The 57671-nt window shown below is 46.4% G+C and carries 40 protein-coding genes, 1 pseudogene and 1 riboswitch (2 of these 42 cut by a window edge); of the genes and pseudogenes, 20 read left to right on the forward strand and 21 right to left on the reverse strand.

From position 1 onward, the window contains the following. The 5 genes in view from KHO06_RS04475 to KHO06_RS04495 are tightly spaced (at most 19 nt apart) and all read left to right on the forward strand, a layout consistent with a single transcriptional unit that may run on beyond the window. Positions 1 to 433 carry the end of an AAA family ATPase gene (locus tag KHO06_RS04475; protein ID WP_212582147.1) on the forward strand. The gene continues 776 nt to the left of window position 1, outside the view, so only the last 433 of its 1209 coding nucleotides appear in the window; the start codon falls outside the window, past its left edge; the stop codon is at positions 431 to 433. Positions 434 to 445: 12 nt separating this feature from the next. After that, complete coding sequence (locus KHO06_RS04480) at positions 446 to 1900, forward strand: CpaF family protein (protein WP_045369702.1); 1455 nt, start codon at positions 446 to 448, stop codon at positions 1898 to 1900. Positions 1901 to 1911: 11 nt separating this feature from the next. Then, complete coding sequence (locus KHO06_RS04485) at positions 1912 to 2880, forward strand: type II secretion system F family protein (protein ID WP_212582148.1); 969 nt, start codon at positions 1912 to 1914, stop codon at positions 2878 to 2880. Between the two features lie 2 nt (positions 2881 to 2882). Then, on the forward strand, positions 2883 to 3830 hold the full coding sequence (locus tag KHO06_RS04490) for a type II secretion system F family protein (protein ID WP_038892229.1): 948 nt from the start codon (positions 2883 to 2885) through the stop codon (positions 3828 to 3830). Positions 3831 to 3849: 19 nt separating this feature from the next. Further along, positions 3850 to 4863, forward strand: a complete 1014-nt coding sequence (locus tag KHO06_RS04495) for a hypothetical protein (RefSeq protein WP_212582149.1) — start codon at positions 3850 to 3852, stop codon at positions 4861 to 4863. 73 nt (positions 4864 to 4936) lie between these two features. Here the strand turns inward: KHO06_RS04495 and KHO06_RS04500 are convergent, their stop codons facing one another. Both KHO06_RS04500 and chrA read right to left on the reverse strand, forming a co-directional pair. Then, positions 4937 to 6043 (reverse strand): phosphatase PAP2 family protein, encoded by a 1107-nt coding sequence (locus tag KHO06_RS04500; RefSeq protein ID WP_212582150.1) that lies wholly within the window; start codon positions 6041 to 6043, stop codon positions 4937 to 4939. A 134-nt stretch (positions 6044 to 6177) separates the two neighbouring features. Further along, positions 6178 to 7317 carry a chromate efflux transporter gene (chrA, locus tag KHO06_RS04505; protein WP_212582151.1) on the reverse strand — a complete coding sequence of 380 codons (1140 nt, stop codon included), beginning with the start codon at positions 7315 to 7317 and terminating at the stop codon, positions 6178 to 6180. A 90-nt stretch (positions 7318 to 7407) separates the two neighbouring features. On the opposite strand from chrA, the gene KHO06_RS04510 reads away from it, so the two are divergent. Continuing rightward, positions 7408 to 8349 carry a LysR family transcriptional regulator gene (locus KHO06_RS04510; protein WP_212582152.1) on the forward strand — a complete coding sequence of 314 codons (942 nt, stop codon included), beginning with the start codon at positions 7408 to 7410 and terminating at the stop codon, positions 8347 to 8349. A gap of 52 nt (positions 8350 to 8401) precedes the next feature. On the opposite strand, the gene KHO06_RS04515 is transcribed toward KHO06_RS04510, so the two are convergent. The 5 genes from KHO06_RS04515 to mrdA all read right to left on the reverse strand — a co-directional run bounded on the left by KHO06_RS04515 (position 8402) and on the right by mrdA (position 17067). Beyond that, entirely contained in the window at positions 8402 to 9844 is a 1443-nt protein-coding gene (locus KHO06_RS04515; protein ID WP_212582153.1) for an amino acid permease, read from the reverse strand. A gap of 203 nt (positions 9845 to 10047) precedes the next feature. Further along, the gene (locus tag KHO06_RS04520) at positions 10048 to 10497 is read right to left on the reverse strand and encodes a beta-galactosidase subunit beta (RefSeq protein ID WP_038894225.1); all 450 of its coding nucleotides are present in this window, start codon (positions 10495 to 10497) and stop codon (positions 10048 to 10050) included. 3 nt (positions 10498 to 10500) lie between these two features. After that, positions 10501 to 13599 (reverse strand): beta-galactosidase subunit alpha, encoded by a 3099-nt coding sequence (gene ebgA, locus KHO06_RS04525; RefSeq protein WP_212582154.1) that lies wholly within the window; start codon positions 13597 to 13599, stop codon positions 10501 to 10503. A gap of 341 nt (positions 13600 to 13940) precedes the next feature. Beyond that, positions 13941 to 14927 (reverse strand): transcriptional regulator EbgR, encoded by a 987-nt coding sequence (gene ebgR / locus KHO06_RS04530; RefSeq protein WP_005427451.1) that lies wholly within the window; start codon positions 14925 to 14927, stop codon positions 13941 to 13943. A 241-nt stretch (positions 14928 to 15168) separates the two neighbouring features. Beyond that, positions 15169 to 17067, reverse strand: coding sequence for a penicillin-binding protein 2 (gene mrdA, locus KHO06_RS04535; protein ID WP_005427423.1), 1899 nt, complete (start codon positions 17065 to 17067; stop codon positions 15169 to 15171). A gap of 454 nt (positions 17068 to 17521) precedes the next feature. Here mrdA and galE point away from each other — a divergent pair, with 454 nt between their 5' ends. The 4 genes from galE (at position 17522) to galM (ending at position 22126) form a co-directional block, all read left to right on the forward strand. Continuing rightward, a complete protein-coding gene (galE, locus tag KHO06_RS04540; protein WP_212582155.1) occupies positions 17522 to 18541 on the forward strand; it encodes a UDP-glucose 4-epimerase GalE in 1020 nt (339 codons plus the stop codon). Between the two features lie 149 nt (positions 18542 to 18690). Beyond that, a complete protein-coding gene (locus KHO06_RS04545; RefSeq protein ID WP_212582156.1) occupies positions 18691 to 19743 on the forward strand; it encodes a UDP-glucose--hexose-1-phosphate uridylyltransferase in 1053 nt (350 codons plus the stop codon). A gap of 111 nt (positions 19744 to 19854) precedes the next feature. Continuing rightward, positions 19855 to 21015, forward strand: coding sequence for a galactokinase (gene galK, locus KHO06_RS04550; RefSeq protein WP_012128763.1), 1161 nt, complete (start codon positions 19855 to 19857; stop codon positions 21013 to 21015). Between the two features lie 52 nt (positions 21016 to 21067). Beyond that, on the forward strand, positions 21068 to 22126 hold the full coding sequence (galM, locus tag KHO06_RS04555; RefSeq protein WP_212582157.1) for a galactose-1-epimerase: 1059 nt from the start codon (positions 21068 to 21070) through the stop codon (positions 22124 to 22126). A gap of 182 nt (positions 22127 to 22308) precedes the next feature. On the opposite strand, the gene KHO06_RS04560 is transcribed toward galM, so the two are convergent. Both KHO06_RS04560 and KHO06_RS04565 read right to left on the reverse strand, forming a co-directional pair. After that, entirely contained in the window at positions 22309 to 23307 is a 999-nt protein-coding gene (locus tag KHO06_RS04560) for a substrate-binding domain-containing protein (protein ID WP_212582158.1), read from the reverse strand. Positions 23308 to 23855: 548 nt separating this feature from the next. Further along, on the reverse strand, positions 23856 to 25598 hold the full coding sequence (locus tag KHO06_RS04565; protein WP_212582159.1) for an AAA family ATPase: 1743 nt from the start codon (positions 25596 to 25598) through the stop codon (positions 23856 to 23858). Positions 25599 to 26220: 622 nt separating this feature from the next. On the opposite strand from KHO06_RS04565, the gene KHO06_RS04570 reads away from it, so the two are divergent. Beyond that, positions 26221 to 26553 (forward strand): tRNA-binding protein, encoded by a 333-nt coding sequence (locus KHO06_RS04570; RefSeq protein WP_212582160.1) that lies wholly within the window; start codon positions 26221 to 26223, stop codon positions 26551 to 26553. Positions 26554 to 26614: 61 nt separating this feature from the next. On the opposite strand, the gene KHO06_RS04575 is transcribed toward KHO06_RS04570, so the two are convergent. Next, positions 26615 to 27166 carry a gamma-glutamylcyclotransferase family protein gene (locus tag KHO06_RS04575; protein ID WP_212582161.1) on the reverse strand — a complete coding sequence of 184 codons (552 nt, stop codon included), beginning with the start codon at positions 27164 to 27166 and terminating at the stop codon, positions 26615 to 26617. A gap of 200 nt (positions 27167 to 27366) precedes the next feature. On the opposite strand from KHO06_RS04575, the gene KHO06_RS04580 reads away from it, so the two are divergent. Beyond that, a complete protein-coding gene (locus KHO06_RS04580; RefSeq protein ID WP_212582162.1) occupies positions 27367 to 28551 on the forward strand; it encodes an NnrS family protein in 1185 nt (394 codons plus the stop codon). Positions 28552 to 28871: 320 nt separating this feature from the next. Here KHO06_RS04580 and mltC read toward each other — a convergent pair whose 3' ends face one another. From mltC to KHO06_RS04605, 5 genes are all read right to left on the reverse strand, one after another. After that, on the reverse strand, positions 28872 to 29984 hold the full coding sequence (gene mltC / locus KHO06_RS04585) for a membrane-bound lytic murein transglycosylase MltC (protein WP_212582163.1): 1113 nt from the start codon (positions 29982 to 29984) through the stop codon (positions 28872 to 28874). 178 nt (positions 29985 to 30162) lie between these two features. After that, a complete protein-coding gene (gene glpD / locus KHO06_RS04590; protein ID WP_212582164.1) occupies positions 30163 to 31722 on the reverse strand; it encodes a glycerol-3-phosphate dehydrogenase in 1560 nt (519 codons plus the stop codon). Between the two features lie 179 nt (positions 31723 to 31901). Beyond that, the gene (locus KHO06_RS04595; RefSeq protein ID WP_212582165.1) at positions 31902 to 32693 is read right to left on the reverse strand and encodes a DeoR/GlpR family transcriptional regulator; all 792 of its coding nucleotides are present in this window, start codon (positions 32691 to 32693) and stop codon (positions 31902 to 31904) included. A 190-nt stretch (positions 32694 to 32883) separates the two neighbouring features. Beyond that, positions 32884 to 34401 carry a glycerol kinase GlpK gene (gene glpK / locus KHO06_RS04600; RefSeq protein ID WP_212582166.1) on the reverse strand — a complete coding sequence of 506 codons (1518 nt, stop codon included), beginning with the start codon at positions 34399 to 34401 and terminating at the stop codon, positions 32884 to 32886. A gap of 58 nt (positions 34402 to 34459) precedes the next feature. Continuing rightward, on the reverse strand, positions 34460 to 35314 hold the full coding sequence (locus KHO06_RS04605) for an MIP/aquaporin family protein (protein ID WP_212582168.1): 855 nt from the start codon (positions 35312 to 35314) through the stop codon (positions 34460 to 34462). An 872-nt stretch (positions 35315 to 36186) separates the two neighbouring features. On the opposite strand from KHO06_RS04605, the gene glpT reads away from it, so the two are divergent. From glpT to KHO06_RS04625, 4 genes are all read left to right on the forward strand, one after another. After that, positions 36187 to 37554, forward strand: a complete 1368-nt coding sequence (gene glpT / locus KHO06_RS04610) for a glycerol-3-phosphate transporter (protein ID WP_005427324.1) — start codon at positions 36187 to 36189, stop codon at positions 37552 to 37554. Positions 37555 to 37608: 54 nt separating this feature from the next. Then, entirely contained in the window at positions 37609 to 38664 is a 1056-nt protein-coding gene (glpQ, locus tag KHO06_RS04615) for a glycerophosphodiester phosphodiesterase (protein ID WP_212582170.1), read from the forward strand. A 478-nt stretch (positions 38665 to 39142) separates the two neighbouring features. After that, positions 39143 to 39409: a YqaE/Pmp3 family membrane protein gene (locus tag KHO06_RS04620; RefSeq protein ID WP_045381517.1), complete on the forward strand. Its 267-nt coding sequence runs from the start codon at positions 39143 to 39145 to the stop codon at positions 39407 to 39409. Between the two features lie 90 nt (positions 39410 to 39499). Continuing rightward, on the forward strand, positions 39500 to 40057 hold the full coding sequence (locus KHO06_RS04625; RefSeq protein ID WP_244858378.1) for a hypothetical protein: 558 nt from the start codon (positions 39500 to 39502) through the stop codon (positions 40055 to 40057). 75 nt (positions 40058 to 40132) lie between these two features. Here KHO06_RS04625 and dapD read toward each other — a convergent pair whose 3' ends face one another. The 5 genes from dapD to KHO06_RS04650 all read right to left on the reverse strand — a co-directional run bounded on the left by dapD (position 40133) and on the right by KHO06_RS04650 (position 44935). After that, positions 40133 to 41164 (reverse strand): 2,3,4,5-tetrahydropyridine-2,6-dicarboxylate N-succinyltransferase, encoded by a 1032-nt coding sequence (gene dapD / locus KHO06_RS04630; protein ID WP_047481530.1) that lies wholly within the window; start codon positions 41162 to 41164, stop codon positions 40133 to 40135. Positions 41165 to 41489: 325 nt separating this feature from the next. After that, positions 41490 to 42473: a GGGtGRT protein gene (locus KHO06_RS04635; protein WP_005427312.1), complete on the reverse strand. Its 984-nt coding sequence runs from the start codon at positions 42471 to 42473 to the stop codon at positions 41490 to 41492. Positions 42474 to 42496: 23 nt separating this feature from the next. After that, complete coding sequence (locus KHO06_RS04640; protein ID WP_212582172.1) at positions 42497 to 43189, reverse strand: iron-sulfur cluster assembly scaffold protein; 693 nt, start codon at positions 43187 to 43189, stop codon at positions 42497 to 42499. A gap of 132 nt (positions 43190 to 43321) precedes the next feature. Beyond that, a riboswitch (Fluoride riboswitch) is annotated at positions 43322 to 43397 on the reverse strand. A 155-nt stretch (positions 43398 to 43552) separates the two neighbouring features. Continuing rightward, on the reverse strand, positions 43553 to 43852 hold the full coding sequence (locus KHO06_RS04645) for a YebG family protein (protein WP_212582173.1): 300 nt from the start codon (positions 43850 to 43852) through the stop codon (positions 43553 to 43555). A 165-nt stretch (positions 43853 to 44017) separates the two neighbouring features. Then, a complete protein-coding gene (locus KHO06_RS04650; protein ID WP_012128747.1) occupies positions 44018 to 44935 on the reverse strand; it encodes a LysR family transcriptional regulator in 918 nt (305 codons plus the stop codon). Between the two features lie 111 nt (positions 44936 to 45046). Between KHO06_RS04650 and KHO06_RS04655 the strand changes: the two genes are divergently transcribed. Then, a complete protein-coding gene (locus KHO06_RS04655; RefSeq protein ID WP_005427325.1) occupies positions 45047 to 46021 on the forward strand; it encodes a TDT family transporter in 975 nt (324 codons plus the stop codon). Positions 46022 to 46275: 254 nt separating this feature from the next. Here KHO06_RS04655 and KHO06_RS04660 read toward each other — a convergent pair whose 3' ends face one another. After that, positions 46276 to 48099 carry a DUF3413 domain-containing protein gene (locus KHO06_RS04660; RefSeq protein WP_212582174.1) on the reverse strand — a complete coding sequence of 608 codons (1824 nt, stop codon included), beginning with the start codon at positions 48097 to 48099 and terminating at the stop codon, positions 46276 to 46278. A gap of 366 nt (positions 48100 to 48465) precedes the next feature. Here KHO06_RS04660 and recC point away from each other — a divergent pair, with 366 nt between their 5' ends. From recC to recD, 3 genes and pseudogenes are all read left to right on the forward strand, one after another. Beyond that, the gene (recC, locus tag KHO06_RS04665; protein WP_212582441.1) at positions 48466 to 51942 is read left to right on the forward strand and encodes an exodeoxyribonuclease V subunit gamma; all 3477 of its coding nucleotides are present in this window, start codon (positions 48466 to 48468) and stop codon (positions 51940 to 51942) included. A 582-nt stretch (positions 51943 to 52524) separates the two neighbouring features. Then, a pseudogene (recB, locus tag KHO06_RS04670) lies at positions 52525 to 56162 on the forward strand (exodeoxyribonuclease V subunit beta). Further along, a protein-coding gene (gene recD, locus KHO06_RS04675) for an exodeoxyribonuclease V subunit alpha (protein ID WP_212582175.1) crosses the window boundary here: on the forward strand, positions 56162 to 57671 show its 5' portion. Its footprint extends 650 nt past the window's final position; 1510 of the gene's 2160 nt are visible here — the first part of the coding sequence; its start codon is at positions 56162 to 56164; its stop codon lies off the right edge, out of view. The pseudogene recB and the gene recD overlap by 1 nt, the downstream one beginning before the upstream one ends.

Here is a 57671-nt window from a genome sequence, read left to right on the forward strand (position 1 = left end):
ACAGTTTTACTCTCATATTATTGTTGATATGTCACATGGTATTGAACATACATTCCAACAAATTGTTTCGCCAGCTACTCATGTATTTTTGGTTATGCAGCAAAACGTTACTTCAGTGAAGCATGCAGTTAATTATATTAGAGCATTAGAACTCGACTATGGTTTAAATAATCACCAGGTTGAACTTATTGTGAATCGATTTGAGAAAAAGTCGACCATATCATTGAAAGATATTGAAAACGCCGTTGGTGGCCACTCCATACATTTAGTTCCTAATAACTTCGCTATTGCGATTGAGAGTGCAAATTTAGGTAACCCAATTGTTCAATCTACAAAAAATAGTGCGATAAAAGCTTCTTTGGCTGAAATCTCACATTTATTAGAAAGCCCAACCAAGAAAGATCAAAGTTGGATTAAGAAGTTTTTTTCTTAATAAGGGGGAGTCATGTTTTTCAAACGAAAAAGCGTTGGGAGTGCGTTTAATACTGCCGATGATACGCAAGAGCAGAGAGCTCAAAGTGAGGACCTTGTTGGTGTAGATGGTGATGCTGCTAATACTAATACTGACACGACAGCCTTGTCTCCTGTTGAAGCAAAGATCAAAGCCATTGAAGAGCAAAAGAAGCAGCTTGAACAAGACCTTGCTATCAAACACTATTATCACAAGAAGCTATTGGACACCTTAGATCTCGGTTTGCTTTCTCATCTTCAGGAAGACCGAGCCAAAGAAGAATTACGTGAAGCTGTCGTACAGCTGATAGCTGAAGATCAAACCCACCCCCTGAGTTCTGAGGCTCGCAATCGTGTCATTCATCAAATCGAAGATGAAGTGTTTGGCCTTGGCCCACTAGAGCCACTTCTGGATGATCCGACAATTTCAGATATCTTGGTAAATGGCCCCAAAAACATCTACGTAGAACGTTTTGGTAAGCTTGAAAGAACACCACATACCTTTTTAGATGAGCGCCATCTTCGCAATATTATTGACCGAATCGTTAGCCAAGTAGGGCGACGCATTGATGAAGCTTCACCGATGGTGGATGCGCGTTTGAAAGATGGCTCTCGTTTTAATGCCATTATCCCACCTCTGGCCATTGATGGACCGTCGGTATCAATACGTCGTTTTGCTGTCGAACGACTCAATATGGATAACCTACTGGAGCTCAACTCTTTGTCTCCAGAAATGGGTAAGTTCCTTAATGCCGCGGTTGTCGGGGAAATGAACATTCTTATCTCTGGTGGTACGGGTTCGGGTAAAACCACCACATTGAATATCCTCTCCGGTTTTATTCCAAGTGATCAGCGTATTGTCACTATTGAGGACTCTGCAGAGCTTCAACTACAACAGCCACACATTATTCGCTTGGAAACGCGTCCGTCGAACATTGAAGGCAAAGGGGAGATCTCTCAAAGGGATTTGGTGAAAAACTCACTGCGTATGCGTCCTGACCGAATTGTTATTGGTGAGGTTCGTGGTGCAGAGGCGGTGGATATGCTTTCTGCAATGAACACCGGTCATGATGGATCTCTGGCCACCATCCACGCCAACACGCCACGAGATGCCTTAAGCCGAATTGAGAATATGTTCTCAATGGCCGGGTGGAATGTCTCAACAAAAAACTTAAGAGCGCAGATTGCCTCCGCGATAAATATCGTAGTCCAAATGGAGCGCCAGGAAGATGGTAAACGCCGTATGGTCAGTTTGCAGGAAATTAACGGTATGGAAGGGGAAGTGATCACCATGTCGGAGATCTTTACTTTCCGCCGACAAGGTGTAGACAAAGATGGCAATGTTCTTGGTGAATATGAAGCGACCGGAATTGTGCCTAGCTGCCATGACCATCTGATTAAACGAGGCTTAGACGTACCATTCGAGATCTTTAACGAAAAAAGCCGTTAGGAGAGGGCGCTATGGAAAGCCAATTCCCACTATTTCTAGTACTGCTGTTTTTATCCGTCTTCTTTATTAGCCAAGCGTTAATATTGCCTTCTGCGGGTAAGAAGGTGAAACACAAGCAGTTAATTAAGCGAATTCATGACAGTCATAAACACATTGATGAAGAGAGTATTTCACTACTTAGAGAGAACTCGCTTAAGAACTTATCACCTCTGGAGAGATGGTTAGTCAACTTTAGCCTTTTTGATGGATTGAAGAAGAAGTTGGAATTGGCTGGCATTTCAATGGGTTTTACCCGATTTCTAGTTTTGTCTTTTCTTGCCGGTACCGCAGTAGGTCTGATTATTTTTGTCTTTGGCCAAGTCTGGTATATGTGCCTTGGAGTGACCATTGCTTGCTGGGTAGCAATATATTTCTACCTGCAAAAGATGATCGCCGATCGTTTGATGAAATTTGAGGAGCAGTTACCGGAAGCGCTCGATATTATCAAACGTGTTCTCCAAGCCGGCCAACCTATTACCCAAGCCTTTGGCGAAGTAGGTCGGGAAGTGAGTGCTCCATTAGGGCCAGAATTTCTCAATACCTTCAATCTGCTTAACTACGGTTACGACTTAAGACTGGCCATTATGCAAATGTCTGAGCGTACACCTACGGTCTCCATGCTGGCTTTTTCAAGTGCGGTGTTGTTGCAGAAAGAAACGGGCGGTAACTTAGTTGAGAATATTGAAAAACTATCTCGAATCTTACGAGCTCGTTTTAAGCTGGCGCGTAAAATCAAAACCATTTCTGCTGAGTCTCGTATGTCTGCTTGGGTGTTAGTTTTGGCACCCTTTGGCCTCTACATCATCATTTCTCTCGTGCGACCAGATTACATCGAGCTTCTGCATACCAGCCCAATGGGAATCAAAATGGTTATAGGCGGAATGATCTCTCTGTTTATTGGCACTTTGTGGATTCGTAAAATCGTTAACATTGAGGTGTAGATATGAACTTAGAAAGCCTTCAAGGTTGGTTAGGTGGTTTGGCGGTTAACCAAGAAACACTGCTATTTGCCCTCATTTTGATCACCACTGTGCTGGTGGTTATGACGGTCGGTTCTGTTGTGATGGGCGTAAACTCTCCAATCAAAAGAAAGCTAGCAGAGCTTTCAGGGGACAAGAAAGAAGCGCTACCAACGAATAACAAAATGACAGATACGCTTGAGTCCCTCGCACCGTTGACTTCCCCAACCAGTGAAAAAGAACGTCAGACGACACGTAATAAATTAATGCATGCGGGTTTCCATCAAAGTAACTCGTTATCGATGTTCTATGCCATTAAATCGATCACGACCATCATTGGTGTGATGGTGGCGACTTTAATTTATTTGACCATACCTGAGTCAAAATACCTCTACACTTATATGGCACTGGCTGCATTAATTGGTCTGATTACACCGGACATGATCTTACGTCGTATGGTGAACAAACGACAAAAAGCCATTAGAGCGGGTATCCCAGATATGTTGGATTTATTGGTGGTGTGTACCGAATCTGGTTTGGGTTTCAATGCCGCATTACGACGTGTTGCTGACGAATTAGTGATTTCACATCCAGAACTGGCTGATGAGATTGATACCGTATGTAACAAGATCCAAGCAGGTAAGCCCATGCCAGAGGCGCTTAGAGAATTGGTCGTGAGAACGGGTTTAGAGGAGATTATGGGGCTTGTCAGCATGCTAAGCCATGCTTCAAGGATTGGTGGGAGTTTAGTCAACTCTCTGCGTGAGTACACGGAAGATTACCGGGATAAGCGTCAGCAGGCGGCAGAGGAAGTCGCGGCAAAAATCCCAGTAAAAATGATGTTTCCTATGGTGCTCTTTATCTGGCCATGTTTTTTCATTGTGGCGGTTGGTCCTGCATTGATCACGTTGGCAGAGGCCTTTTCTAAATAAAACACAAATAGGGATCGTTATGTGGATTAAGAAATTTGTCATTATATCGTTGTTGTTGGTTACTGCGTGTTCAACAACAGACTCGTCGTCCGATTTTGATTCGGAACTCTACGCTGGTAAGCCAGTCGAATCGCTCACTAATGACGAACCACCAAAAACAGAGGAAGAGGCAATTTCTCGCGGTGATATTGCGCTGAGCAACAAGAATGCCGACTTGGCTTTGTATGAGTACATTCGTTCTTTGTCATTTCCAAACGCTCAACACAAAGATAAAACCTTGTATACCGTCGGTCGCATTCACTTGGCTCGTAATAACTTAGAACTGGCAGATAAATCGTTTCGCGCTTCGTTAGCAGAGAATCCAGAACATATTGGCTCTTTACAAGAGTTAGGTGCAATGTACACCAAACGCGGTGACCGTGAAGCGGGTAAAACCTATTACATTAGAGCGCTTAATGCAGATCAAATCCGCTTGAAGGGCGACCCGAATATTACCAAAGATAATATCTCTAAGGAGAGCGTCGCCACTTACCGTTACGATGATAAATCGCCTGTTGGTGCTTATTCAGGACTTGGGGTGCTGTACGACATTCGTGGCGATCATGACTTAGCACAGATCTTGTTTAGAAAAGCGTTGGACATTAACGCGAGGGATGTGGATGCACTTGTGAGCTTGGGCTATTCGTACTACATGGAAGAGGAGTATTCAAAAGCGACGCACTTTACTAAAGCGGCGTTGGGCCTCCAACCGAGTAACGAAAAAGCCATCAATAACTTAGGGCTCATTGCGATTGCTAAGGAGCAACCGCGTCAAGCATTGAATATTTTTAGTCGCCACATGACAGAACCTGAAGCTTTGAACAACGTAGGCTATTTCTTGATTTTGAATGGTAAACCAGATGAGGCGATACCTTACCTTCAGCAGGCGATAGACAAAAATCCAGCTTATTACGATTTAGCGAATAAGAACTTAGAGCGTGCGTTATCGATGGTGAGAGAGCAAAAAGACACTTCTACTGCGTTTCTTCAATAAGCGCTTTTAATAAGAATCACGCAATAATCAAAGCCACTCTTGATACTAAGAGTGGCTTTTTTATGACTGGAGCTTATTGGAATAGAGTCGGAAAGCGTTTTATGAATCTACCCACCAACTTCCACAGCAAGACCGTCAATATAATCGACATGTAACCATCAACTGCGTAGTGCCACGCTAGGTGCACTGAGCCTATCTGGGTAAGCACTGCAAATGCATAGGCAAAGTAACCCAATATGCTGTTTACACGGTAAAGGCTCAAGGCTAATAGGACGGCGATAGAGACATGCATACTAGGCATGGCTGAGATACCCGCGCCGATAATATTGCTAGGTTCAATATACCCTTCCCATAAATAGTCTTGAGTTGGGAGAGCCCAAAGAGGGCCCGCTTCTACACTCTGCAAATATTCGCTTTGTTGATTTAACTTGTTCATGAGTGGTGCAAATTGATTGTCGCCATTTAAGAGCTCAAGAAAGCATGGGCCAGCGGAAGAAAGCAAAGTGGCAAAAAAGGCGCCAATGAATAACCAAGAGAAGACAAACGTTAGCAAGAACTGTTGCCTCAATAATGGTTGCTTTTTGTAGATTAAAAAGAAGATCAGCACGCCCCACATAAAGAAAAACCATGCGTTGTAAGCGATGTTGATAACCCAAGAGGCCCATGCACTAGGGAGTAACGAGTGCGTAAGTTCCCATGGCGCAATGCCAAAGTGAAGTAGCTTATCAATATTGGCCAGAGCGTTGTCCAAACTAAATGGATGGATGCTTGGGATCAGTGATTTTAGGAAGGTATGATTCGAAAAAACGAGGTTCATACACAGCATCAGAATGAAGACAGAAACGGTTCGACTTAACGGCAAAAAGATTTGTTTGAGCTTGGTGAAAAACTGGCGTGAAGGGCGTTTTTCCTTCTTTATGATCAGATAAAAGTAGTAATAAAGACAGCAGCTCAGAAAGGTGACATAAAACGCGAGGGCGAGTGTTTCTAAGTAAGTTGTGAAGGAATAGTCGATGGGGGAATTTAAATAGAGAGAACTAAGATAAAGAATGCTGGTTGCTGCTATGCAATAGTAATAAAGCACTCTATCTTGGTATAAATGTACCTTTAACTCACCAAACCAAAGCGACACTTTTTGCTGCCAGTTAAGTGGCCATTCGTAATTATTATCTTGCGCCATAGATGATCCATCACCCTGATTTTCCCCACCTTATATAAGCGTAGTTGAGAAAACGGGCACTCGTGTTGGCGTGCCCGTTGTTTATGATTGGATGATTTGTTTGCTGTTGGATAACGAGGCGTAAGCGAAATAACTTACATCATGCCAGTCACAATACCTGCCGCGACAAAGAACACAATCATCCAAAGCACCGACAAGTTAAGTTTCTTATGTAAGTAGAAGCCAGCTATCACGAGAGCGATGTCAATTGGGGCAACCACTGCACTGCTGAATACTGGTTGGTAAAGTGCAGCTAATAGCAAGCCAACGACCGATGCGTTTACGCCGTTGATTGCGCCTGACACTGCAGGTTTACCAGCCAGCGCTTGCCAGTTCTTTAGCACGCCAAGCAGCAATAAGAAGCCCGGTAAGAATACACCCAATGTTGCGACCAACGCGCCTAGGATAGGTGCATCAGACAGCTCGTAACCAATGTAAGTCGCGAAGGTAAACATCGGTCCCGGTACTGCTTGCGCTGCGGCGTAGCCCGTTAGAAACGCGTCTTGGCTGAGTTGATCGCCAACAATGTTTTGCAGTAGCGGAAGTACCACGTGACCGCCACCGAACACTAAGCTACCCGCTTGGAAGAAATCGCTAAACAATCCAAGCATTGGCAGGGTGTGAGCCACAAACGGCAAACCAATCAGAAGTACCGCGAACAGTGCCAATGGTGCAATGGTTGGTTTAAAAGGTTCGGCAGGTGCTGAGGATTCTTTCTTTAGATATTGAGTACCAATCAAGCCCGCTACTACAAGTACCAGCATTTGAGTTGCGATGCTCGGTGCAACCAATAACGCAATTGCGGTTGCCACACACAAGCCGGCTGTTAGCTTGCTTTGACAGAAGTTTTTGTACATTCCCCAAGTTGCATCCGCCACCACAACGACCGCAAGCAACTTCAAGCCATGAACGATGTTTTGGAACAGCGCCGTATCGGTGATCTGGCTGCTTACCATCGCAAGCGCCAACATGATGATCACGGAAGGCATCGTGAAGCCGATAAATGCCATGCATGCGCCGCCTAGGCCTCCGCGTTTGTAACCCAGAGCAAAGCCAACTTGGCTAGAACCAGGGCCCGGCAAGAATTGGCTCAAAGCCACGATCTGTGCGTATTCGCTGTCATCAATCCATTTGAGCTTTTCAACGAACGTTTGGCGGAAGTAACCGATGTGCGCCGCAGGGCCACCGAAACTGATCCAACCAAGCCAAAAAAAGGTTTTAAAAATGGTAAACATGTTGAGCCTGTTAAATCTCCAATAAAACTGCATCTACTGTAAGAAATGTACTAAGATGACTCAAATTAATAGTTTTAATTTCATCTATGAATGAAATGGGACGAGGTTTGTTCTGTGAAAGATGACATCCAGTGGCGCAATATCGACTTAAATCTGTTGGTGACCTTTTCTTACCTATATCGCTATCGCAGTGTGAGTTTGGCGGCCGAGAAAAGCTTTGTCAGTCAGTCTGCCATGAGCCACAGCTTGTCGCGTTTGCGCGTGTTGTTTGATGACCCATTGTTTGAGCGTAAAGGCCATAAGATGGACCCAACCGAGCACGCGCATTATATTGCGCCGACGGTGCATCATTTATTGGACTCGATTGCCAAAGACTTACTGACGAAGTCCGCTTTCCTGCCAGAAAACTACGCCGGCGTGTGTCGCATCGGTTTAACCGACTACGCCGAATTCATCTTCGCCCCACTGCTTTATGATGAAATCCGTAAGCGTGCGCCAGAAGCCCAAATCAGCTTTATTAACGTCAACCGCAGCAATTACGTAGCGATCACGGAACACGATAAGTTAGATGTCATCATCGGCAGTATGCCTGTGCTCGACGATAACTTTGAGAGCCAGTATCTCTACACAGAAAAGCACGTATGTCTGTGTGATAAGCGAGTACTGAAAGGTGAAACACAATTGTCGATTCACGCTTTTGCCAATATTGAACAAGCCCTAGTGAGCCCTGATGGCAGCTTGAGTACACAAGTAGACAAAAAGCTTGCTGAACATGGCTTGAGCCGAAAAGTCACCGTTGCCTCACGTAACTTCCTGACGATTCGAAACTTGCTTAAACAGCGAGAGTTGGTTGCGATTGTGCCGGAGAAAATGGCGCAAGCGGAAGGGTTCTCGGACGACTTAGTGAGTGTGCAGCCGCCGATTGCGGTGGCGGATTTTGATATCGCTATGTTGTGGCATACCAGCCGCAATAACGAGGATAAAGGGATTTGGCTGCGTCAGCTGGTGGCAGAATTGATTACAGGTAATTGATCTTATAAGGGCACCACGAGGGTGCCCTTTAAGTAACCGAGCTATAGGTCGTTTATACTTGCGTTACTGGCTCTTGTGCCTTTTCTTGCGTTGCTTGTTGTTTGATAGCTTGCTTCTTTTCAAAGCGAGAGATCCACCACCAAGCCAGAGCAGAGAAGACGGCAGTCATAAACACGTTGATGAAGAACGCACGTACCAAATCAACACCTGTTGGGAATGCCGATGCGGTCATGCTCACCACGAAGATTACAATCAATACCGACACCACACTCATGCCCACTTTGCGTGAACCCATACGGAAGTCGCGCGGTGTATCGTCGTGTTTTAGACGGAATACAAAGTACGCAATCATGATGAAGATTGGCGGTAGCATCGCCGTACCTGCGGTTAGGTTGATCGCTTGGTTCATCATGTCTTGCACGGATTCTGAACCAAAGCCGTTAACGATCAGCATCACCACAACGAATGCGAATTGCCACCATGCTGCACGCACTGGTACACCGTGTTCGTTTAGCTCTGTGGTTTTCTCGCCGTATACACCTTTTGGAATTTCAGAGAAGTGAATTTTTACTGGTGCTGCAGTCCACATCATCATTGAGCCAAACATCGCGATGAACAAGATGATGCCAACGAAGCGTCCAACCAATACTGTTGAAATGTCGAAGTATTGCGCCATACCAGTAAAGATTTCTACCATGCCGCCTGCGTATGTTAGGTCTTCACGCGGAACGAACACGTTCACCAAAAGTGAGCCAATAGCGTACATCGCACCAATCAAGACGCCCGCCATGATGATCACTTTGATGAAGGCTTTTTGGCCGCCTTTGACATCTTTCAAGTAAGCCGCTGCGGTTTCTGCACCACCTGCTGCTTGGAAGATCCAACACATAATGCCTAGCGTTGCCCAGTTAATGGTTGGGCTCATTGCTTCTAGTGTGATTGGTTCTGCTGGCGTGTAAGTGTCGCCGCCCAGAGCCATTAGCGCGCCGAGAGCGTAAATACCGAATAGGGCAAACACACCGTAAGCAACCAGCTCAGAAATTTTGCCCAACCAAGATGCGCCTTTGGTTGATATGTGGGTCGCCGCTGCGAACAGAACAATCGAGATCACCGATGTCACCATTGGTGAGAAGGTGTATTCGTAACCAAGCATCGCGTAAGACGCGTAAGCAATCACGTTTGGTAGCAGAGACACAAACCAAAATAGGTTCACGAACCAGTATAGGAACGAACCTAGGTAAGCGGCTTTAGAGCCAAGCGGTTGTTTAAGCCAGTCGTACATACCTGACTCAGAGTTTTTGTTCGCCGAAACGAACTCAGCAATGATGAATACAAATGGAATGAAGTAAACGATCGTCGCGAAAAGGAAGATAGGAGCAGAGCTAAGGCCAAGCTCAATGTTGTTGTTCACGATGTTACGGACGTTAAATACCGCCGCAAATGTCATCGACAGCAAGGCGAATTTGCCAATGGTGCCGCGCATAGATTCAGACATAGAGTCCTCCGATGAATCACGTCAATTCCCTTCGTAACTCAGTGATAGTGCTATTGACCGTTTTATCATCCTTGGGCGAATACTATTCGTTATCGCGTTGGATTGCTGAGGTCTACAACTGATCTGTGATCTGAATTACTTTGGGTTTATTTAATTATTTTGTTGTTAGGCCAGACGCGTTGTCTGGCCTTGCCTGTAAGCCGTTATTTATTTAGGAAATAGCCATCTTCGATGGTCACTTTGAGCACCACTTTTCTTACTCGGTTGTCACCGTGGAAGCGGTACGCTTTATCGTTATCAAAAATTGCAACTTGGCCTTCGCAAAGCTCACGAGTCTCACCTTGACCGGAGAGAAATTCGCGGTCAGTTTCATCTCGATATGCTTGCTCTAGGCGTAAATCGGATTTGTCGGCGAACTCCACCGTTTCGCGACCTTCTAGGTAGTAATGCACATCGAAGTAGCGGCGGTTCCCTTCAAACAGTTCGGTTTGTTTTGTGCCGTCTTCAATCATGTAAACCAAAGAGTCACCAATCGAATACATCACGCCGTCTTTGATGTTGGCGATGTTCTCAATCGCTTCCACGCAGCGGTTCCATTTACGACCGTCGCGGTACACGACTTTGAATTGTTCTAAGTTGTCTAACACGATCATGGATTACGCCTCGTTTGCTGTTTGAGTATTAGGTTGAGTGAAGAACGCATTGTCGAAATCATGGTTTGCCATGGCCTGTGCACTGCAATCGCCCGCTTGAAGTGGCATCAGTGTTAGCCCATAGCGGAACTGGTCCATGTACACGCGGTATGAATCAAGCACTTCGCTGCCCCATGAGTTCGAGCCCAATCCCATCACTTGATGGTCAAGGTTGAGCGTGATGTAGCCGCTCTTTTCTAGCTCAATGGTGTGTTGCGCTTCGTGCAGGTTTTGGTTGGTGTAGAACCAAGCGCTGAAGTTGATTTCTTGCTGTGGTTTCACCAACAAACCCGTGCCGTGGCGATTCGTCAGTGATGCCCAACGAACGTGTTGGCGGTTGCCGTTGTTTTGTGGGAACGGGTAGTTCTCAAACATGTCGGCTACTGTGCTGTGGTAGACATCAATCAAGTTCGCTTGGCGGCTGTCCTGGTAGTTTTCTTCAGGGCCACGACCGTAGTAACTCACTTGGTCAAAGTTGCCATTGATGCCCAAATCCAAGCCAATTACAGGGATAACGTGCGGGTAATCGCCATAGCGCTCACCGCTCAGTTCCACATTCAAATGACCTTGTGCGTTGATTTGGTAGCGGTAGGTACAGCGCATGCCAAAATCGAACACCGGTGGTGCAATGATGCTGGTGGTCGTGATCGAAACCGATTCATCCGTTGCTTCGACTTGTAGTGTGCGGAAGTGCTCTTGCATGATTTGTAAGTGCGCTGGGTGCCACAAACCTTCGTACTCTTGTTTGTGGTTATCAATCATTGGCTTGAAGAAGTTCAGTCTAGGTTCTGATTGAATCAGCTCTTCACCGTTGACGCGCCAAGAGGTCAGCTTGCCGTTGACTTTAGAGAAGGTCAGAGTGAAGTTGTGGCCTTCAATCACATGTTCCAAGCGGCTTTCTGAGGTGATTAACGCTTGTGCATTGTGGCTAACAAATTCGGCTTCGCTTGCTGTGTTCTCTTTCAGTTGGAATTGGTACACCGCGATGTCGTGGTTCGCTTCGCTGTACAAAGTGCGGCTGTCTTTACGCACGGTGAAGTTGATAAAGGCTTCGCGTTCGTCCAGCTCTGGCAGGTTAATTGTGATTTCACGCGCGCTGTTTGCAGCAAGTTCTTCGACCTTAAACTGCACGCTGCGCAGCGTTTCACCTTCCGATCGGATATCCGCTGTGATGGTGTAATCATCAAGGTTGGTAAACCACAATTTGTTCTCTACGGTGAAGGTGTTTGTCGTACCTTCTACGGCTTGAATTTTCACTGGAGCGATGACTTGTTTGTACTCTTTCAAGCCCGGTCCTGGTGTTTGGTCTGGGTAAATCAAACCATCCATACAGAAGTTGTAGTTATTCGGGTAATCGCCGTAATCACCGCCGTATTTGTAAAACTCTTGGCCGTTTTCATCATGTGCTAATACGCCGTGATCACACCATTCCCATACGTAGTGACCTTGAATGTGGTCGTGCGCATAGAACACGTTTTGGTATTCCGTTAGACCGCCAGGGCCATTACCCATTGCGTGTGCGTATTCACAAATGATGCGTGGTTTCTCGTGTGGGTGCTCCCCAAAGTGATTCATGAGCTGCGCACGTGAGTACATGGTAGAAATTACGTCGACGACTTCTGCATCGCGGTCTTCTTCGTAATGCACCAAACGGGTGTCATCAATCGCTTTGGTTGCGTCGTACATTGCGCGGATGTTGCAGCCGTAACCGGACTCGTTACCTAGTGACCACATGATGATGGAAGGGTGGTTCTTTTGGGCGTGAACGTGGCGTTCTGCGCGGTCTACAAACACACTTTCCCATGCAGCGTCGTTGGTGATGCGGCTTAGATCGCCAACGTTCGCGAAGCCGTGGGTTTCTACGTCGGTTTCTGCCATTACGAACAAACCGTAAATGTCACACAGTTCGTAGAAGCGTGGGTCGTTAGGGTAGTGCGCGGTGCGAACTGAGTTGATGTTGTGTTGCTTCATCAAGATCAGATCTTTCTCGATGCGCTCCATGCCGACTGCACGACCTTTTAGGTGGTCGTTATCGTGGCGGTTCACACCGTGCAGCATCACGTATTGGTTGTTGATGTAGAACAGACCATCACGCACTTTGATGTCGCGGAAGCCAACGCGCTGTGGGATCACCTCAATCGCATTGCCTTGTGCATCTTTCAGTGTGATGAACAGTTGGTATAGGTATGGATTTTCCGCTGTCCAATGGGTTGGGTTCACTACATCAATGGCAAAGCTTGTTTGGCTGTTGTCTTGGATAGTCAGTGCATCACATTGACCACTAGCAATCACTTTACCTTTGTCTTGTAGTGCGTATTCCAGCGTGTAACCAGACGCAGCCGTAGTAGACAGGTTTTCTAGCTCAATTTGGCAGCTTAAAGTGGCACTTTGGTAATCGTCGGCGAAATCAGTACGAACAGTCAGATCTTGGACGTGAACGTGCTCTTTTCCCACAAGGTAAACATCACGGAAGATACCCGCCGTCCACCACATATCTTGGTCTTCAATGTAAGTCGAATCTGCCCATTGCATGACGCGCACAGACAATAAGTTCTCACCTTGTTGAACGTAAGAAGAAATGTCGAACTCAGCAGTTAAGCGACTGCCTTTGCTAAAGCCAACGTAATGACCGTTTACGTAAACTTCGAAGTAAGTTTCAACGCCATCAAATTTGATGATGGTTTGTTTGTTGTCCCATTGCTGGCCAAGCGTGAAAGTGCGTTGGTATGCGCCAGTTGGGTTGTCGGTTGGGACAAACGGGACGTCGATAGGGAATGGGAAACCTTCGTCAGTGTATTGAAGGTCACCGTGGCCTTCCATTTGCCACATGTTCGGAACGGTAATGCGTCCCCAGTCTTCCATTTTTTGAGAGTAAAACGCTTCAGGTACCAAAAGCGGGTTAGTGAAGTAGTTGAATGTCCATTGACCACTCAGCAGTTTAAAGCGGCTGCTCAGCTCGCGTTGGAACGTTTGTGCGTTTTTAACTGAATCGTATGAGAAGAAGTAAGCACGTGGTGCCATACGGTTCTCATGTAGGTGAAGGAAGTTTTCCCAGTTGTTCACGTTTGTTCTCCCCTCGGCTTAGTTTGGTCATTTCGGCGCGGTATCGTCAGCGTCGAATATGCCCAAAAGAAATGCAGCCGATGTATTGTGAAAAGGCTTATGAGTTATCTGGGAAAGATATTAGTAAAAGTTTTACTAAAATAAATTGGTGAAAACGTTTAACTTTAACTCGATCACGTTTTAATACGTGATTGGTGAGCAAGATGTGATCAGGGTAAAGGAATAGCATCCCAAGCTTATTTGCTGGGTAAAACGAGTAAAAAATGACGGGAATTTAGATAAGGGAAATAAAAAAGCACTGAGGATTCAGTGCTTTATAAAATAAGAATGAAGTGGGAGAACTACTTAGTCGTGCCGCGCAGTTTGAGTTTGCTTGGTACGTGAACTTGCAATGGCAGCGCACGGCCATCGCGGTATTTTTCTACCAATAAGTTTACCCCTTGTATGCCCATCATCTCTGAGTGAATTCGCACGGTAGAGAGCGGTGGGAAGGTAAAGCGCGCGGTTGGAATGTCATTCACGCTGATCAAGGCAATGTCTTGTGGAATGTTTAAACCGAACTCATGGATGGCACGTAAAACCCCAATCGCAATCGAGTCTGATGCGATAAAGAGTGCTGTCGGAAAGTCGCCTTTTGCCAACATCGCTTTGGCTAAGTCGTAACCCGATAGGCTAGAAAAATCGCCGCGGTAAATGTCGTTCTCTGATACAACACCTTTTAGGCTGCCGTATTCTACAAACGCGTTTTCACGAATGTCCGCTGTGTTGGGTTCGTCTTGTCCGCCAATGAAACCAATACGCTGATAACCTTGTTCGACAAAGAAGTCGACGACTTGCTTACTGATGCGAGCCAGATCGATATCAACACTGTCGTACACGCTGTCGCTGTCTGAAAAGTCGATATAACAAATGCTGTCTGCGAGGCGCTTAGGTAGTTTATTGATGATCGCTTTATCGGTTTTACCAACCAAAAGGATACCGGTGATCTTTTGCGTTTCGACATCGATGACGCTGTCGTAGCAGTTGGTTAATGTAATGCCCAATCTATCGCACTGGGTTTCAATTCCGTGACGAATCGACAGGTAGTAGGGGTCATTCACCTCTGCTTCTTGCTTGTAGTTATACAAAGCTAAAAAGTGGTGTTTTTGTTTCGCCTCTTTGGTGGCTTTTTTCGAACTGCTAGTGCGGTATTCCAGCTTTTCAGCAATCTCTAAGATGCGGTGTTTAGTTTCTTCTTTTACGCTCAGAGTCGGATCGTCATTCAACACGCGTGAGACGGTTGCAAGTGAGACGCCCGCTTCTGTAGCGATATCTTTTAGTGTTGCCATGTTCACTTCCCGTTGGCAAAGCTCACTGTCCCAGTGAGATAAGCAATAATCCCACCATTGTAAACAGCTACTTATGGATGCACAAATTTTTAGTAAAACTGTGCGAGGAGTGAAATGAAGCGATCACCGTGAGAAAGCGGAATTTTAGGCAAACAAAAGCCCGAACGGCTAGGACAATCCGTTCGGGCTTTGTTATTTATCATTACCACTTAACACGAGTGGTAAGGCGATAAGGTTAAACCTAAGACTTTTTACCTTTGGTTTTATCTGGGTCGACAAGCAAGTGATCAAACACATGGCGAATGAATGGTGCCCCGACTTTTGAACCACCGTTACCGTGCTCAATCACAACGGTCGCGACGTATTTTGGATGGTCGTACGGTGCGAACGCAGTGAACAACGCATGGTCAAGCAGGTGGCTTGCGAGCTTTTTCGAGTTGTAGACTTCGTCTTTACGCAAGCCAAATACCTGCGCCGTCCCCGATTTACCACCGCTGCTGTACTCTGCGCCCTTAAATGCGCGGCGGCCAGAACCATGTGCGCCATTGTTTACCAAGCGCATCGCGTTGATTGGAATGTCCCAGTATTTATCTGGCACACCTTCAATTGGCGGCAGATCTTTCGGTGCAACGTCGACTTGGTTTTCAAACTCTTCACCATGTTCAATCACGGCTTTAAGTAGGTGAGGTGCTTTCATTTCACCATGGTTAATAAGGAAAGACGTGGCTTTGGCGATCTGCATTGGCGTCGCTGTCCAATAGCCTTGGCCAATACCGATAGGCACAGTATCACCCTGATACCAAGGCGTGCGGTGGCGTGCGACTTTCCACTCGCGGGTCGGCATGTTCGCACTGCTCTCTTCATAAATATCGATACCGGTTGGCAAGCCAAAGCCGAACTTGTTCATCCATTTCGAGATGCGGTCGATGCCAAGGTCAAAGGCAGTTTGGTAGAAGAAAGAGTCCACGGATTCTTCAATCGCTTTGGTGACATCAACATTACCATGCCCCCAACGTTTCCAATCTCGCCATGCTTTTGAATTTGGTTTCGAGCCCGGAATACGCCAAGAACCGTGATCGTTACGCACCGTCGTTGGCGTAATCACATGTTCCTCAAGCCCCGCCACTGCCATGAATGGTTTCACGGTGGATGCCGGAGGGTAAACACCAAGCGTAGTGCGGTTTACCAAGGGATGAGCAGGATCGTTCAATAGTGATCGGTACGCTTTGCTGGAAATGCCGTTCACAAATGGGTTGGGGTCATAACTTGGACTAGATGCCATCGCGAGTACGCTGTTGTCTCGTGGGTCGAGTACCACAGCACTACCTTGACGATGGTCGAGCTCTTTGTAGACGTATTCTTGTAACTCGATATCAAGGTTTAGCACGATGTCTTTACCCGGAATCGGCGGTACGTATTTGATGGTACGAATGACACGGCCGCGGCTGTTTACTTCGACTTCTTCGTAGCCCTTGGTGCCATGGAGAAGGTCTTCGTAGTAGCGCTCAACGCCCAACTTGCCAATGTTTTGCGTTGCTTGATAGTTCTGCGCTTTGCCTTCTTCATCAAGGCGACGTAAATCTCGGTCGTTGATGTGCGAAACGTAGCCCAGTACGTGCGTCAGCTTTTCACCGTAAGGATAAAAACGCTTGAGGTCGGCAGTCACAAACACGCCATTAAACTCATGCTGATGAACAGAAAAGCGCGCGACTTGTTCGTCATTTAGCTCATTCATGATGGTGACAGAGCGAAAGCGACGAGTGTGCTTGTAGCGTTTTTTAAAAGCGTCTACTTGTTCTGGGGTGATGTCGACGTAATGGCGCAACTTTTCAATCAGAGCATCCGGATCGCCTGCTTGCTCTGGGATCATGTCAAGGTTGTAAACCGGGCGGTTCTCCGCCAGCAATACGCCATTTCGGTCGTAGATCAAGCCGCGTGTTGGCGCGATAGGCAGGATTTTGATTCGGTTGTCGTTAGAGCGAGTCTGATAATCTTTAAAGTGGTTAACCTGCAAGTTGTACAGGTTCGCGACCAATCCACCCAGCAAAATAACCATGCCGAGGAAGGCAACGATGGCACGGTTCTTAAACAACCGCACTTCTTGGTTGTGGTCTCGAAATTCGTTTCGCTTGCGTAGCATGAGGGCCCTTCAGATCTGTTTTTATTCTTTGCATGCCCCGATAAAAGGAAAAGACGCGATTCGAGTCTTGTTACAAAAGGTTACATTTGGGGCGGGGCTACTGTAGCGGGCTTTATCTCTCGTTTTGTAAGAGCAATGTCAGGTATCGATTGCGGAAAATCATCTTTCTGGTTTGCGTGAATCACCGTGTTTTTCTTACATTGTGTAAACGTTTATACATGTAAGTGTCATAAATCTTTCCCATTTTCCTGATCTAACCAAATTTTCTTTATTTTTATTGATTTTGAATCGTGGTGTAATTTTGTGGAAACGTTTACACTATTTTGAGTTTGATCACGGATCTGGATCGGTTTTGATTGGTAGACTTTTAGCCAGTTAAGAGATGAGCGAATTTGCTTGGTGATCAGGCTCAACCAATTTCCAAGCATCGAGCAGCAAAAGTGGAGAAGCAAAAGTGAAAGTTCTTGTCACAGGCGGTATGGGGTACATCGGCAGTCACACATGTGTCCAGATGATTGAAGCAGGTATGGAGCCAATCATTGTCGACAACTTGTGTAATGCCAAAGTGGAAGTGTTAAGCCGCATTGAAGCGCTAACCGGGAAGCAACCGGCTTTCTACCAAGGCGACATTCGCGATGAAGTCTTTTTGGACTCAGTATTTGCCAAGCATGACATTCAAGCTGTGATTCACTTTGCTGGCCTGAAAGCGGTGGGCGAATCTGTCGCGAAGCCATTGGAATACTACGACAACAATGTGAATGGCTCATTGGTGTTGGCGCGCAGCATGCGTAAGGCGGGCGTGAAAAGTATTGTATTTAGCTCATCGGCAACGGTTTACGGCGATCCTGACATTGTGCCGATTACGGAAGACTCGCCAACGGGGGCGACCACTAACCCATACGGTCGCAGCAAGTACATGGTGGAAGAGTGCTTGAGCGATTTGTTCAATGCAGAAAACGACTGGAGCGTGACTTTGCTGCGCTATTTCAACCCAGTTGGTGCGCATCCATCGGGCACCATGGGTGAAGACCCTCAGGGCATCCCGAACAACTTAATGCCGTTTATCGCGCAAGTGGCAGTAGGCCGCCGCGAAAAACTGTCGGTATTTGGCAATGACTACCCGACGCCGGATGGCACAGGCGTGCGTGATTACATCCACGTGATGGATTTGGCAGACGGCCATATCGCAGCGCTGAAATCGGTAGGTGAAAAAGCTGGCTTGCACATTTACAACCTAGGTACGGGCAAAGGCTCTAGCGTGCTTGAGATGGTAGAAGCGTTCGCAGCGGCTTGCGGTAACCCAGTGCCTTACGAACTTTGTCCTCGTCGCCCAGGTGACATTGCAGAATGCTGGGCAAGTACAGATAAAGCGGAGCGAGACCTTGGATGGAAAGCGACGCGCAGTGTTGCGGAAATGACAGCTGATACTTGGAAGTGGCAGTCAAATAACCCGCAAGGCTATTCCCCTGCGTAATTGAAGCTGAGCGTTGTTGCCTGCACTTTCCAATTCCAATCACATAGAAAACCTATGCGCATGGATATTGGAAAGCTTGCCGCCTAGCTGCAACTCCAATTTCATTGGGGAATGCAGATGAAAGAAATTTTAAAAGTTGAGTAAGTAAGATGTCGAATGTTGAATTTAACCCAGTGGATCACCCACACCGTCGTTACAACCTTCTAACGGGTCAGTGGATTTTGGTGTCACCGCATCGTGCAAAACGTCCTTGGAGTGGTGCTGACGAGAAACCTGCGATTGATGAGCTACCAAGCTACGACGAGAAGTGTTTCCTTTGCCCAACCAACGAGCGTATTTCTGGTGATGTAAACCCAGATTACCAAGGCACGTATGTGTTCCAAAATGACTTCGCAGCATTGATGGTGGACTCTCCAGATGCGCCTGAGTCAGATAACCCATTGTTCAAAACGCAAGGTGTACGCGGGTTGAGCCGAGTGATCTGTTTCTCGCCTGATCACAGCAAAACTTTGCCTGAGCTACCGGTCGACAAAATCCGTGGTGTGATTGACACGTGGAATGATCAAATCGAAGAGCTGGGTAAAGACTACGTTTGGGTTCAAGCATTCGAGAACAAGGGCGAGACTATGGGTTGTTCTCAGCCTCACCCACACGGTCAAATCTGGGCAAACAGCTTCTTGCCAAACGAAATCGAGCGCAAAGAACACAACTTAAAAGCGTACTACCAAGAGCATGGCAGCAACTTGCTAGTAGATTACGTGCAAGCTGAACTTAAAGATGGTTCACGCACCGTGGTTGAGACCGAACACTGGGTTGCTGTTGTTCCTTACTGGGCGGCGTGGCCATTCGAAACCATGCTACTTCCTAAAACGCACATTCGTCGAATGAGTGAGTTAACCGATGAGCAACGTGATGACCTTGCGGTTGCAATCAAAAAGCTAACTAGCCGTTACGACAACCTATTCCAATGCTCTTTCCCTTACTCAATGGGTTGGCATTACGCGCCGTTCTTTGAGGAAGGCACCGATATCGACCACTGGCAACTGCATGCGTTGTTCTATCCGCCACTGCTACGTAGTGCAACGGTTCGTAAGTTCATGGTTGGTTATGAAATGCTGGCAGAAAGCCAACGCGACCTAACCGCAGAACAAGCGGCGCAGCGTCTGCGTGACCTAAGCGATGTGCATTACAAAGAGCAATAACGCCTCAAAGTAGATTGATAACGAATAACGGGATAGCGCGACTTTACAGATAGAAAGTTAGGCTCAACGCGCTATCCCAATACCAAATTTATAATTTAAGAGAACGTCCCTATGTCTGATCTAATCCAAAATGTGAAAACCTCTTTTGAACAAGTGCTGGGTTACGCGCCAAGCCACATTATTCAAGCCCCTGGTCGTGTAAACCTGATTGGTGAGCACACTGATTACAATGACGGTTTTGTACTGCCATGTGCGATCAACTACCAAACCGTTGTGGCGGCAGCGAAGCGTGAAGACAACCTAGTACGCGTGGTTTCTGTGGATTACGGCAACGCCGTTGATGAATTCGACATCACGCAAGAAATCACATTCCAACAAGACAAAATGTGGGCGAACTACATTCGCGGTGTGGTGAAGTGTCTTCTTGCTCGTGGTTACCAATTCTCTGGTGCGGATATTTCTGTTAGCGGTAACGTGCCTCAAGGTGCGGGTTTAAGCTCGTCGGCAGCGTTGGAAGTGGTGATTGGTCAAACGTTCAAAGTGCTGTTCAATCTAGAAATCAGCCAAGCGGAAATCGCGCTAAACGGCCAGCAAGCAGAGAACGAATTCGTTGGTTGTAACTGCGGCATTATGGACCAAATGATTTCGGCAGAAGGTCGTGAAAACCACGCGATGCTGTTGGACTGTCGTAGCCTAGAAACTGAAGCGGTATCAATGCCTGAAGACATGGCCGTGGTGATCATCAACTCAAACAAAAAACGTGGCTTGGTAGACAGTGAATACAACACGCGCCGTGAGCAGTGTGAAGAAGCGGCGCGCATTTTCGGTGTGAAAGCACTGCGTGATGTGACCATTGAACAGTTCAACGAGAAAGTCTCTGAGCTAGACGAAATGGTCGCAAAACGTGCTCGTCACGTAATCACAGAAAACGACCGCACGGTAGAAGCGGCGCAAGCACTTCGCGCGCACGACATGAAGCGTATGGGTGAACTGATGGCTGAGTCTCATGCTTCCATGCGTGATGATTTCGAAATCACAGTCAAAGAAATCGATACGTTAGTTGAGATGGTGAAAGAAGTGATTGGCGAGCAAGGCGGCGTGCGCATGACAGGCGGTGGCTTTGGTGGTTGTATCGTTGCAATTGTACCGCCAGCATTGGTTGACGAAGTGAAAGCAACGGTAGAAGCGAAGTACCAAGCAGCAACGGGCCTAAAAGAATCCATCTACGTGTGCCAAGCGAAAAACGGCGCTGGTTTAGTCGAAGTACTTTAAGTGAAAAATTGCTTTAAGTTCAAAGTGCTTTAAGACGCAGTAGGAGCGAGAGATGACTGAGCCATTAACTATCACGATGACACAGCAGGCCGCCTTTGATGGCGCGCCTGCCAACGTGGTCGAACTGAAAAATAACACAGGCATGAGCGTTACCTTTATGGATATTGGCGCGACATGGCTGAGTTGTCGTTTACCTTTGGCGAATGGGGAGTTGCGTGAAGTGCTTCTCGGAGTGGGGACGATGGGGAGTTTCATGCAGCAACAGTGTTACATGGGTGTCACTGTTGGTCGCTACGCAAACCGCATCGCCAATGGTCTTTTTGAAGTGAATGGCGAAGTATTTCAAGTGTCTACTAACCAAGCGGGCAACTGTCTGCATGGTGGTGAAGTAGGTTTTGATAAACGTCGTTGGAAGATTGAGTCTCACTCGAATCAGCAAGTGACGTTCTCGCTGTTGTCTGAAGATGGAGACCAAGGTTTTCCGGGTAATCTAGAAGTGCAAGTGACGTATACGCTGACTGATGATAACCAAGTGAGCATTGAGTACTTCGCTAAGACAGATAAAGCAACACCGATAAACTTGACCAACCATGCCTACTTCAATTTGTTGGGGGCAGAAGCTGACTTAGATTGTCGTTCGCATCGCTTAACCATCGTTGCAAGCCAATACTTACCAACCTCTGAGGTCGGTATTCCTATGGGTGAATTGCAAGATGTGAAAGGCACTGGATTTGACTTTAGATGTGAAAAACCAGTTTCAGAACACTTCTTACAAGATGAACAGCAGATTGCCGCCAAAGGGTATGATCATAGCTACCTATTTGATGCTCATCGCGATGTCTCAAAACCGGTTGCGCTGGTGGTTTCTCCAGATGAAAAAGTGCACCTGTCAGTGGTAACAAACAAGCCTGCGATGCAATTGTACACGGGCAACTGGTTAGCTGGCGCACCAAATCGCCGTGGCGGTGAATATAACGATTACGCGGGTCTGGCGTTAGAAACGCAGTTTTTACCAGATTCGCCAAACCATGCTGAGTGGGCGCAGCCAAGCTGTATTTTTGAGCCTGAACAAGAGTACCGCTTCTGCACCACTTATCAGTTTGCTTTCTAGGTAAACTGAGCATTTTCGAGCTTTTGGGTTACTGTAGGCTTTTTGCTCACAGTAGGTCAAAAGCTCATCGAAAGTTGGCAAAATAACGCTCTCTACAAACACCCCAAAAAGAAAAAGCTCTGTCACTTCGGTGGCAGAGCTTTTACTTTGTAACCTTTCTTGGCACTGACTAGCGCGATATCCTAAAGACGATCCACCGAGTTACGGCGCACTAAAGTTGGGCTAAAGATGATGGTGTCATCTTCCACTTGTTCATCACGCGATAACGCTAATGCCAAACGCGCAGCACGCTCTGCCATCATTTCGATTGGGTAACGAATCGTGGTCAAACTTGGATTGACGAAGCGAGCAATTAAGCCATCGTCGAAGCCAACCATGGACACTTTTTCTGGTACGTCGATACCATTTTGGTCTAACGCTGCCAGCGCACCTGCTGCCATGTAGTCGTTGTACGCCACCACGCCAGTGATTGCGAGTGATTTGGTCAGCAGATTGGTCATGGCTGTTTCGCCGCCGTCACTGTTTGGCTCGCCATATTCAACATAGCTTTTTGATAGCTCGATATCGTGATCTTTCAGCGCCGCTTGGTAACCTTGCAAACGCTCGTCGATATCTTCGATGTCATGGGATGAGGCGATACAAGCGATCTTGGTGTGACCATGACGAATCAGATATTCCGTCGCTAAGTACGCGCCCTTGCGGTTATCAAGAGAGATACAACGCTCTGCCAACTCTGGGATATGGCGGTTTATCAACACCATGCCTTTGACTTCTTTGGCGTAACCAATCAGTTCTTCGTCTGATAAGCCTTTAGAGTGAATTACAATGGCTTCACAGCGGCTGTTAATCAGAAGTTCTAGCGCTTGGCGTTCGTCTTCTGGGTTGTGGTAGCCATTACCTATCAGAATGTGTTTGCCGTTTTCTCGCGCCACATTATCCACCGATTTCACCAGTGTACCGAAGAACGGATCTGAGACATCACCCACAAGCACGCCCATGGTGTTAGTACTTTGGCTGACGAGTGCACGCGCTGCTGCGTTTGGACGGTAGCCCAGTTTGCTCATTGCTTGCGTCACTGCGTTGATAGAAGATTGGCTCGCTTTCGGTGATTTATTGATCACGCGAGAGACGGTCGCGACCGATACGCCGGCTTCTTTCGCGACATCCTTGATTGTTGCCATGAGGGACCTTTCGTGGGCTAAATAACGTTAACCGGAGTATTAAACACCCATTGTGTAATAAGTGCAATCAACACCGTTTTTATATTGCGATGAATTTGGCCTTACTCTATGAATTTATTGGATATATGTGATGTGTAAACGTTATCTTAGATGGGGCGTTGATTAGTAGTATGAAAACAAAAAATCGCGGCCACTGATATGACCGCGATTTGTCGTTTCTATTTCTCTTTACAGGCCATAGAAAATGGCGCCTTGAAAGCTAGTTGTTGTTCATCCAATCAACCATTTGGGTTTTGTACACATCGCTGTTGCTGGCAAGTGCTAACTGTAACTCAGAGAGCACACAAGGTAGGTGAAAAATAGAGGTATTGGGGTAAGCGAAGAAATAGCGTCCCGTGATCACGAGCAGCGAAGAGCTAAAAAGATTACGTTTATTCAAGAAGTGATATGTTAAGTGCTTGTTTAAAAAGGAATAAAAAAGAAGAGTAGAACTATCCACATCGCAAGGTCGAGGCATAACGTGTTACGAGTTATGCCTCGTTATGATGCTATTTAAGAGCTTTCTCTAAATCAGCTATTTCACTCCACTCTACGGCATTGCCTGGAAGAGGTTTAGTGAAATCTGTCAGAGCTTCCAGTAGCTTTTTAAGGTTTGCGAATTCTTGCCCATTTTCATCACTGATGATCTGCAATGCAGAATACGGCTTTTCAGATGTCACCTCTTGACCAAAGTATGCTTCTTCAAGATTTGGGACAGAAGCAACCAGTCGCACTTTTGCTGTATCAGGAGCTTGCCCAACCACTTCTAACAAGTTCTTATTAGTTCCCCATGCTGGATTAGCTTTTGGCTTCTTGCCTTCTTTAGCTTTGCAGAGAGGTCTATCTGAGTCATGGAGTAACGCATATGGTGCACCAAACTGATTTAATATCTTAGCTAGAGAGGCTAATGTTGCTTTCCCTCGTGCTCGAACGATATGGGTATCTTTAAAAGCTTCAGGATGTTTTGCTATGACGTGTTTGAAGGCTGTGTATTCTGTGTCACCCTCTACAAGTACGGTTTTACCACCAAAGAAGAATTCTGCTACGTGAGGGTCAAAGACATTAAGAAGCTTCAATCTTGCTTTGTCATCTTCGTCTAGTTTAGCTCTGTGTGGTCTAAAAATAGTGGTACCTTTTATATTCCCATCCCCGGACCTTTCTACTCTGACTATTGAAGTATTATCTCTAGATAGATCGATAAAAGCGGGAGCGTGGGTAGTTACCATGACTTGCCAGTTTCCACTTTTCGGTAGGTCATAAAGGACTTTACAGGCTTCACGAATGGCTGTGGGGTGCAGGCACAGTTCAGGTTCATCGAGTAGGAGAAGGTGAGGTCTTTCTGCTCCTTTTCCTGCTTTTGCCCGTTTTTGTTCAGAGATGATTCTTAATGCTGACCACAATAATGTTCTTCTGGCACCGTTACCTTGCTTTTCAATTGATGTTTGGTGGCCATCTTCGTGACCCATTCGAAGCTCGGGGTCGTTTTTGAACAGGTTGATACACTTTTCAACGTCATCTTCTGGTTTTGCATCAAATTTAACTTCATATCCCGGAAATACTTCGCTGACCATTCTCTTCATTTCGGTTTGGACAGCTTCAATTTCCTGCTCTGTGTCTTTGACTACAATCTTTTGTAGTTCCATCACGTTGTGCAGTAGTTTCTGATATGGGGTTAATTCACCATCTGGAAGCTCTTCTTCAGAAAGTGCCTTAACTCTCTCTGTCAAAGCACTTTGTAGTAACTTAATGATCTCTTTCGATTGGGTTTCAGGATCTGAGAAAGCATCAACCCTGTGAGGCTCTGACCTGTATGCCTGTGCAACATTTGGAGCTCCCCAAGGACGTTTAGTTGGGTGCCAGTCGTTGGCTTTGACATCCCAGCCTACTCTTGTCGGTTTTCCTGGGGCTTCCCAAGTCCATTTTTCTTTTACGTATTTCTCTTCAGTTTTCTCGTCGGTCAGTACCCATTGTTTGCCCGGTTGGCCCTCATCAAATATAACGGTTTCAATAATTATCTCTGGGAGGTTTTCAGGGTCTATAGACTCATTTGGGAAGTCATGGATGGTCAGGTGACCTGTTTTAGAGGCTTCTTCCATTGCGACTTCATATGCTCTAAGGATTGAGCTTTTACCGACATTATTTGGTCCAACTAGAACAACAATTTCATCTAGTTCTATTTCTACAGGAGTATTGCCGATGCAGCGAAAGTTCTTAATTGAAAGCTTTCTTAATCTAGGCCTAGGGTTTTCCATAGTAATCTCTTTGTGCGTAAATGTTCATATGCGACTTTATTGCTTGTCATCCAAGCGTTCCACAACATGCCGTCACAAAAGAGAAAAATTATCTCTATAGCAATCTAAGAGCATTTACGTTCAAAGCTATAAGGTCATTTGCCTGCATGAAAGTCTTGCTATCGCTCATTCAGATCGATTTAGAGCTATATATGTATTTGTTTTCTTATTTCTTGATGAAGGAGATAAAAAGCGATGGTCTGTTTTGGGGAGTGGACTTTGGTTGATGATAGAGCCAGCACAGGTGACTGCAGCCCTACGTTCAATCACCGGAACAACTAAACAAGCATTCACTGGATATTGAGATATTGTCTTAAGCAGCTTTAACTTGGCTCTATGCTGATCTATGAAGGTGTGGTTAGTCCGATGCTTCACCACCGACAAACACTTAGCTTCCAAGACATATTCAAAGGTGTAGAGATCACGGCGTGGGGCTGGCCGAAGTTGAGTGAGATTTGGTAAAGGGCAATTGTAATCAGCGCGATCTTTGCTCATCAAAATGCGATCTTCACCTCTTGTATTTAAAGTACTAACTGATAATGTAGAATTTGTTTTAGTAAAATTTTACTTGAGGTTTTAATCAATGGAAACGATCGCTTACTCAGACTTTGCAAAGCTAGAAATTCGCACCGGAAAAATCATCGAAGTGGCTCGTCACGAAAACGCAGATAAGCTGTATATCGTGCAGATCGATATCGGTGAGAAAACACTGCAAACCGTCACCAGCTTGGTGCCTCACTACACAGAAGAAGAGTTGATGGGGAAACAAGTGGTGGTGCTGTGTAATCTCGCGAAAGCTAAGATGCGTGGTGAAACCTCTGAATGCATGTTGCTGTGTGCTGAAACCGATGATGAATCAGAAAGTGTTCTGCTGACGCCGGAACGCGCGATGCCTGCTGGTGTGAGAATCGTTTAGTATCCTTAAGCTTACTCAAATAAAAAACAGCGCTGATAGAGCGCTGTTTTTTATTCTGTTCTTAAGAGTGTTGAGCAATTAGGTTATCAATCAATTCATAATGATGATCTTGTACGCCCGCTAAGTTGCCGTATTTTGGCTGGTGGCGGTCGTTTTCTTTGGCATGATGCCAACCAACGGTATGGTGAACGAAGTGCTCAGCAAAGGCGTGAGAGACTTCCAAGCATCCAGCGAGCACCGTATCAACATAGCTTTGCATGATGGGACTGAGCGAGCAGGGTGGTAACGGATCGTTTTTCACATAAACCCAAATGCTGTGCTCAGAGTTAAAAGTGGCCTCTGTTTCAATCTGATCTGGACGGATTTGAATGCGATGGTAGCCACGTTCGCGTCGGTCAAACTCCGCTAGCGCTTGATCGTCGACTTCAAGCAGTACGCCATTGACTTGCCCTTCGCCTTCATTCACAACCAAGGGTGACAAGATATAGCTGTCGTCAACTTTGCCCCAATAGCGCACCAGACCATGAGCGATGACTGGGATGGCTTCTCCCGTTTGCCCGGTTAACTTGCGCGAGGCGGCATTGATTAAACTGCCGTAGCCAAATATATACATCTCGATTGCTTCCCTTACTTCGACGAAATCACTTCTGTCCGTTATACCTAAACATGACTAGCTGAGCAATTTATGAAGCGCAGATTTTACCTCAAAAGAGTAGTTTGAACTTCATAACATGTATTTTTCATGCATGTTTGTGTTAGTATGACCACGTTGAGTTTTTGAATAGTACCGAATGGGTACTTAAGGGCATCACAATGCTGAATATCACCGATAAAAAAGTGGAAGAAAAAATCCCTGCATGGCTGCGATTAGGGTTTAGACCGTTTTTCCTGTTTGGCTCTATTTATGCCGTTGTCGCAATTGCGGTATGGGTATGGATGTTCCAAACCGGACAGCCAAGTGCGTTGAGTGTTCCGGCGTTGTGGTGGCACGTTCATGAAATGTTGTTTGGTTTTTCAATGGCAATAGTGGTTGGCTTTGTGCTGACTGCAGTGCAAAACTGGACGGGCATTAACGGCACGAAACACTACACCTTGTTAGCGATATTTACATTGTGGCTTGCACCGAGAATACTGCTTTGGACACCAGCACCACTTTGGTTAATCAGCAGCATTGAAGCGCTGTTTTTGCTGTTTGTGGCGTACGAAGTGGGCATTCGTGTTTACCGCGCGAAAGGCTGGCGTAATCTATTCTTTGTGCCGTTATTCTTGCTCGCCATCTTTGCCAACTTTGCCAGTTACGCAACGGTGAAAGGCATGCCGCCATTTACCTCGTCTGCGGTATGGCAAGCGATGCTTTGGTGGTTCACTCTGTTGCTTTCTGTCATGGGCGGACGAGTGATTCCATTTTTCACAGCCCGTCGCTTTAACTTCGAAAAGGCTCAGCCGCTACTGTGGTTGGATTGGCTAGCAAACCTACCTTTGGTCATGTTGTTCGTATTGAGCTTCTTCCCCGTGACGTTTGCGGAAATTGGTCAGCCACTTATGTTGTTCGCCGGTGTGGCGCAGTTGGTTAGATTCCTGCGCTGGAAGCCTTGGCTGACACTTAGCGAGCCGTTGGTGTGGTCGTTACATGCGGCTTATTTGTGTCTGCCTTTGAGTCTGATTCTACGTGGCAGTTGGGATAATGCGTTTGCGAACCACAACTTAATTCATCTGTTTGCTATCGGCGCATTAGGTGGATTGATCTTAGCGATGATCGCTCGAGTGACCATGGGGCACACAGGTCGCATGATTTACAAAGGCCCAAACATGAGTATCGCTTTTGCTGCGGTGATTGGCGCGGCGTTAGCAAGAAGCTTAGGTGTGATTTTTGACCCTTCACACATGCTACTTTGGATTGATGTCAGTGCCGCCTTGTGGATTCTGGCATTCGGTATGTTCGTATGGCGATTCGGAATGATGCTGATGAAACCAAGAGTGGATGGCCATCCCGGATAGTCTCAGTACAGATTCGATAAAAGAAGGGCTCAACCAATGGTGTGAGCCCTTTTATTTGAGATTGCTTCCGCAAATGACCCACAATTAGTAAGGTAATTGTTAAGAATGTGAAAAACGTTGAATTCTAGAGTGGGATTTGAGCGTGCTAGAAGGTGCGGACTCCGCTACTCTGTAGGTGTTATTGCTCGTATGCACATGAGTGATTAACTAGCCAATTGACGTTTTAGACCCATAGGTGTCTTTTCGTGTAATTACATGGCCGCTTAGTTCTATACCTCCGTGGAACTAAGCGGCGTTTTTCGTTTTGTGGCTAGGCAAAATTAGATATTCCCTTCGCTGAAGTCTTTTTGGAAATACAGCACTTTCTGTAGGTAGCGTCTTGCTTCCCCTTTTGGGTGTTGAGTGGTTAACGCATCATAAACCTGAGTTGGGTTAAGGCTGTTAAGCTCATTCATCGCACGTTTTCGGTCACTATCGAAGGTAGAAAGCACGCCGCCTGTGCCGCCGTTATAAGCTGAAATTATACTAAAGTGTTTCGAAGTAGGATGTTTTACATCTCGTAGGTAGCGATTCTTCAAAATATAGAAATACGCAGCTCCGGTATCAATGTTATTGGCAGGATCGAACAAGTACTCTTTGGTTGGAATACCCGGTTTGTTTTTCACCAAATTAAACACATCAGCACCGGCGGTTTTTGGGATCACCTGCATTAAGCCGTAAGCCCCAGCATGAGAGACCGCATAAGGGTTAAAGCTACTTTCGGTTTTGATCACGGCGAAGATTAGATCTTCAGACAAGTCATATCTTTTAGCTGCATCACGTACCAAGCCTGCGTACTGGTATTCTCGCTGTTCTAGGTGATCTTTCACCATGTTGATTTCGACATAATAAGCATTGCCGCGTTTGATGGCTTTCTTCTGCAGTTTATTGTCGAGCAGGTAGCCCGCGTAGCGATTAGCACGCCATTCCCATTCAATCGGCTTTCCATCGTGATCGAGAACTTGCCCCAATAAAAAAGGCTTACCACGTAATACCGCTTCCTTGTCACTAAACAACTCCGCATGTGCTGGATCGGCAGGCATGAGTAGTGTCTGTACAATCGCTTTTTGTAGCTTTTCCGTTGGCTGGTATTGGGAAATCGTCGAAACATAGATCTTACCCGTTTCGAAGTCGATATGTGCTCGGGTGTTGTAACCATCAAGATACTTCACGTAACGGTGTTTGCCTGCTTCAACGAACTCATCTTCACCCCAGCGATCTTTGGCTTTTTGAGCAATGTAAGCCAGTAACTGTTTGATGTTATCTTCGTTCGACGCGCTTGGTGGTTTTACGTAGGGAGGAACGTAGTCATCACATGCGCATGGTGGTGTCTCTTCGGGAGCTACAGAACAACCACCGAGAAGGAGTAAGCTCAGGATTAGCGATTTCTTCATCGGATACCGATTTAATTAGAGGTGAGGGCAATTGCCGACTGAAGAAAATAATAAGTAAGAGTGCTAATTGCCTGAAATTAAAACTTTTTGTGCTTTCGATAGAAGCGTTTGATGCTGAGTGTTCACCGGAAAAAGAAAAAGCCTGCGGGATGCAGGCTTTGTATTAGGAGAGTCCAATTTAACTTACTTGTGAGAGGCTAAGGACTTTCTGTTGCAGCTTCTCTTTTAGATATTCTGCCAGTGCGATTTTCTCCTCTTCGTTCATGTATAAACCAAGTTTTGTACGACGCCACAAGATGTCTTCATCGGTTAGCGCCATTTCGTGATTCATCAAGTAATCAATTTCGCGTTGATATACGCCGCTTGCTTGCTCTGAGAAGCAGTGACCAAGATCTTCTACGCTGTTAGTGCCTTCCATCAGATCCCAAGTTTGTGTACCAAACTGAGTCACGTAGCGCAGCAACATCGCTTCTGATGCCCATGAGTACTTCGCATGAATCATCTTCGCCAATTGCTCACGGCTGCAACTGAAGTTACCGCCAGGAAGGGTTTGGTTTGCCGTCCAGTCTTTCCCCATTTCAGGTAGGAACGGGGCAAGTTTCTTCATTGCTGCTTCACCAAGCTTACGGTAAGTCGTGAGCTTGCCACCGAACACTGAAAGTAAAGGTGCGTGGTCGTATTCAGCGTCCAGTTCTAGTGTGTAGTCACGTGTGATCGCTTGCGGTGAGTCAGACTCATCATCACACAACGGACGTACACCACTGTATGTCCACACCACATCTTCGCGGCTTAGCTGGTGGACAAAGTGTTGGTTAACGATATCGATCAAGTAATCGACTTCATCTTCGGAAATCGCGACTTCACGCGGATTGCCTTTGTATTCCACATCTGTTGTACCAATGATCGAGAACTTATCTAGGTAAGGGATCATAAATACGATGCGGTTATCTTTGTTTTGTAGGATGTAGGCTTGCGGCTCGTTGTGGATACGAGGAACAACGATGTGCGAGCCTTTGATCAAACGAATGTTGCGAGGGGAGGTTTGCTCTAATCCTTCATCAAAGAACTGTTTCACCCATGGACCTGCTGCGTTAACCAGAGCTTTCGCTTTGCGTTCGAAACGTTGGTCTGTGGTGACGTCATGAATAGTGACATGCCAAATGCCGCCTTCACGGTGTGCTTTTTCTACGCGGCAGTAGTTGCGAACTTCTGCGTTATTCTCTTTAGCCGCTAGAACGTTCAACAACACTAAGCGCGCGTCATCTACCCAACAATCTGAGTATTCGAAACCGGTTTTCATTTCAGGTTTTAACAGACCTGATTTTGCTAGGTTGACGGTTTTGCTGCCTGGAAGAGTGGTTCGTTTACCCAAGTTATCGTAAAGGAACAAGCCACAGCGGATCATCCAAGCTGGGCGTAAAAATGGACGATGAGGTAAACGGAAGCGCATTGGTAGAGCCACATGAGGCGCTTTGCGTAAGATCACTTCACGTTCAGCGAGCGCTTCCGAAACCAAACGAAATTCATAGTGTTCAAGGTAACGTAATCCACCGTGGATCAGTTTTGAACTTGCTGAAGAGGTTGCCGATGCGAAGTCGTTAGCTTCGTACAAACCGACGCTTAAACCACGGCCAGCAGCATCAGCAGCAATACCAGCCCCGTTAATGCCGCCGCCGATCACGATCATATCTAGAGTAGGGGATGAATTCGTCGTGGAAGCATTTTGTTGGATACTCATAAATTTGACCTCTTGGTGAGCGAACGAGCATTTTGGAACATGAGTTTATCCTAGCTTAGGTTTCGTTTGTGGTCATTATTTATTTTCGTTTATGAGCGTTTTGTGTGATTTGGGCACAAAAAAACCTCTGCCTAATTAAGACAGAGGTCATTTATGCGCGTAAATAGTGAGTGTAAACGCTATTCGGTTATGGCTCTTTCCATTTGCGTATCAACCACTTCGAGCGGAACGGCTGCTTCTTTTAGAATCGCGAGAATCTCTTCTGGTGGTCGTTTGTTGGTAAATACCATGTTCAATTGCGCGATATTGCCCAGTTTCACCATCGCATTACGACCAAACTTCGAATGGTCAACCGCAAGGAACACGCTGCGGCTGTTATCGATAATCGCCTGTTTAACGCGAACTTCGTGGTAATCAAAGTCCAGTAGTGAGCCATCAAAATCGATACCACTGATGCCTAAAATACCGAAGTCGAGGCGGAATTGTTTGACGAAATCGAGTGTCGCTTCACCGACAATACCGCCGTCTCGGTTGCGAACTTCACCGCCCGCCAAAATCACTTTGATTTCCGGGTTTGGTAAAAGAATGGTGGCAACATTAATGTTGTTGGTCACCACGCGAAGCTGTTTGTGGTTTTTATTGAGCGCTCGAGCGACGGCTTCTGGGGTCGTGCCAATATCAATAAACAAGGTTGCGCCATCTGGAATGTGTTTTACGAGTTCTTCCGCAATGACATCTTTTTCATTGAAGTTAAGCGCTTTACGCGTGTTGTATGATGTGTTCTCTGAACTGAGAGGAATGGTCGCACCACCGTGGTAGCGACGAATCTTGTTTTCATCTGCGAGATCATTTAGGTCGCGGCGAATAGTCTGAGGACTAACATTAAATTTTTCTACCAGCTCATCCGTGCTGACATAGCCTTGTTTTTTCACCAACTCAACAATCTGTTGGTGTCGTGGTATTTGCTTCACTTAGCACTCCCTTGTGCACTGGTAATCGCCAATGCTTCAAAATCGAAAATAGAAACTTGCTCTATTGTGCTCGAATTAGCGCATTGTGAGAAGCTGTGGGAGTGTGGAATCCGCGATCGAACGCAAAAAAAGAGCGCCAATTAGGCGCTCTTGACGATTAATCAGGGGGAAACTAATCGTTTATCAGAAATTAATCGTCTTCGTCGTGAAGCTCAGACCAGGTTTGAGCACACTTGACTGCGCGCTTCCAACCTTTGTAACGACGGTTACGTTTTTCTTCATCATCGTGTGGTTCGAATGTGCGATCGAGCACGGCTTTGTCTTGCAGTTCATCAATGCTATCCCAGAAACCAACCGCTAGACCAGCTAGGTAGGCTGCACCCAAAGCGGTCACTTCGGTCACTTGAGGACGGTGAACTTCGGTATTAAGAACATCAGATTGGAACTGCATCAGGAAGTTGTTCGCCACTGCGCCGCCATCCACGCGAAGGTTTGCGAGTTTGATGCCAGAGTCTGCTTGCATTGCATCTAGCACATCACGAGTTTGGTAAGCGATGCCTTCCAAAGTTGCACGGATAATGTGGTTAGAGTTTACGCCACGAGTCAGACCGACAATCGTACCGCGAGCGTAAGCATCCCAATATGGTGCGCCCAGACCAGTAAACGCAGGAACAACGTAAACACCATTTGAAGTATCCACTTTGGTTGCAAAGTATTCTGAATCTTCAGCGCCAGCCAGGATCTTCATTTCATCACGTAGCCATTGAATGGACGCGCCACCCATGAATACTGCACCTTCAAGAGCGTAAGCTGGCTCGCCTTTTGGACCACATGCTAGGGTAGTCAGTAGACCATTTTTCGAGGTTACTTTCTCTTTACCCGTGTTCATCAACAAGAAACAACCTGTGCCGTAGGTGTTCTTCGCTTGACCTGCTTCTACACACATCTGACCGTAAAGCGCTGCTTGTTGGTCACCTGCAATACCAGCGATTGGGATACGAGTACCGCCTTTACCACCAATGTTGGTTTGGCCGTAGATTTCTGATGAGCGTTTTACTTCAGGCATCATGGATGCAGGGATACCCATCTCATCCAGCATTTTCTGATCCCAGCATAGGTCATTGATGTTGAAGAGCATGGTACGAGATGCGTTAGTGTAATCTGTTACGTGAACGCGGCCTTGAGTCATCTTCCAAACCAGCCAAGTGTCAACAGTACCGAACAGCAGTTTGCCTGCTTCGGCATCTTCGCGTGCGCCTTCAACGTTATCTAGAATCCACTTCACTTTTGTTCCAGAGAAGTAAGGGTCTAGAACCAGACCGGTATTGTCGCGAACGTAATCTTCTAGTCCGCGCGCTTTTAATTCTTCACAAATATCGGCAGTACGGCGACATTGCCACACGATCGCGTTGTAAACCGGCTTGCCTGTTTCTTTGTTCCATACAATCGTCGTTTCACGTTGGTTGGTAATACCGATACCTGCAAGTTGGTCGCTACGGATACCGGTTTTCGCAAGTGCTTCAACCAAAGTAGAGCTTTGAGTTGCCCAGATTTCCATTGGGTCATGCTCAACCCAACCAGCCTCTGGATAAATCTGAGTAAATTCTCGCTGAGCGACGCTTACGATATTCGCGTCATGATCCAGAATGACAGCACGAGAGCTTGTCGTGCCTTGGTCTAGGGCAACAATGTATTTTTGCTCAGTCATGGTAAGAATCCTTTTGTTTCGTTATTTATATTTTAGTAAATGTTCGAATGAGTTGGTTTTAAGCTTGAGCTTGTTCTGCTTCTTCTTCGGTCTCGCACTGATTAGGAATAGTACAGCCATGACCTTGTTGTGGCAGATACGCAGCAATTGCTTTCGGGTACAACCAACCACCGAAACAAGCACCTGCGATAGGAGCAAGAATTGGAACAATAAAGTATGGGATTTCGCGTGCACCGGTCAGTGCGTAATCCCAGCCTGCAAAGTAAGCAAACAGTTTAGGGCCGAAGTCACGAGCAGGGTTCATCGCAAAGCCAGTAAGTGGGCCTAAAGAACTACCGATAACCGCAATGAGAATACCGATAAGTAATGGGTTCATCGCGCCGCGAGGTGTGCCGTTGTTCTCATCACCAAGAGCAAGAATGGCAAACATCAGCACTGCAGTAATCACGAATTCCACAGCAAAAGCGCCAAAGAAAGAGAGAGAAGCGTGTGGGTAAGTCGAGAAAATGCCTGCTGTGGCGAGAGCCTCTTTGCTGCTACGAACGAAATTGTGTGCGATTTCGTAATCAGTAAACAGGTTACTGTACAAGCTGTAAACCAAAGCGGCAGAGCAAAAAGCACCGAGCATTTGCGCAATGATATAAGGCACCACTTTCGCCTTATCGAAACCATGGAACATGGCTAGTGCGATGGTAACGGCAGGGTTGATGTGTGCACCGGATACGCCCGCAGTACAGTAAATAGCAATGGCGACACCAAAGCCCCATACAATACTGATTTCCCATTGACCAAATTGAGCTCCGGTCAACACAAGTGCAGCAACACAGCCTACGCCAAAAAAGATAAGTAATCCTGTACCGATAAACTCGGCCAAACATTCTCCGAGCAGTGAGGGGTGTTTGTTCGTTGTCATGTTAAGAGTCCTTTAATATTTATGCTTATCTAGCACGGTTCTATTGTGCATATATAAACGTTTGCGAAAACAAACGAGCGTTAAAAATGGGCGTTTGAGCATAAATTTGTTAATCAAACTCTTCGTTTTTGTTAATTGACGCATCTTTTGCTCAAAAAGGAAACTCGATAAAACGATTTATAAGCTTCGACTTCGACTTTTCGGCTTAAAACTACCGATGTGAAAATCAATGCACAAACTGGTAAGAGGAGTTTTGTGAAGCTGCTTCGTGAATGGTGGTAAATTGCTCAGATGATTGGTTGAAAACTAACCCTAAAGAGCTAGCTAACACTAATAATGATAAGGGATTGCTGATATTTATTGACTCGATACTCTGCTTTCATACACGGCTAAGAGAAGGGAGCCTTCCTTAGAGCTGGTGAGTGAGCTTTTACTTCGAAAACATGTCTCATGAGCTTTAGTGAGTGGGAGAGCGATATCAACCTCAGTTGTTAATGGAATGACATTGTGGCAACACCACGTATTTAGCCTTGATGAGTGGTGTTCAGTGTGTCCAAGTTGCTCAAACTCAATCTTTTATCCTAATTCTGTGGTTGTTTGAGCGCTTGGTTTGCTTAAAACTGCAGTTAATTTGTTCGTTTGCGCATTTTATGTTGTATGTGAACAGTAACGAAATTTGGGGAAAGTGGAAGCGCAGTCTAATTTAAAGTCTCTAATTTTCTGTATTTACTGAAATTTAATTCTTATGCAACATTTATCACAGAAATAAAAATCGAATTTCATAAAATGCATCCACTTTCGAACGAAACTCCTTTTTGCTCGTTCGCGATTTAAGACTCCTTACCATCGCTCAATATAATTATGAGGTTCCTATGTTTGGAATATTCAAACCCAAGGCGCACATTGATCGCTTGTCGTCCGACAAGATCGATAGCACCTATTCTCGCTTACGTTGGCAACTCTTTATCGGCATTTTTGTTGGTTATGCAGGCTACTATCTGGTCCGCAAAAACTTCAGCTTGGCGATGCCTTACCTAATTGAACAAGGCTTTAGCCGTGGTGATCTAGGTGTTGCCTTAGCTGCAGTATCTATTGCTTATGGTTTATCAAAATTCTTAATGGGCAGTGTTTCTGACCGCTCTAACCCTCGTTACTTTTTAAGTGGCGGTCTATTAATGTCTGCACTTGTGATGTTCTGCTTCGGCTTTATGCCTTGGGCGACTGGCAGCATTACCGCAATGTTTATTCTATTGTTCCTAAACGGTTGGTTCCAAGGTATGGGGTGGCCTGCCTGTGGTCGAACCATGGTTCACTGGTGGTCACGTAAAGAACGTGGCGAGATAGTGTCGGTTTGGAACGTAGCACATAACGTAGGTGGCGGTTTGATTGGTCCTATGTTCATTCTTGGCCTTTGGGCATTTAACGACGATTGGCGCACCGCTTTCTATGTTCCTGCATTTTTTGCCACGCTCGTTGCTGTCTTTATTTGGTTCACGGTAAGAGATACACCGCAGTCTTGTGGTCTTCCACCAATTGAAGAGTACAAAGACGATTACCCTGATGATTACGACAAGTCACACGAAAAAGAAATGACGGCGAAGGAAATCTTCTTCAAATATGTCTTTTCTAATAAGTTGTTGTGGTCAATCGCGATTGCGAACGCGTTTGTTTACCTGATCCGCTACGGTGTATTGGACTGGGCGCCGGTATACCTAAAAGAAGCGAAAGACTTCTCGGTCGATAAATCATCTTGGGCTTACTTCTTGTACGAGTGGGCGGGCATCCCAGGTACGCTATTGTGTGGTTGGATTTCAGACAAGCTGTTTAAAGGTCGTCGTGCTCCTGCCGGTATTCTGTTTATGGCGTTGGTAACGGTAGCCGTGTTGGTTTACTGGTTCAACCCTGCAGGTAATCCAGCAGTAGACATGATGGCGCTGGTTGCAATCGGCTTCTTGATTTACGGTCCGGTAATGTTGATTGGTCTATACGCATTGGAGCTTGCTCCGAAGAAAGCGGCAGGTACGGCTGCGGGTCTAACGGGTCTATTTGGTTACTTAGGTGGTGCAGTAGCGGCAAACGCGATTCTTGGCTACACCGTAGACCACTTTGGTTGGGATGGCGGCTTTATCATCCTTATCGGTTCATGTATCACGTCCATCGTTTGTTTGACTTACGCATTTCTTGGCGAGCGTGCTCACCACGAACAAAAAGCGCGTGAGAAAGAAGCATTGGCGTCATAAAACCTTAAAGGGGCAGTGGAATACTGCCCCTTCAAATAAGTTAAGGAAATAACAATGAAAATAAAGTCAGTATGCATTACTTTTTTGGCGTGTAGCCTATCTGCCGGAGCTATTGCCCAGCCCCTTGTTATCGCTCACCGTGGCGCATCCGGTTACTTACCTGAACATACATTGGAAGCCAAAGCCCTTGCGTACGCAATGAAACCAGATTATATCGAGCAAGATGTGGTGATGACTAAAGACGATCAATTGGTCGTGCTGCATGACCACTATCTCGATCGCGTGACCGATGTAGCTGAGCGTTTTCCAGATCGAGCTCGTAAAGATGGCCGTTACTACGCGATTGATTTTACGTTGGCAGAAATCAAATCACTGCGCGTGACAGAAGGCTTCAAAATCAATGATAAGGGTGACAAGGTAGCAGGTTACCCGACTCGATTCCCAATGTGGAAATCAGACTTCACCGTCCCTACCTTTGCTGAAGAGATTGAGCTGATCCAAGGCTTAAACAAAACGCTGGGTTATGACATCGGTATTTATCCTGAGATCAAAGCGCCGTGGTTCCATCGCCATGAAGGTAAAGACATCTCAAAAGCAGTACTTATAGTTTTAAAGCAGTACGGCTACGACTCGCAAGACGACAAAGTATACCTTCAGTGTTTTGATGCCAATGAACTTCAACGTATCAACAGTGAGCTCATGCCTGCAATGGACATGGATTTAAAGCTCGTTCAGCTCATGGCTTACACCGACTGGAACGAGACCATGGAGTACAAAGGCGACAAGGCAACACCATACAGTTATGACTGGATGTTTGAAGCCAATGGAATGAAGAAGGTTGCACAATACGCGGAAGGGATCGGTCCTTGGAAGCCAATGTTGGTGGATGACAAATCCACCAAGGATAACATCATCATCAAACCCTTGATGAAAGAGGCAAAAGACGCGGGCTTGCAAGTGCACCCTTATACTTTCCGAGCGGACCCTGGACGTATTCCTGCTTACACCGACAGCTTCGATGGCATGATGGATATCTTCTACAATCAGGTGAAAGTGGATGGTTTGTTTACTGACTTCCCTGATAAAGCGGTGAACTTTCTGAACAAGTAAAGTTCTAAAAACTGAGTGTTTGAAACGCTCAGTATTACGTCACACGCCATGTCGTAACAATGTGCTCTTTATGGAGCCTATAAAAATCCCCTAGCAATATTTGTTAGGGGATTTTTTGTATCAATACTGATAAGAGTGCGCCATATCATACGACTATGCTTCATTTTGTATGCATATCCATTGTTCTTGATTTGCAGATGCTAAATATTCCTACCACCTACATGGTTACTATATGGACGTATTGTAAAATTGGTGCCCTTTGCTAAAGCCATTGTGGAGAAGACTGTGTTCCAGTGGCTTGGTTTACCCTTTCAGCTTGCCGCTTAAGTTTTGCTTCACACGTCGGTTCGTAGCTCCAAATTCTTAGGCGGCTTTTTCTTTTGAACTTAATGTTATCGACGGCAATCTCTATCGCTGATAGGCCGAGCATCAGTGCGCAATGCGATCATGATTAATAAAATACTAAACAGGAAATGACATGAGATTAGTACTTGCCATTTTAATTCCTTGGCTTCAATTTTTTACGATTGGTCGTTACTGGGCCGGCATTATCTGTTTGATACTACAGGTGACTCTAATTGGTTGGTTACCTGCCGCTATTTGGTCTGTCTATGCACTAATGAATTACGAAACGGATAAGAAAATCGAGAAGCTGGCGGCTGAGAAAGATGGTCCTGAGACGTTCTCAAACTATGCTCGAAAAGCGCCAGCATCGTCTGATCAAGATGGTGGTGGAGACGAGTAAGTGTTTTCGTCGAATATGAGTAAGCCTTACTTCTCTTATTGCTTACTTTTGAGTTGTTTTGGGTTTGCCTCTGGTGCACAGGCAGAGCTCATGATTCAAGAAGCGGTCGATTTATGGATATTAGATGGGGCAGAGTTTCGTCAGATGGTGAAATGCTCCCCGCAAGCGCAGTTGAATAATGGTGTGCAGCAAATCTATTACGATTCGTCATCTTGTGTATTGAGTGAACTGGCGACTTACGCTTTGGCTAAAGAATGTTTTGGTGATGCGAAGGCTCAGCGCGTTAATATTCTGGATGCGGCGGATAAATCGAAAGTAATGTCTTTTGATATCAACGCTGCCAGCTGTTCATTATTAGAGAAAAAATCGGTTCAGAAGAAATCAAAACCAGCGCCTCCGCCAAAACCATCTCAACCATCGACATCAAATTCTAAGGCTTACGTTGTTCAGCTCTACTCTGGTGTTAAGCCACCGAACAAGGTATTTGCACAGTGTGCGACTGCACCTTTATACGAGCACCACATTCATGGTTCGTACTATTTGTTCAGTGATGTTTACTTCCATTATTCAGAAGCCAAACAATTGATGGAGCACTTGCAGTCCGAATGCCCTGACTTATCGATGTGGATTCGTCCGATAAAGCGCTAGTTAAGACTGCTAATTAAAAAATCCCCCAACAGTTTCCTGCTGGGGGATTTTTCGTAGGGCTAATTCACGAATGAATTAGTTGTTTTTATGCAGTTCGCTGTTCAGTTCAACCGCGCTCTTGTTTGCAAGACACTCGATTTGACCTGTTACAGAGTTACGACGGAATAGTAGGTCAGAAACACCAGCAAGGTCGCGTGCTTTCACTACTTCTACCTCTTGGCCAGCAGAATCTAGCATGCGTACTTTAGAACCAGCAGTTACGTATAGACCTGATTCGATAGTACAACGGTCACCCATTGGGAAGCCAAGACCTGCGTTCGCGCCTAGTAGCGAGTTTTCACCGATAGAAACTACAACTTTACCGCCGCCAGATAGCGTACCCATGATAGATGCGCCGCCGCCGATGTCAGAGCCGTTACCAACTACTACGCCAGCAGAGATACGACCTTCAACCATGCTCACGCCAGTTGTACCCGCGTTGAAGTTGATGAAGCCTTCGTGCATTACCGTTGTGCCTTCGCCAACGTGTGCGCCAAGACGAACGCGAGAAGTGTCAGCGATACGAACGCCAGTTGGTACCACGTAGTCCACCATTTTAGGGAACTTGTCTACGCAATCTACGCTTAGTGCACGACCCGCTAGGCGAGCTTCGATTTGACGCTCTGCTAGTTCAGGTAGGTCGATTGGACCTTCATTAGTCCATGCGATGTTGTGCAGTAGACCGAAGATGCCGTCTAGTACCGTGCCGTGCGGTTGAACTAGGCGGTTAGAGATAAGTTGAAGTTTTAGGAAACCTTCAGCAACGCTTTGTGGCTGCTCGTCAGTTGCAAGGATAACCAGTACAAGTGATTGTGCTGATTCTGCTGCTTTTGCTGCGAAAGATGCGTTTGCCGCATCGCCGTTTGCTTCAAATGCTGCTGCCAGTTCTGCGCTTTGTGCTGCAGAGATCTCGATAGCTTGGTTGCCTTGCTCGTAACCTGCTACTGCAGCTAGTGCGTTAACAAGCGCTTCGCTTGGGTTAAGAACTGGGTTTGGGAAAAACGCTTCGATGATTTTGCCGTCGCGGTTTTTAGTTGCCGTACCAAAGGCTAGAGAGAAGAAAGCCATAGTTGATCTCCATGTGTTGAGTCTTGTGTCTCGTCTGTTCACTGACAAGAAATAATTAAGTTGTCAGCCATCATAAAGAGAGTATTGGGGAGTTTAAAGAGGGGAAATGGAGAAAGTCTGTAGATGGATACCTTTTGTCTTTTTAGAGATATGTTTGTCTGATGAGAAATGTGTCGCAAAAGCCATATCAGGCCGATTTTGGGCAGAGACACAGTGAAGTTGAAGAAGGGGACATCGCAAAAAATAAGGGGAGGACCGAAGTCACTCCCCCTACACTGGGTTTGTGGGATTTACTGGCTTTGGATAGAAAAGCCAGTAAATCGAATTAGAGGCTTAGCTCACCGACCTCTACTGCAAGTGCCACGGTAGCACCTACCATTGGATTGTTGCCCATACCGATAAAGCCCATCATTGCTACGTGTGCTGGCACTGAAGAGCTACCCGCAAATTGCGCATCGGCGTGCATGCGACCCATAGTGTCTGTCATGCCGTAAGAGGCAGGACCTGCCGCCACATTATCTGGGTGTAGAGTACGACCAGTACCACCACCTGATGCCACAGAGAAGTAAGGCATGCCTTCACGGTTGCGTTCCGCTTTGTAGATGCCTGCTACAGGGTGTTGGAAGCGAGTCGGGTTGGTTGAGTTACCTGTGATGCTCACATCCACTTGTTCTTTATGCATGATAGCTACGCCTTCACGCACATCGTCTGCACCGTAGCAAAGGATCTCACCACGTGGACCTTGGGAGAATCGGCGACGTTCTACTTCCACTAACTCACCAGTTTGGTAGTTGTATTGAGTACGTACGTAAGTGAAACCGTTAATGCGTGAGATGAGGTAAGCGGCGTCTTTACCCAAACCATTTAGGATAACTTTCAATGGATTTTTGCGTGATTTGTTCACGTTCAGTGCGATTTTGATTGCGCCTTCTGCCGCTGCGAACGACTCATGACCCGCAAGGAAAGCAAAACAGCCACTTTCTTCATTCAACAGACGAGCAGCCAATGCGCCGTGACCGATACCCACTTGGCGTTGTTCTGCGACGCTGCCTGGTTTTGTGCACGCCTGAAGACCTTCACCGATGATGTTTGCAGCTTCTTCTGCTGTTTTTGCACCGCGGAAAATCGCCAAAGCGGTACCTAGCGTGTAGGCATCTGCCGCGCTTTCAAACGCGATAGGTTGAGTGTCCATCACTAGTGCTTTAGGGTCGATACCACGATCCATACAGTATTGGTAAGCCTCTTCCAGGGAAGAAAGTTGCATTTCGTCTAATGTGCGACGTACAGATTCAGTAATTGGAGTGTTCATAATCTCTTTCCTCTTGGTGGCAATTATTGTTGGCGTGGGTTGATGGTAGATAAGGCTTCGTCAAAACGACCGTAAGTCCCTGTTGCTTTGTCTGCCGCTTCTGCAGCAGGAACGCCTTCGTTGATGGCTTTCATCATCTTGCCTAGGTTGAGATATTGGTAACCAATCACTTCTTTGTTTTCGTCTAGCGCGAGTTTTGTTACGTAGCCTTCAGCCAGCTCCATGTAACGCACGCCTTTTGCTTTAGTTGAGTAGCTAGTACCCACTTGGCTGCGTTGAGTTTGACCAAGGTCTTCCAATGCCGCACCAATTTCCAAGCCGCCTTCAGAGAAAGCAGATTGAGTACGACCGTAAACAAATTGAAGGAAGATTTCGCGCATCGCGACGTTGATAGCATCACATACCAAGTCGGTATTCAGTGCTTCAAGAATGGTTTTGCCAGTTAGGATTTCTGCGGCCATCGCGGCTGATTGAGTCATGCCTGAACAGCCGATCGTTTCGATCAAAGCTTCTTCGATGATGCCGTTTTTGACGTTAAGGGTCAGTTTTGCTGCGCCTTGTTGAGGTGCACAAGCACCAACACCGTGGCTAAGACCAGAAATCGCGATAACGTCTTTTGGATTGATCATTGCGCCTTCAACAGGGATCGGTGCAGATGCATGAAGATCGCCGCGTTGAATCGGGCACATTGATTGGATTTCGTGTGAGTATTGCATAATGTTTTCCCAGTGTATTTTTATGTCTTGAGAAAACAGGAGCGGGGTTGGAGGAGAGTTGATTTGCTCACTACAGAACTCTTACTTTTACGCTGGCGGCAAAAGCATTTCCAACAGGGCTTACCTGTTCTCGTTTCTGTAGGAGTCATCAGCTGTAAAAGCGGTTTGAATCTTTCGATTCTGGTGGCACCCCATCACCGTGTGCATTTAGAGTAGATCTAAGTCACATTAATCTGCAACATGAAATTTAGAGTAATTTGGGATATTAAATCGGTTCTTTATATTGCTAGAGATATATGGCGATAAATGAATGGCATAAAAAACGCCGCATAATGCGACGTTTTCTCGAAACAAATGAGAGGCTTATGCAGCGTCTTCTTGTTCGCTATCTTCTTCAGCAGCTTCAAGCTTCTTTGCTTTTTTTGGTGCAGGTTTACGTTTTGCACCCAGAGCGTAAAGCACTTCTTCTTTGTTTTGCGCAAGGAACATTGCAAGATCTTCTTGTTTACCTTCGTCTTCTAGAAGTTCACTCTTACCTAGCAGTGAGAATAACTCGTCCGCCATATCCAGCATTTTGTCGTATGCGTCAGCTTCCGCTTTAGAGGTAAAAGTCATTTTCTCTTCTCCATTGCGTTCTACCACGTACTTGACGATTACAGCCATGGTTGGTCCTCTAAGTTAATTTGTTAAATTTTATACTGGCTTTTTATACAGTTTTTGACCAATTAAGTCTAGAGACAAGCCTCAGAATGAGAGCCGTGTACAACTAAGTGACCAGCATTTGAGCTATCTGCCTTGAACTATCTCCCGTGAACGACCCATCTCGAACTAGCCATCTTTAAGGTGTGGGTTCTCTGGTCGCTCCCAATCTTGGCAGAATTCAATGAATGTACGCAGGAGCGGGTTTTGATACTTCTCTTTGTGGATCAAAAGCCAGAAGCGACGCTTCATATCCAGTGGCATGTTGAGCATTTTCACACGACCATCGCGAATCGCAGGTTCAGCAGATAGGCGTGATAAACAACCTAAACCAAGCCCTGCTGATACTGAGTTGATCAATGCTTCGGTGGTGTTGAGCTGAAAAGCCTCGTGCCAGTGTTCTAGACGCGGAGCGATGGCGCGCATAAAGAACTCTCGAGAACCAGAACCCGCCTCACGCAGAATCCATTCTGTGTCTTCGAGCTCGTTTAGGCTGATAGGCCCTGCGTCGAAGTTAGGGTAGTCCGGCGGACAAATCACGCACATTTCATCTTCACTGAATTGCGTTGATTCCAGTTCTGGGTGTATGGTCTTGCCCTCGATGAGCGCGATGTCGAGTTCGTACGCGATCAACATGTCACAAATCTGGGCAGAGTTGGAGATGAACAAACTCTGCGACTGGTGATTCGTTTCATCACGAAAATCACTTAACAGGTAAGGTGCAACTTGGTTGCCGATGGTGTCACTGGCACCGATGCGAAGCAGCCCTGATAAGGTTTGGTCGCCATCGAACACACTCTCAATATCCCGAGCTCGGTTGAGAAGTTCGTCCGCGAGGGGCAGAAGTTTTTGTCCTTCTTGGTTGAGAATCAAACGGTTGTTCACTCGATCAAATAAGTGATGACCAATTTGTTTCTCTAGTTCAGACAACGCCATACTCACGGCCGCCTTAGAAAGAAACAGACTTTCCGAAGCCGCAGTTAGCGTCTTGTGCTGAGTAATAGTAGTAAAAACTTTCAGTTGTTTAAGAGAGATATGACTAGGCATGATATTCCGTTAAGTAAATCTGAACGTTAGTTTTAAATAATTAGATATATTGGAACGAAGTGCAAGAGTAATATACATCCCATAGAAAGTTAGCCTAGATTTGAGGTCGTAATGATTCAAAGAACAAAAGCAAAAGTAATGGGAGCACCAACCCCAATGGCGGGTTTGGCTCTTGGTATTGCGAGCTTAGGTTGGAGTTGGGAAAACTTCGCCGAATTAAATGGCTATGGACAGTGGATTAGCGCGGGTATTGCAAGCGTATTATTAGCAATCTTGGCGATTAAGTTTCTTTTTCACAATCATTTGTTGAGACAAGATCTTGCGCACCCTGTGGTAGGTAGTGTCGTTCCAACTTTCGCGATGGGAACCATGGTGGTTTCAAATTCTCTAGGGCACTTTTTCCCTGTTGCAGGTGACGTGCTTTGGTTAGTGGCGGTAGCTCTGCATATCGTGTTCCTAGTGAGCTTCTTGTACCACCGCGCGAAAGACTTCGAACTACATCACATGGTGCCAAGCTGGTTCGTACCGCCAGTGGGTATTATCGTTGCAGACGTGTCTTTTTCTGGTAACCCAGTGCTTGCACCAATTGCACACGGTGCGTTGGTCTTCGGTATGGTGGCTTACGCGGTGATGTTGCCAATGATGATCTACCGTTTCATGTTCACCCATGAAATCCCAGATGCAGCAAAACCAACCATGGCAATCATGGCGGCACCAGCGAGCCTATCGTTAGCTGGTTACCTAACTGTAACAGCGACGCCTTCGCCAGTGATTATTGCTCTGTTATTTGGTATCGCGGTATTGATGACAGCCATCATCTACTTAGCCTTCTTTAAATTGCTAAGACTGCCATTTAGCCCAGGTTACGCAGCGTTTACCTTCCCAATGGTGATTGGTGCGACAGCTCTGTTCAAAACAGCAAATTGGATGGAAGCAAATGGTCTAGCAGCGCACTATGTACAACAAGTTCGCGGTCTAGCAGGTATCGAATTGATTGTGGCAACGATTGTGGTGACTTACGTAGGTTTGCAATACATCAATAACTTACTGATTCAACCGCGTTTAGTGACAACACACCACGCATAAGTCTTACTCGTAAAGCAAAGTCTCTTGGTCTCTCTCGCCAAGAGGCTTTTTTTGTATCGGTAGGGTGGGTTCTAAAGCCTATCTGAAGATAAAAAAATGCCACCCAAATAGGGTGGCGGAAAATTAGATACAATTTTAATACATCAAACTTTAGTAACCGCAGACATTGTAACCAGAGTGGCTCAGTAGAAGATGGCAATTCGAAATTTACTCTCCTCTGTTATGCCTACCTGCCTGATGGGCGTGCGTATTTCTTATCCTTTTTTATAGAAACGTGACATTTCATCGAGAGAATCTTGAATCACGTTCACTGGCACTTGATGTTCCTTATCCACTTTCAGTTGATTATTGACTTGTTGAGAATGCCCGCCAGGGTTTACCACTAACATGGTTTCTTTCCCTACCAGCGCATAGTTGTAATAGCTGCCCGCAATAAACCAATCACGCGGAACAGCATTCTCAAATAGATCTTGTCCCACGCTATACGATTGGGTGTCGCCTTTAACGTCGAATAGCTTGTTCATTAGGGTTGGTACAATGTCATAGTGTGTGGTGCGATAGTTGATCTGTTTTGCCTGATGATCCGGAAGATAAAGGTATAACGGGACATGCACTTGAGTGTCACTGTAGTTACCCGTGTGACCCCAGTAGTTCATCTTATGATCGTTAAATTCCTCACCATGGTCGGAAGTGATCACCACAATAGTGTTCTCCAAGTCGACATTTTTGAGCACTTTCGCAATCAAGCTGTCGATGAAATACAACGAGTTTTTATAGCGATTATGGTAAAGCGAGGCGTCAAAATCGTTGTTCAGAAGAATATGATCGACGCGCTCCCAATAAGGTTTGAACTTAGCGAATTCAGGCTCTGGAAAACTGGTCCCATGGGCGGAATCGTAAAACAAGAAGCTAAAGTATGGCTTGTCGCTATCCTGTTTTTGAAACTCGAGAAATTCATCGGTGATCTCTCTGTCTCGCTCTATCTGGCCTTTACCTTCTCGTTTGATGGTTAAATCCTCTACCTTTTTGAACACTGTGCGTGATAGTGGAGGACTAGTTAAGGAAGCCGAACCAAAAATACCCATTCGATAGCCTTGGCTTTGCAAGGTATCCATGAATACAGGGGATTTTTGGCTCGCATAAAAGCTGTCCCAGTAAGTTGCAGGTAAGCTGTAGAACAAGCTAAAAATGCCCGCTTGAGTAGAGTTGCCACCGCTCATGTGTTGAGAGAAGTTGACCGTTTTTTCGGTGAACTTGCTGACATTTGGCATGATTTCTGGTGTTGCATCGCTGTAGCGCCACGCATCAATCAAGATGAATAACACATTCGGTTGCTTGTCTTTCGCTTCTACATTTACAGGGGCGAGTGGGTAGTTCAGTGAACTGCTTTCAATATTCTTTAGCTCCACTCGGTTTTGTGAGGCCATATTTTCATCCACCAAGTGATGGCGATAGATAAAATTACGTGCCGTTAACGGGTAGTAAAGAGGCCAGTTGTTCGAGAACTGGCTGACTTCGTCGTCATAGAGCGCGTTCTTATAGGCGTGGATAACCTGAGTACTCAGCAACAAGCCAAACCAAACTGCCACGATCACGAACTTTGCTCGGCTCTGAGCCAGCTTATTGGCTAACCAAACAGTGAATGCCAAACCAATGGCGAGCAGTGCAATGTCGCTAATAAAAACTAGCCAACTCATCCAAGATATTTCAAATACGTCGCGACCGCCTTCGAAGAACATGCGGATCAGTAGACCATTGATGTGCAGTTTGTATTGCTGGAAAACGAGGATATCGACTTTCAGCATAATCAAGATTGCGATTGCAATGGCGATCACAACGACTCTGAACATGCGCGTCGGCAAAAAGGACAGCAATAAACAACCCAACATCAGCGGAAGAGCAATTAAACCCAACCAGCCAAATTGTGTGGCAAGTAAATAATATTCTTGCAGAAAGGTGAGCGGTTCTGCTTGGTTGTTTGACAGCAAAAATGGGTAACAAGCGATCGACAGATAAAGCGCAAAGCAAGCAAAAAATGCAATCAGCCAAGCGCCATTTGAAGAAAATTTGCGCAACATAGTTTTGGTATTCCAGTGCTTTTCTCATCCCTATCAAATCAGAACAAAGTGTGGTTTAGCGTGACATCAAAACGATTTGACCCCCGCAGTTCTTTGTTTTCCACTCAATATTCAATTTGATGGGTATTGTTGTAAATATTTGCATTAATTATAAAACAGTGTTTTTTATCATGAAATAGTTGTGACTGATGTCACGCTTTGTATTTGCATGTAAGACGTGGCTTACAAATGTCAGTTGCTGGTTATTTACGCAGAGTTCGGGTGTTCTCTAACCTTTTGTTATTTAAGTTATCGAGATCGCTCTAGGAATATATGCGGCTGTGCTAAGCTTGCTAGCAGTTTCCATTGGCGCTCGGTGCACTTACTTTGTTTACTGTCTATCACTCCAATCAGGTCGATGTTCTCAAATCACTTCTTGTTGAACTGATTCGCATCAATCCATTAGAAAATCCATTCGAAAAAGAGCAAATTCTGGTGCAAAGCCCGGGTATGTCTCAGTGGCTAAAAATGGAATTGGCGAAAGAATTTGGTGTTGCGGCAAACCTAGAGTTTCCGCTGCCAGCGACCTTTATCTGGGAAATGTTTACCCAAGTATTGGCTGATGTGCCAAAGCGCAGTGCCTTCAACAAAGAAGCCATGACGTGGAAGCTGATGCACTTGCTTCCGGGCTTGCTCAACGAAGCGTCATTCGAACCTTTGGCTCGTTATCTTCAAGATGACACTGACAACTCCAAGCTGTATCAGTTGGCAGAGAAAATTGCTGATATCTTCGATGGCTATTTGGTTTATCGTCCAGAATGGATTGCAAGCTGGGAAGCAGGGCAAATGGTGCCCGAACTTGAAGACGAGCACCCATGGCAACCGGTTTTGTGGCAAGCATTGTACGATCACACGGTTACCCTTGGGCAATCGCCTTATCATCGTGCCAATTTGTACGAACACTTCATTGATACGCTCGAAAACTTCAACGGCAATTTTGATCATCTGCCGAAGCGTCTGTTTGTGTTTGGTATCTCTTCACTGCCGCCACGTTACATGGATGCGCTCAAAGCTATTGGTGAACACATTGATGTGCATTTGATGTTTACCAACCCTTGTCGTTATTACTGGGGTGAAGTACGTGACCGTAAATTCCTAGCTCGCTTAGCAGCAAAACATCGTCAGCACGTGGTGTGGCAAGAAGACCATTCTGAAGTGCAAGGTGAGAGTGAGCAGTTAAAAGGTTCACTAGAAGAAAACGTGGTGGATGAGCTGCATACCGATGTGGTGGGTAACAGTTTGTTGGCGTCGATGGGTAAACTTGGGCGCGACAACATGTATCTGTTGTCGCAGCTTGAATCCCATGAGATTGAAGCTTTTGTTGATGTCGAGCGCGACAGTCTGCTCCATCAAATTCAAGCTGACATTCTTAATTTAGAAGAGCACCAAGACGACGAGCAAATCGACAGTAGCCAGCACAAACAAGTGGTGAGTTTGGGTGATAAATCTCTGAGCTTGCACTCTTGCCACAGCCCAATGCGAGAAGTGGAAGTGCTACATGACCAGCTTTTGGCGATGTTCGATGCTGATCCAACACTGAAACCGCGCGATATTATTGTCATGGTGGCAGACATCAATGCCTACAGCCCTGCGATTCAGGCGGTATTTGGCAATGCGCCGGGTGAGCGATTTATTCCTTACTCGATTTCAGACCGAACGGCCGATCAAGAAAGCCCAATTTTGGCGGCTTTCATGCAACTTGTTAATTTACCGAATACACGTTGCTTGGCTTCTGAATTACTTGAGCTGTTAGAAACGCCAGCGATTTTGAAGCGATTCGACTTAAGCGAAGATGATTTCCTTCAAGCCAAACAATGGGTGGAAGAATCTGGCATTCGCTGGGGGCTAGATAGCCATACGGGCAGCGAATTTGAACTGCCAGAAACACGCCAAAACACATGGCAATTTGGTATCCAGCGTATGTTATTAGGTTACGCGATGCCAGAGTCTGCTGGTTTGTTTGAAGCGCAAGAGGGTAGCCTCTCGCCATACAATGAAGTGCAAGGTATGGGCGCAGAACTGGCCGGTAAGTTAGCTCACTTTATTCAACAAATTAGCCAATATCGCCGCAAACTTTCCCATGTTCAGTCGATTGATGCATGGCGTGAAACCTTGGTGGCAATGTTGGATGACTTCTTCTCTGTTGAGCTAGAAGGGGAAATGGCGCTCAAGTCGATTCGAGATACCTTGAGCCAACTGAAAGAACAGCTAACCGATGCGGCATTTGATGATGCCTTGTCGCCATCTATTGTTAGCCAGTATCTACAAAACAAGCTGTCAGGAACACGGGTCAGCCAGCGCTTCCTTGCCGGACAAGTGAACTTCTGTACTCTGATGCCGATGCGTTCGATCCCATTTCGAACCGTGTGTCTACTGGGTATGAACGATGGTGTTTACCCGCGCTCAATGCCACCAGAAGGTTTTGACTTAATGACAGGGCGCACTAAACCGGGCGACCGTTCACGTCGAGACGATGACCGTTACCTATTCTTAGAAGCCGTGCTGTCTGCACAGCAAAGTTTGTACATCAGTTACGTTGGGCGTTCTATCCAAGACAACACTGAGCGCGTGCCGTCTGTGCTGGTATCTGAATTGATGGAGTATTGCCATCAGAACTATTGCCTAGAGGGCGATCAAGATCAGCCTGTTGATGACTCCGGAGATAAACTACTCAACGAGTTAGTGAATGTGCATGCCATGGTGCCATTCAGCCCAAGTGCATTCCAAGGTTCTCACTCAAGCTATGCCAAAGAGTGGATTCCGGCAGCGTTGACCCAAAGCAACCAATCACAAGGTCATGCGCGTGGCGAGTTTAACCGGGCATTGGATGATTACTTACTCGGTGCAACCTTCCCAATCGAGTTGGACTTGGTGGAATTACAACGCTTCTGGCGTTTGCCTGTTCAGTATTTCTTTAACCGCCGTTTAAAAGTGATGTTCGAGCCGCCATTGCCTGTGATGGAAGATGACGAGCCCTTTGTATTAGGTGGCTTAGAAAGCTATCAAATGCGTGATGAGCTGCTGGAAACCTTGCTTGAAACCGCCATTACTCAACCGTCCGCAAAAGCAGACGTGCTCAAGCACTTTATGAGTGAACAACGCGCGCAGGGTAAATTACCGGTTGGTGCATTTGGTGATATCGAGTTTGAGACCAACCGTGTGCAAGCGGAAGAGCTGGTCGATAAGTTGGCGTTTTTATCCGGCGCGCCGCAAGACGATTTAGAAATCGATCTTACCTTCGATGTGCTTGGTGAAGGAAAAAATATCCGTTTAACCGGTTGGCTCACTCAGTGTTATCAGTCTGGGTTGATTCGCTACCGCAGCGGTAAAATTCGTGCGCAGGATTACCTTGCTGCATGGATTGATCATCTTTCTATGTCTGCCTCTGGCCAGCCTAGAAAGACCCACGTTATCGGTTATGACCGCAAGGAAGGCGCGGTGCATTTAGTTTACCCAGCAATGGCAGACGCTACGCAAGCGAAACAACTACTTGCTGAATTAGTACGTCTGTTTTTTGAAGGCATGACCAAGCCATTACCATACTTCCCGAAAACAGCACTGGCGTGTGTTGAGGCGGGCTTTAGTCGTGGCCACTGGGCTGATGACGAAGAGAAATCGCTGAAGAAAATGGCGGATGCATTCAATGATGGCTACATGAGTCCAGGTGAAGGAAATAACGCGTATATTTCGCGTATTTGGTCTACTTGGAATGACGAGCTTGCAGCAGAAGTTCGCATGCTGACCGCATTGGTTCTTCAAGGCGCAAGACTGGCGGCGATGGATGCTGAAAGTATACCCAAGTAACCTCAAGATGCTTGGTTCAGCGAGATTGACTTGGCTTGTAGGCGAGGCGATGATTTGAAGATCTAGTGGCTCTAAATTAAAAATCGTCAACGAAGTATACGAGCCAAGACAACTCGCCCTTCGGGAGCGTGTCACTGAAGCAATTTCATCGTCAAACAACTTGGAAAGAGTAATCTATTACACAGCGTTGTTTTCCTTGAACTTGAATCAGTGACAACGCTCTGAATCCTGTATCTTGAAGTCGCTTGGGTATAAGAATAAGTTGGATTATTTAGATAAAGAAGAGAGTAGGGTGGCCGCCAGAAAATCATTATTTTTTGTAGGGCGTTCGCTGTACGGCCACAAGGTCAGAGGGACCATGATTCGTTTGAGTGTTTAGCCTGATCATTTATCAATACGTTAAAGTGATTGATCTGTTATCAGTGCTCATCTCGTGACGCGCATACTAGCGGTTGAAGATCAGGATAACCGTGAGTGAGATCCCACTAACCTCTAAATATTCCAACTTGTTAGACATATAAATAGAATTTTTAACGACAGATCACAGTTCGGTCAGTCGATAATCCGGAGAGATTCAGCGTTATGGCGCAAATGTCAGTTCCAACTCCACTGCAAACCATGACTTTTCCACTGCATGGTGCAAGGTTAATTGAAGCATCGGCAGGTACGGGTAAAACCTTTACCATCGCGGGTTTGTATCTGCGACTCCTACTAGGGCATGGCACGACAGATACCAAACACCGCGTGCCGTTGACCGTGGATCAAATTCTGGTGGTGACCTTTACCGAAGCCGCAACGGCGGAGCTGCGTGATCGTATTCGTGCGCGTATTCACGACGCGAGGATCGCATTCGCTCGCGGACAAAGCTCAGATCCTGTGATTCAACCTTTGTTGGAAGAAATCGAGGATCATAAGCAAGCCGCTGAGATCCTTTTGCAAGCAGAGCGCCAAATGGATGAAGCTGCGGTTTACACCATTCACGGTTTCTGCCAACGCATGCTGACGCAAAACGCATTCGAATCCGGTAGTCGTTTCAACAATGAGTTTGTAACGGACGAAAGCCATCTTAAAGCGCAAGTGGTTGCCGATTACTGGCGTCGTAACTTCTACCCTCTACCATTCGCTTTGGCTGGAGAAGTACGCCAACTCTGGGGCTCGCCATCGGATCTGCTGTATGACATCAGTAACTACCTCACAGGCGCGCCGCTAAGTCTCTCTGTTCCTGCAATGCAAGGTAGCCTTGCCGATTTGCATGAGCAAAACTTAAAGCAAATTGATGCTTTGAAAGCCCAGTGGCGTGATAACCAAGATGATTTCCTCGCGTTGATTTCTGATTCCGATGTCAACAAACGCAGCTATACTAAAAAGTCTTTGCCGACGTGGTTAGAAACGGTCAACGTATGGGCTTCGACAGAAACCACGGGCTATGACTATCCAGATAAGCTGGAGAAGTTCGCGCAGAGTGTGTTAACTGAGAAAACCCCGAAAGGCACTGCGCCACAGCACCCGGTGTTTGAGGCGATAGAAGCCTTCCTTGCCAACCCAATCAGCTTAAAAGCGCCATTGTTAGCTCATGCGATTGAGCATTGTCGCGTGATGCTGGCAAAAGCAAAAAATCAGAAACAATGGTTGTCATTCGATGACTTGCTGACTCAGCTTTCTGCCTCGATTGATACCGATGAAACCGCATTACTGACAGAGCGTATTCGCACGCTTTATCCGGTAGCGATGATCGATGAATTCCAAGATACCGACCCACTGCAATACAGTATTTTTAGCCGCATTTATTTGGATAATCCTGAGTGCGGTTTGTTTATGATCGGTGACCCTAAGCAGGCTATTTACGGCTTCCGTGGGGCGGATATCTTCACTTACATCAAGGCTCGTAACCAAGTTAGTGCTCACTACACCCTTGGTACCAACTGGCGCTCAAGTGCCGATATGGTATTGGCAGTGAACCAGATTTTTGCTCTGCCAGATAGCCCGTTTATTTATGATTCCGACATTCCATTCCATTCTGTGGACTACAGCCCAAGCGCTGACAAACGCGTTTGGACTATGGGTGGTCACAAGCAACCTGCACTGACTTATTGGCTGCAAGAAGCGGAAGATAAACCTCTGCCAAAAGGCGAATATCTCACCGCTATGGCAGAGGCGACAGCGAGCCAAATTCAAACCATCTTGACCGCAGCGCAACAAGGCCAAGCGTGTTTGGTCAATGGAGAAAAGCAGAAGCCGGTTAAAGCGGGTGACATTGCGGTGTTGGTGCGAACGGGTAGCGAAGGTCGTATGGTCAAACAGGCGTTAGCAGACCAAGGCATTGCCAGCGTATACCTTTCCAACCGTGATAGCGTGTTTACTAGCTCTGTGGCGCAAGACTTACAGCGTTTGCTGCAAGCGGTGTTAACGCCAGAAAATGACAGAGCATTACGTGCCAGCCTAGCATCAGAATTATTTGCTCTGGATGCTGCCAGCTTAGACGCCCTCAACAACGATGAAACCGTGTGGGAAAACGCGGTTAACGAGTTCAAAGAATACCGTAAGCTTTGGGTGCAACGTGGTGTGCTTCCTATGCTGCGAGCAGTGATCAGTAAGCGTCATATTGCTGAGCGTTTGCTAGAAGAAGGGGCGAGCTCGCAAAGTGAGAACGGTGAGCGATACTTACCGATCTGATGCACATTGGTGAGCTATTGCAGCAAGCGAGCAACGAATTAGACAGCGACCACGGTTTGCTGCGTTGGTTAGCGCAATCCATCAGCGATGCAGAACATGGGCTAGGTGGCAGCGATGACCAAATTCAGCGTCTGGAATCAGAGCGTAACTTGGTGCAAATCGTCACCATTCACAAATCAAAAGGTCTGGAATATGACTTGGTCTTCTTGCCATTTGTGTTTGGTTACCGAGAAGCGAGTGAAGCCAAATACTACGACGCTGAGAACGATCGCACCGTACTTGATATCACGGGCAATGATGCGTCTTTAAAACAGGCAGATAAAGAGCGCCTTGCTGAAGATTTGCGCCTTATCTATGTAGCGCTAACGCGTGCCGTGTATGCCTGCTTTATTGGTGCTTCGCCGCTGCGCAATGGTCGCTCAACCAAAGAGCCAACCGGCGTGCATCACAGTGCGATTGGTTACTTGGTGCAAAACGGTCAAGAAGGCGGTATCAACGACCTGTTTGTGGGGCTGAAAAAGCAGCAAGAGAATCTCGATAACGTGGTGATTTGTGATCCCCCAAAGCAGCACGACGAGATGTATGTTGCGGAGCAAACCGAGTTGGATGCACTGACAGCTAAAGAGCTGCAAAACCCGATTGATAGAAACTGGCGAATCACCAGTTACTCGGGCTTGGTTAAACAAGGTTCTCATCATGCCGAGCATGACGCGACGATTGAAATTACCGGCTTTGATATCGACTCTTCAGAAGAGCAAGATGAGGCGGAATTGGTTGAGCCAGAACGCTCTATATTCAACTTCCCACGTGGTGCACGCCCGGGTACTTTCCTGCATAGCTTATTTGAGGAAATTGAGTTTACTCAGCCAGCGACGACAGAAGAGAACACCCAAATTATCCTCGGTTTAATGGAAAGTGAGCAGCTTGATGAAGAGTGGCTGCCAATCCTGCAACAGTTGATTGATACCGTGCTGGCAACGCCTTTGGATAGAAAAGCACTGCTACTCAATCAGAAAGGTCCGACACAACGTTTGGTTGAGATGGAATTCTTATTACCGATTGAAGTGCTATCTGCACCAGCATTGAACCGCGTGATTCAACGACATGATCCGCTGTCTGCCAAAGCGGGCGATCTGGGTTTCCAAACCGTGCAAGGCATGTTGAAAGGCTTTATTGACTTGGTGTTTGAGCACCAAGGCAAATACTACGTCCTCGACTGGAAATCGAACCACTTAGGCGATGATGTGTTCCATTATCATGGCGATGCGTTGAAGTCGGCGATGGCGGATCATCGTTACGATCTGCAATACCAAATCTATGCTTTGGCGCTGCATCGCTTCTTACGCAGCAGATTGCCAAATTATGATTATGAACAGCACTTTGGCGGCGTTTATTACCTGTTCTTGCGTGGGATGGATGGGCAAAGTGATCACGGTATTTTTTCTGCCAAGCCAACCTTTGAATTTTTACAAGAGATAGATCATTTGATTGATGGTCAAGCACCTGACACACGATCCAGTGAATCGGGTCAGATGGAGTTAATTTGATGAAAAACAATGATCTTCTTTCTGAGCAAAGCAGCCCAGTGGCAACACGAGATCTATTGGCAACTTTAGAATCGTTGGCAAACAAAGGAGCGATTCGCCAATTGGATTTCCAGTTCGCGCGCTTTATCTATTCGCAAGTTGAGCAACAAGCGAACAGCCAAGAACTGGCATTTATTGCTGGCGTGATCAGTAGTGAATTAGGCAAAGGACACATCTGCTTGCCTCTGTTTGACAGCCAAGGGCAGCCAACAGACCTTGCCAGTAAGCTCGGTCTGTTTGGGGAGTCTGCGTTAGCGCTTAATACTCAGCTGCAAGGCGTTAATTGGGTTGAGCTTCTACAAGCGTCGCCTTTGGTTGGCACTCAAGGTGAAGCTTTGCCAATGATGTTTGATGGCGAGCGTCTCTACTTGCATCGTTACTGGCACTATGAAGTGACGTTGGCGGACAAACTTAATCAACTCAGTGCGGCTGTAAACCTACAACCTCAAGAGTTCACACGTTTGTCTGAGTTGCTACATCATTTGTTTGCTCGTCAGTACCACTTTCTGTTCAACGCATTAGCCAAAGCGGTAGAGGCAGGAACCAGCAACCAGGTGCTACGCCAGCAATTAGTCTGTGACCATTTGGATGTGGTCACTGTAGACAGTCTCGATTGGGCGGCCATTGATGTGGCGGTCTGCCAAGCAAAACAGGTTCATGAATTGCAAGTCCTGGACAAGCTTGTACCGTTATCAGCTTGTGTTAACTGGCAGAAGGTCGCTGCTGCGGTGGCACTGACGCGTCGTTTTGCGGTGATTTCTGGTGGGCCGGGTACGGGTAAAACCACCACGGTAACCAAATTGCTTGCCGCGCTGATTGAGCAAGCAGGACAAGAGAAAAACCTCACCATCAAGCTGGTGGCGCCAACAGGTAAAGCGGCAGCGCGTTTGACGGAGTCTATTGGTAAAGCGATTCAAGAGTTGCCAGTGGAGCCTGAGCTTAAAGCGAAAATTCCAACCGAATCGAGCACTTTGCATCGCCTATTGGGCGCGATCCCAAACAGTGCAGAGTTTCGTCACAACAAACAAAATCCGCTGCACCTCGATATTTTAGTGGTGGATGAAGCCTCCATGGTCGATCTGCCGATGATGTACAAGGTTGTGGATGCACTGCCAAAGCATGCGCGTTTGATTCTTCTCGGAGATAAAGACCAGTTGGCATCGGTAGAAGCGGGTGCGGTGCTAGGTGATATCTGTTCGTTCCATGCATTTGGCTTTGGCAAAGAGCAGGCGTCTGCAGTCGCGAAGCTAACAGGTTTTGACACTTTGGCGTACAGCACCAACAGTAATGCTTCGATTGCCGATAGCCTATGCATGCTGCAAAAGAGTTACCGATTCGATGCCCGTTCTGGTATCGGTCAGCTAGCGAAAGCGGTCAATGCTGGCTCAGCCGCAAAAGTAGACGACGTTTGGAATCGTGATTTTGCTGATATCGAGCATTTCGCACTGAGCAGTCAAAACTACAATCAGA

Origin of the sequence: Vibrio sp. B1FIG11 (assembly GCF_905175335.1) — a bacterium.
Classification (GTDB): domain Bacteria; phylum Pseudomonadota; class Gammaproteobacteria; order Enterobacterales; family Vibrionaceae; genus Vibrio; species Vibrio campbellii.

Coding starts and splice junctions, on each gene's coding strand:
- glpT (WP_005427324.1), top strand. CDS start 36,187: ATGTTTGGAATATTCAAACCCAAGGCGCACATTGATCGCTTGTCGTCC.
- glpQ (WP_212582170.1), top strand. CDS start 37,609: ATGAAAATAAAGTCAGTATGCATTACTTTTTTGGCGTGTAGCCTATCT.
- galK (WP_012128763.1), top strand. CDS start 19,855: ATGTCTGATCTAATCCAAAATGTGAAAACCTCTTTTGAACAAGTGCTG.
- KHO06_RS04625 (WP_244858378.1), top strand. CDS start 39,500: ATGATTCAAGAAGCGGTCGATTTATGGATATTAGATGGGGCAGAGTTT.
- KHO06_RS04575 (WP_212582161.1), bottom strand. CDS start 27,166: ATGTATATATTTGGCTACGGCAGTTTAATCAATGCCGCCTCGCGCAAG.
- KHO06_RS04480 (WP_045369702.1), top strand. CDS start 446: ATGTTTTTCAAACGAAAAAGCGTTGGGAGTGCGTTTAATACTGCCGAT.
- ebgR (WP_005427451.1), bottom strand. CDS start 14,927: ATGGCAACACTAAAAGATATCGCTACAGAAGCGGGCGTCTCACTTGCA.
- KHO06_RS04635 (WP_005427312.1), bottom strand. CDS start 42,473: ATGAACACTCCAATTACTGAATCTGTACGTCGCACATTAGACGAAATG.
- KHO06_RS04640 (WP_212582172.1), bottom strand. CDS start 43,189: ATGCAATACTCACACGAAATCCAATCAATGTGCCCGATTCAACGCGGC.
- KHO06_RS04605 (WP_212582168.1), bottom strand. CDS start 35,314: ATGACAACGAACAAACACCCCTCACTGCTCGGAGAATGTTTGGCCGAG.
- dapD (WP_047481530.1), bottom strand. CDS start 41,164: ATGGCTTTCTTCTCTCTAGCCTTTGGTACGGCAACTAAAAACCGCGAC.
- KHO06_RS04545 (WP_212582156.1), top strand. CDS start 18,691: ATGTCGAATGTTGAATTTAACCCAGTGGATCACCCACACCGTCGTTAC.
- chrA (WP_212582151.1), bottom strand. CDS start 7,317: ATGTTTACCATTTTTAAAACCTTTTTTTGGCTTGGTTGGATCAGTTTC.
- glpD (WP_212582164.1), bottom strand. CDS start 31,722: ATGAGTATCCAACAAAATGCTTCCACGACGAATTCATCCCCTACTCTA.
- KHO06_RS04580 (WP_212582162.1), top strand. CDS start 27,367: ATGCTGAATATCACCGATAAAAAAGTGGAAGAAAAAATCCCTGCATGG.
- KHO06_RS04515 (WP_212582153.1), bottom strand. CDS start 9,844: ATGTCTGAATCTATGCGCGGCACCATTGGCAAATTCGCCTTGCTGTCG.
- KHO06_RS04660 (WP_212582174.1), bottom strand. CDS start 48,099: ATGTTGCGCAAATTTTCTTCAAATGGCGCTTGGCTGATTGCATTTTTT.
- KHO06_RS04620 (WP_045381517.1), top strand. CDS start 39,143: ATGAGATTAGTACTTGCCATTTTAATTCCTTGGCTTCAATTTTTTACG.
- KHO06_RS04565 (WP_212582159.1), bottom strand. CDS start 25,598: ATGGAAAACCCTAGGCCTAGATTAAGAAAGCTTTCAATTAAGAACTTT.
- KHO06_RS04485 (WP_212582148.1), top strand. CDS start 1,912: ATGGAAAGCCAATTCCCACTATTTCTAGTACTGCTGTTTTTATCCGTC.
- KHO06_RS04520 (WP_038894225.1), bottom strand. CDS start 10,497: ATGATCGTGTTAGACAACTTAGAACAATTCAAAGTCGTGTACCGCGAC.
- KHO06_RS04560 (WP_212582158.1), bottom strand. CDS start 23,307: ATGGCAACAATCAAGGATGTCGCGAAAGAAGCCGGCGTATCGGTCGCG.
- galM (WP_212582157.1), top strand. CDS start 21,068: ATGACTGAGCCATTAACTATCACGATGACACAGCAGGCCGCCTTTGAT.
- KHO06_RS04655 (WP_005427325.1), top strand. CDS start 45,047: ATGATTCAAAGAACAAAAGCAAAAGTAATGGGAGCACCAACCCCAATG.
- KHO06_RS04570 (WP_212582160.1), top strand. CDS start 26,221: ATGGAAACGATCGCTTACTCAGACTTTGCAAAGCTAGAAATTCGCACC.
- KHO06_RS04490 (WP_038892229.1), top strand. CDS start 2,883: ATGAACTTAGAAAGCCTTCAAGGTTGGTTAGGTGGTTTGGCGGTTAAC.
- KHO06_RS04500 (WP_212582150.1), bottom strand. CDS start 6,043: ATGGCGCAAGATAATAATTACGAATGGCCACTTAACTGGCAGCAAAAA.
- KHO06_RS04510 (WP_212582152.1), top strand. CDS start 7,408: ATGAAATGGGACGAGGTTTGTTCTGTGAAAGATGACATCCAGTGGCGC.
- KHO06_RS04495 (WP_212582149.1), top strand. CDS start 3,850: ATGTGGATTAAGAAATTTGTCATTATATCGTTGTTGTTGGTTACTGCG.
- mltC (WP_212582163.1), bottom strand. CDS start 29,984: ATGAAGAAATCGCTAATCCTGAGCTTACTCCTTCTCGGTGGTTGTTCT.
- glpK (WP_212582166.1), bottom strand. CDS start 34,401: ATGACTGAGCAAAAATACATTGTTGCCCTAGACCAAGGCACGACAAGC.
- KHO06_RS04645 (WP_212582173.1), bottom strand. CDS start 43,852: ATGGCTGTAATCGTCAAGTACGTGGTAGAACGCAATGGAGAAGAGAAA.
- mrdA (WP_005427423.1), bottom strand. CDS start 17,067: ATGCTACGCAAGCGAAACGAATTTCGAGACCACAACCAAGAAGTGCGG.
- KHO06_RS04650 (WP_012128747.1), bottom strand. CDS start 44,935: ATGCCTAGTCATATCTCTCTTAAACAACTGAAAGTTTTTACTACTATT.